General features: G+C 72.0%; 54 protein-coding genes and 1 riboswitch (1 of these 55 cut by a window edge). Of the genes, 16 read left to right on the top strand and 38 right to left on the bottom strand.

What is annotated here, in order from left to right; translation table 11 throughout:
* The 3 genes from ACIRPX_RS36330 to ACIRPX_RS36320 all read left to right on the top strand — a co-directional run.
* On the top strand, positions 1–874 hold the 3' portion of the coding sequence (locus tag ACIRPX_RS36330; protein ID WP_404203383.1) for a YbfB/YjiJ family MFS transporter. The gene continues 326 nt to the left of window position 1, outside the view; the window shows 874 of its 1,200 coding nt (coding positions 327–1,200); its start codon lies beyond the left edge, outside the window; the stop codon is at positions 872–874.
* On the top strand, positions 871–1,470 hold the full coding sequence (locus tag ACIRPX_RS36325) for a GPP34 family phosphoprotein (protein ID WP_404203329.1): 600 nt from the start codon (positions 871–873) through the stop codon (positions 1,468–1,470). Before ACIRPX_RS36330 ends, ACIRPX_RS36325 begins: the two co-directional genes overlap by 4 nt.
* Positions 1,471–1,576: 106 nt before the next feature.
* The gene (locus ACIRPX_RS36320) at positions 1,577–1,918 is read left to right on the top strand and encodes an iron chaperone (protein WP_404203327.1); all 342 of its coding nucleotides are present in this window, start codon (positions 1,577–1,579) and stop codon (positions 1,916–1,918) included.
* Positions 1,919–1,938: 20 nt separating this feature from the next.
* Here ACIRPX_RS36320 and ACIRPX_RS36315 read toward each other — a convergent pair whose 3' ends face one another.
* Positions 1,939–3,099, bottom strand: a complete 1,161-nt coding sequence (locus ACIRPX_RS36315) for a metallophosphoesterase family protein (RefSeq protein WP_404203325.1) — start codon at positions 3,097–3,099, stop codon at positions 1,939–1,941.
* A gap of 218 nt (positions 3,100–3,317) precedes the next feature.
* On the opposite strand from ACIRPX_RS36315, the gene ACIRPX_RS36310 reads away from it, so the two are divergent.
* Positions 3,318–3,539, top strand: a complete 222-nt coding sequence (locus ACIRPX_RS36310) for a hypothetical protein (protein ID WP_404203323.1) — start codon at positions 3,318–3,320, stop codon at positions 3,537–3,539.
* Between the two features lie 139 nt (positions 3,540–3,678).
* On the opposite strand, the gene ACIRPX_RS36305 is transcribed toward ACIRPX_RS36310, so the two are convergent.
* The 8 genes from ACIRPX_RS36305 to ACIRPX_RS36270 all read right to left on the bottom strand — a co-directional run bounded on the left by ACIRPX_RS36305 (position 3,679) and on the right by ACIRPX_RS36270 (position 10,030).
* Complete coding sequence (locus tag ACIRPX_RS36305) at positions 3,679–4,278, bottom strand: TetR/AcrR family transcriptional regulator (protein ID WP_404203321.1); 600 nt, start codon at positions 4,276–4,278, stop codon at positions 3,679–3,681.
* Between the two features lie 87 nt (positions 4,279–4,365).
* Positions 4,366–4,947 (bottom strand): GAF domain-containing protein, encoded by a 582-nt coding sequence (locus tag ACIRPX_RS36300; RefSeq protein ID WP_404203319.1) that lies wholly within the window; start codon positions 4,945–4,947, stop codon positions 4,366–4,368.
* 60 nt (positions 4,948–5,007) lie between these two features.
* Positions 5,008–5,607 (bottom strand): ATP/GTP-binding protein, encoded by a 600-nt coding sequence (locus ACIRPX_RS36295; protein ID WP_384255110.1) that lies wholly within the window; start codon positions 5,605–5,607, stop codon positions 5,008–5,010.
* Complete coding sequence (locus ACIRPX_RS36290) at positions 5,585–5,956, bottom strand: DUF742 domain-containing protein (protein WP_384255351.1); 372 nt, start codon at positions 5,954–5,956, stop codon at positions 5,585–5,587. The genes ACIRPX_RS36295 and ACIRPX_RS36290 overlap by 23 nt, the downstream gene beginning before the upstream one ends.
* Before the next feature lie 2 nt (positions 5,957–5,958).
* On the bottom strand, positions 5,959–6,393 hold the full coding sequence (locus tag ACIRPX_RS36285) for a roadblock/LC7 domain-containing protein (RefSeq protein ID WP_393868984.1): 435 nt from the start codon (positions 6,391–6,393) through the stop codon (positions 5,959–5,961).
* Positions 6,394–6,455: 62 nt separating this feature from the next.
* The gene (locus tag ACIRPX_RS36280) at positions 6,456–8,732 is read right to left on the bottom strand and encodes an ATP-binding protein (RefSeq protein ID WP_404203316.1); all 2,277 of its coding nucleotides are present in this window, start codon (positions 8,730–8,732) and stop codon (positions 6,456–6,458) included.
* Positions 8,733–9,137: 405 nt separating this feature from the next.
* Positions 9,138–9,548 (bottom strand): VOC family protein, encoded by a 411-nt coding sequence (locus ACIRPX_RS36275; protein WP_404203314.1) that lies wholly within the window; start codon positions 9,546–9,548, stop codon positions 9,138–9,140.
* 89 nt (positions 9,549–9,637) lie between these two features.
* Positions 9,638–10,030, bottom strand: a complete 393-nt coding sequence (locus tag ACIRPX_RS36270) for a helix-turn-helix domain-containing protein (protein ID WP_404203312.1) — start codon at positions 10,028–10,030, stop codon at positions 9,638–9,640.
* Between the two features lie 412 nt (positions 10,031–10,442).
* Between ACIRPX_RS36270 and ACIRPX_RS36265 the strand changes: the two genes are divergently transcribed.
* The 3 genes from ACIRPX_RS36265 to ACIRPX_RS36255 all read left to right on the top strand — a co-directional run bounded on the left by ACIRPX_RS36265 (position 10,443) and on the right by ACIRPX_RS36255 (position 13,939).
* A complete protein-coding gene (locus tag ACIRPX_RS36265; protein ID WP_404203311.1) occupies positions 10,443–11,453 on the top strand; it encodes a hypothetical protein in 1,011 nt (336 codons plus the stop codon).
* 337 nt (positions 11,454–11,790) lie between these two features.
* Positions 11,791–12,384 (top strand): DUF4291 domain-containing protein, encoded by a 594-nt coding sequence (locus ACIRPX_RS36260; RefSeq protein WP_404203309.1) that lies wholly within the window; start codon positions 11,791–11,793, stop codon positions 12,382–12,384.
* 331 nt (positions 12,385–12,715) lie between these two features.
* Complete coding sequence (locus ACIRPX_RS36255; RefSeq protein ID WP_404203307.1) at positions 12,716–13,939, top strand: hypothetical protein; 1,224 nt, start codon at positions 12,716–12,718, stop codon at positions 13,937–13,939.
* A 53-nt stretch (positions 13,940–13,992) separates the two neighbouring features.
* Here the strand turns inward: ACIRPX_RS36255 and ACIRPX_RS36250 are convergent, their stop codons facing one another.
* Both ACIRPX_RS36250 and ACIRPX_RS36245 read right to left on the bottom strand, forming a co-directional pair.
* Complete coding sequence (locus ACIRPX_RS36250; RefSeq protein WP_404203305.1) at positions 13,993–14,826, bottom strand: DUF429 domain-containing protein; 834 nt, start codon at positions 14,824–14,826, stop codon at positions 13,993–13,995.
* 43 nt (positions 14,827–14,869) lie between these two features.
* The gene (locus ACIRPX_RS36245) at positions 14,870–16,111 is read right to left on the bottom strand and encodes an MBL fold metallo-hydrolase (RefSeq protein WP_404203303.1); all 1,242 of its coding nucleotides are present in this window, start codon (positions 16,109–16,111) and stop codon (positions 14,870–14,872) included.
* A 367-nt stretch (positions 16,112–16,478) separates the two neighbouring features.
* Between ACIRPX_RS36245 and ACIRPX_RS36240 the strand changes: the two genes are divergently transcribed.
* The 3 genes from ACIRPX_RS36240 to ACIRPX_RS36230 all read left to right on the top strand — a co-directional run bounded on the left by ACIRPX_RS36240 (position 16,479) and on the right by ACIRPX_RS36230 (position 18,945).
* Positions 16,479–17,657, top strand: a complete 1,179-nt coding sequence (locus tag ACIRPX_RS36240) for a Glu/Leu/Phe/Val dehydrogenase dimerization domain-containing protein (RefSeq protein WP_404203301.1) — start codon at positions 16,479–16,481, stop codon at positions 17,655–17,657.
* A gap of 340 nt (positions 17,658–17,997) precedes the next feature.
* Positions 17,998–18,288 carry a hypothetical protein gene (locus ACIRPX_RS36235; protein WP_404203299.1) on the top strand — a complete coding sequence of 97 codons (291 nt, stop codon included), beginning with the start codon at positions 17,998–18,000 and terminating at the stop codon, positions 18,286–18,288.
* 45 nt (positions 18,289–18,333) lie between these two features.
* Positions 18,334–18,945, top strand: coding sequence for a TetR/AcrR family transcriptional regulator (locus tag ACIRPX_RS36230; RefSeq protein WP_404203297.1), 612 nt, complete (start codon positions 18,334–18,336; stop codon positions 18,943–18,945).
* Positions 18,946–19,004: 59 nt separating this feature from the next.
* Here the strand turns inward: ACIRPX_RS36230 and ACIRPX_RS36225 are convergent, their stop codons facing one another.
* From ACIRPX_RS36225 to ACIRPX_RS36215, 3 genes are all read right to left on the bottom strand, one after another.
* Complete coding sequence (locus ACIRPX_RS36225; RefSeq protein WP_404203381.1) at positions 19,005–19,790, bottom strand: SGNH/GDSL hydrolase family protein; 786 nt, start codon at positions 19,788–19,790, stop codon at positions 19,005–19,007.
* 277 nt (positions 19,791–20,067) lie between these two features.
* Entirely contained in the window at positions 20,068–21,003 is a 936-nt protein-coding gene (locus tag ACIRPX_RS36220) for a peptidoglycan DD-metalloendopeptidase family protein (RefSeq protein ID WP_404203295.1), read from the bottom strand.
* Positions 21,004–21,007: 4 nt separating this feature from the next.
* Positions 21,008–21,166, bottom strand: a riboswitch (cyclic di-AMP (ydaO/yuaA leader).
* Between the two features lie 296 nt (positions 21,167–21,462).
* Entirely contained in the window at positions 21,463–23,541 is a 2,079-nt protein-coding gene (locus ACIRPX_RS36215) for an alpha-galactosidase (protein ID WP_404203293.1), read from the bottom strand.
* A 171-nt stretch (positions 23,542–23,712) separates the two neighbouring features.
* On the opposite strand from ACIRPX_RS36215, the gene ACIRPX_RS36210 reads away from it, so the two are divergent.
* Positions 23,713–24,510, top strand: coding sequence for a tyrosine-protein phosphatase (locus tag ACIRPX_RS36210; RefSeq protein WP_404203291.1), 798 nt, complete (start codon positions 23,713–23,715; stop codon positions 24,508–24,510).
* A gap of 40 nt (positions 24,511–24,550) precedes the next feature.
* Here the strand turns inward: ACIRPX_RS36210 and ACIRPX_RS36205 are convergent, their stop codons facing one another.
* From ACIRPX_RS36205 to ACIRPX_RS36110, 20 genes are all read right to left on the bottom strand, one after another.
* A complete protein-coding gene (locus ACIRPX_RS36205) occupies positions 24,551–24,682 on the bottom strand; it encodes a DUF6126 family protein (RefSeq protein WP_404203289.1) in 132 nt (43 codons plus the stop codon).
* Positions 24,679–25,317, bottom strand: a complete 639-nt coding sequence (locus tag ACIRPX_RS36200; RefSeq protein WP_404203287.1) for a helix-turn-helix domain-containing protein — start codon at positions 25,315–25,317, stop codon at positions 24,679–24,681. The genes ACIRPX_RS36205 and ACIRPX_RS36200 overlap by 4 nt, the downstream gene beginning before the upstream one ends.
* Positions 25,318–25,397: 80 nt before the next feature.
* Positions 25,398–26,783 (bottom strand): aspartate aminotransferase family protein, encoded by a 1,386-nt coding sequence (locus ACIRPX_RS36195; protein WP_404203285.1) that lies wholly within the window; start codon positions 26,781–26,783, stop codon positions 25,398–25,400.
* Positions 26,780–28,714, bottom strand: coding sequence for a 1-deoxy-D-xylulose-5-phosphate synthase (gene dxs, locus ACIRPX_RS36190; protein WP_404203283.1), 1,935 nt, complete (start codon positions 28,712–28,714; stop codon positions 26,780–26,782). Before dxs ends, ACIRPX_RS36195 begins: the two co-directional genes overlap by 4 nt.
* Positions 28,715–28,745: 31 nt before the next feature.
* Positions 28,746–29,921 carry a flavodoxin-dependent (E)-4-hydroxy-3-methylbut-2-enyl-diphosphate synthase gene (gene ispG, locus ACIRPX_RS36185; RefSeq protein WP_404203281.1) on the bottom strand — a complete coding sequence of 392 codons (1,176 nt, stop codon included), beginning with the start codon at positions 29,919–29,921 and terminating at the stop codon, positions 28,746–28,748.
* Between the two features lie 4 nt (positions 29,922–29,925).
* On the bottom strand, positions 29,926–30,948 hold the full coding sequence (gene hpnH, locus ACIRPX_RS36180) for an adenosyl-hopene transferase HpnH (protein WP_089107242.1): 1,023 nt from the start codon (positions 30,946–30,948) through the stop codon (positions 29,926–29,928).
* Positions 30,949–30,953: 5 nt separating this feature from the next.
* Positions 30,954–31,595: a 1-hydroxy-2-methyl-2-butenyl 4-diphosphate reductase gene (locus ACIRPX_RS36175; RefSeq protein ID WP_404203279.1), complete on the bottom strand. Its 642-nt coding sequence runs from the start codon at positions 31,593–31,595 to the stop codon at positions 30,954–30,956.
* Positions 31,592–33,595 (bottom strand): squalene--hopene cyclase, encoded by a 2,004-nt coding sequence (gene shc, locus ACIRPX_RS36170; protein WP_404203277.1) that lies wholly within the window; start codon positions 33,593–33,595, stop codon positions 31,592–31,594. The genes ACIRPX_RS36175 and shc overlap by 4 nt, the downstream gene beginning before the upstream one ends.
* Positions 33,596–33,715: 120 nt before the next feature.
* Positions 33,716–34,843 carry a polyprenyl synthetase family protein gene (locus ACIRPX_RS36165; RefSeq protein WP_404203275.1) on the bottom strand — a complete coding sequence of 376 codons (1,128 nt, stop codon included), beginning with the start codon at positions 34,841–34,843 and terminating at the stop codon, positions 33,716–33,718.
* Positions 34,843–36,270, bottom strand: coding sequence for a hydroxysqualene dehydroxylase HpnE (gene hpnE / locus ACIRPX_RS36160; protein ID WP_404203273.1), 1,428 nt, complete (start codon positions 36,268–36,270; stop codon positions 34,843–34,845). Before hpnE ends, ACIRPX_RS36165 begins: the two co-directional genes overlap by 1 nt.
* A complete protein-coding gene (locus ACIRPX_RS36155) occupies positions 36,267–36,371 on the bottom strand; it encodes a DUF6380 family protein (RefSeq protein WP_404203379.1) in 105 nt (34 codons plus the stop codon). Before ACIRPX_RS36155 ends, hpnE begins: the two co-directional genes overlap by 4 nt.
* A 35-nt stretch (positions 36,372–36,406) precedes the next feature.
* On the bottom strand, positions 36,407–37,357 hold the full coding sequence (hpnD, locus tag ACIRPX_RS36150; protein WP_404203271.1) for a presqualene diphosphate synthase HpnD: 951 nt from the start codon (positions 37,355–37,357) through the stop codon (positions 36,407–36,409).
* Positions 37,354–38,256 (bottom strand): squalene synthase HpnC, encoded by a 903-nt coding sequence (gene hpnC / locus ACIRPX_RS36145; RefSeq protein ID WP_404203269.1) that lies wholly within the window; start codon positions 38,254–38,256, stop codon positions 37,354–37,356. The genes hpnD and hpnC overlap by 4 nt, the downstream gene beginning before the upstream one ends.
* Before the next feature lie 387 nt (positions 38,257–38,643).
* The gene (locus ACIRPX_RS36140) at positions 38,644–39,432 is read right to left on the bottom strand and encodes an ABC transporter ATP-binding protein (protein ID WP_404203267.1); all 789 of its coding nucleotides are present in this window, start codon (positions 39,430–39,432) and stop codon (positions 38,644–38,646) included.
* Positions 39,425–40,354 (bottom strand): ABC transporter permease, encoded by a 930-nt coding sequence (locus ACIRPX_RS36135; RefSeq protein WP_404203265.1) that lies wholly within the window; start codon positions 40,352–40,354, stop codon positions 39,425–39,427. Before ACIRPX_RS36135 ends, ACIRPX_RS36140 begins: the two co-directional genes overlap by 8 nt.
* Before the next feature lie 97 nt (positions 40,355–40,451).
* On the bottom strand, positions 40,452–41,324 hold the full coding sequence (locus tag ACIRPX_RS36130; protein WP_404203377.1) for a glycosyltransferase family 2 protein: 873 nt from the start codon (positions 41,322–41,324) through the stop codon (positions 40,452–40,454).
* Between the two features lie 5 nt (positions 41,325–41,329).
* Positions 41,330–42,109: a CDP-alcohol phosphatidyltransferase family protein gene (locus tag ACIRPX_RS36125; protein WP_404203263.1), complete on the bottom strand. Its 780-nt coding sequence runs from the start codon at positions 42,107–42,109 to the stop codon at positions 41,330–41,332.
* Positions 42,087–43,148, bottom strand: a complete 1,062-nt coding sequence (locus tag ACIRPX_RS36120; protein ID WP_404203261.1) for an iron-containing alcohol dehydrogenase family protein — start codon at positions 43,146–43,148, stop codon at positions 42,087–42,089. Before ACIRPX_RS36120 ends, ACIRPX_RS36125 begins: the two co-directional genes overlap by 23 nt.
* A complete protein-coding gene (locus ACIRPX_RS36115; protein ID WP_404203259.1) occupies positions 43,136–43,888 on the bottom strand; it encodes a sugar phosphate nucleotidyltransferase in 753 nt (250 codons plus the stop codon). The genes ACIRPX_RS36120 and ACIRPX_RS36115 overlap by 13 nt, the downstream gene beginning before the upstream one ends.
* Positions 43,885–45,669 carry a DUF5941 domain-containing protein gene (locus ACIRPX_RS36110; protein WP_404203257.1) on the bottom strand — a complete coding sequence of 595 codons (1,785 nt, stop codon included), beginning with the start codon at positions 45,667–45,669 and terminating at the stop codon, positions 43,885–43,887. The genes ACIRPX_RS36115 and ACIRPX_RS36110 overlap by 4 nt, the downstream gene beginning before the upstream one ends.
* Positions 45,670–45,949: 280 nt before the next feature.
* On the opposite strand from ACIRPX_RS36110, the gene galE reads away from it, so the two are divergent.
* Positions 45,950–46,918 (top strand): UDP-glucose 4-epimerase GalE, encoded by a 969-nt coding sequence (galE, locus tag ACIRPX_RS36105; protein WP_404203255.1) that lies wholly within the window; start codon positions 45,950–45,952, stop codon positions 46,916–46,918.
* 330 nt (positions 46,919–47,248) lie between these two features.
* Entirely contained in the window at positions 47,249–47,842 is a 594-nt protein-coding gene (idi, locus tag ACIRPX_RS36100) for an isopentenyl-diphosphate Delta-isomerase (RefSeq protein WP_404203253.1), read from the top strand.
* A gap of 3 nt (positions 47,843–47,845) precedes the next feature.
* On the opposite strand, the gene ACIRPX_RS36095 is transcribed toward idi, so the two are convergent.
* Positions 47,846–48,355: an ATP-binding protein gene (locus tag ACIRPX_RS36095; RefSeq protein ID WP_404203376.1), complete on the bottom strand. Its 510-nt coding sequence runs from the start codon at positions 48,353–48,355 to the stop codon at positions 47,846–47,848.
* A 266-nt stretch (positions 48,356–48,621) separates the two neighbouring features.
* Here ACIRPX_RS36095 and ACIRPX_RS36090 point away from each other — a divergent pair, with 266 nt between their 5' ends.
* The gene (locus tag ACIRPX_RS36090) at positions 48,622–49,377 is read left to right on the top strand and encodes an enoyl-CoA hydratase/isomerase family protein (protein ID WP_404203251.1); all 756 of its coding nucleotides are present in this window, start codon (positions 48,622–48,624) and stop codon (positions 49,375–49,377) included.
* Here the strand turns inward: ACIRPX_RS36090 and ACIRPX_RS36085 are convergent.
* On the bottom strand, positions 49,349–49,999 hold the full coding sequence (locus ACIRPX_RS36085) for a DJ-1/PfpI family protein (RefSeq protein ID WP_404203249.1): 651 nt from the start codon (positions 49,997–49,999) through the stop codon (positions 49,349–49,351). The genes ACIRPX_RS36090 and ACIRPX_RS36085 overlap by 29 nt on opposite strands.
* A 26-nt stretch (positions 50,000–50,025) precedes the next feature.
* The gene (locus ACIRPX_RS36080; RefSeq protein ID WP_404203247.1) at positions 50,026–50,979 is read right to left on the bottom strand and encodes a GlxA family transcriptional regulator; all 954 of its coding nucleotides are present in this window, start codon (positions 50,977–50,979) and stop codon (positions 50,026–50,028) included.
* Positions 50,980–51,093: 114 nt separating this feature from the next.
* On the opposite strand from ACIRPX_RS36080, the gene ACIRPX_RS36075 reads away from it, so the two are divergent.
* A complete protein-coding gene (locus ACIRPX_RS36075) occupies positions 51,094–51,963 on the top strand; it encodes a hypothetical protein (protein ID WP_404203244.1) in 870 nt (289 codons plus the stop codon).
* 221 nt (positions 51,964–52,184) lie between these two features.
* The gene (locus tag ACIRPX_RS36070) at positions 52,185–54,593 is read left to right on the top strand and encodes a Tex family protein (protein ID WP_404203242.1); all 2,409 of its coding nucleotides are present in this window, start codon (positions 52,185–52,187) and stop codon (positions 54,591–54,593) included.
* An 85-nt stretch (positions 54,594–54,678) separates the two neighbouring features.
* Here ACIRPX_RS36070 and ACIRPX_RS36065 read toward each other — a convergent pair whose 3' ends face one another.
* Positions 54,679–55,035, bottom strand: a complete 357-nt coding sequence (locus ACIRPX_RS36065; protein ID WP_404203240.1) for an ArsR/SmtB family transcription factor — start codon at positions 55,033–55,035, stop codon at positions 54,679–54,681.
* Positions 55,036–55,210 lie beyond the last annotated feature (175 nt).

Genomic DNA, 55,210 nt, shown 5'->3' with positions numbered 1-55,210 from the left:
CCCGCCGCATCTGCCCGGCTGGGCGTTCGGCGGCGTGGGCGCCGGGATCGCCCTGTCCGGGCTGCTGGTCCTGGCGCTGCGCTCCACCGCCGACTGGCGGGCCGCCTGGTGGTCGGCGGCCGCCCTCGCGGCGGTACTCACCTGCGGATCGTGGACTCTGCGGCCGGAGGACGCACCCGCCGTCCGGCCGTCCCGGAGCGACCCCGCACCCCGCACGCACCGCTGGTTCGGCGCGCTGCTGGTGAGCTACACGCTGGAGGGCGTCGGCTACATCGTCGCCGGGACCTTCCTGGTCGCGGCCATCGGGCAGAGCTCCCCCGGCTGGGTGAGCAGCGGCGCCTGGGTGCTGGTGGGCCTGGCCGCCGTGCCGTCCTCGGCGCTGTGGGCCCGGCTCGGGCGCCGGTTCTCCCGGCCCGGCCTGCTGCTCACCGCCCTGCTGATCCAGGCGGCCGGCATCGCGCTGCCCGCCCTGGCCGGGACGACGGCCGCCGCGCTGGTCTCGGCGGCCCTGTTCGGTGCCACCTTCCTCGGCGTCAGCACGCTCGCCCTGGCCACCGGCGCCCAGCTGCGCCTTCCCCGCTCGGTGGCGCTGCTGACCGCCGGCTACTCGGTCGGCCAGATCCTGGGCCCGCCGGCGGTGGCCCCGCTGCTGCACCACGGCTACCACCAGGCGCTGCTGCTGGCGGCCCTCGTGGTCCTCGCCGCGGCCGCGGCCGCCGCCGTGCTGCGGATCGGTTTCCCGCACCACATGGTCGTAGTACGACACACAGACCCGCGACGGCAGCGAGAATCGACCCGGGACGCCCGGCCCACCGAGGGCCGCGGCCCCGACGCCCGCCCCGCACCCGGCCGACCGACGTGGAGCCGCTCATGAACACCGCACGGGACCTTGCGATCGCCGCCCTGGCCGCGGCACCCGACCGCCCGGTGGAACAGGGCGATCTCTCCCTCGCGCTCGCCGGGGCCGAGATCTTCGACCTCGTGGAGGCCAAGGCCCTCGTCCTGGACGGCGACCGCATCCTGCCCAGCGCCCAGGCGCCCACGGGCGACCGCCTGCTGGACGAGGCCACCGCCGCCCTCGTACGGCAGGACCCGTACGAGTCGGTCGAGGACTGGCTGTGGCGCCGGGGCCGCGGGCTGGCCGCGGCCTACGTCGACGACCTGGAGCGGGTGGGCCTGACGACGCGCTCGCGCGGCCGCCGGCTGCCGGTGAAGTCCTGGCGCACGGAGCTGGTCGACTCGGCGGCGCGCCGCCAGGCCACCGGACGCCTGACGGAGGGCGAACCCGTCCTCACGGCCCTGGCGGCCGCCGCCGGCCTCCGCGAGGACGCCGCCGAGCAGGACTTCGGCGACGACACCGTCACCACCGTGCTGGCCGCCGTGGGCGACTCGGTGATGGAACTGGAGGCGGTACGGCAGCGCCGGCAGATCGAGGACGCGGCGTTCGACAACGTGTGGCGCGGCTACTAGGGCGTGTTGCGAACGTCCCGCCTGCCCGGCGGGCGGACGACGCCACTTTCGCAACACGCCCTTGGGCGGACACGACCCCAGGGGACGCCCGGCCGGAAGGAGTCGTATGGACGCCGCGGTGCAGCGTTACGTCGACGGGATCGCGCCCGAGCACCGGCCGCTGTTCGACCGGGTGCACGGGCTGATTCTGCGGACGTACCCGGAAGCGGGCGTCGTGCTGTCGTACGGCATGCCGACCTACCGGGTCGGCGGCCGGAAGCTGCACGTGGGGGTGTGGCAGCACGGGGTCTCGTTCTACGGGTGGGACAAGGACCGGGCCGCGGGCTTCCTCGCCCGCCACCCGGACCTCGTCAGCGGTAAGGGGACGATCCGGCTGCGCTCGCGGCAGGCGGCGGACCTCTCCGACGAGGAGCTGGGCGATCTCCTGCACGCTTCGCTGGACGCCTGACAAACGCCCGGCCCAGGGCGTCACTTGCAGGTGCCGCTGCCCGTGTCGCGGTAGTCCAGCGCCGAGTTGCCGAATCCGGGTCCGGGCAGGACGGGCTTGTAGTCCCAGCTGTAACCGTGGGCCCTCAGCGTGAACTTCATGACGCCGAAGGCGCCGGCCTGGGCGGTGACCACGTTCGGGTTGGCGTAGTTGCCGGGCGTTCCGGCGAGGGTGTCGAGGGCCTCGCCGCCGGAGCCGACGATGAACTCCGGGATGCCGTGGGCCGGGTCGTACTCGCCCGCCGGGTTCATCGCGCGCAGCCGGGCGTAGGCGTGCTGGTGGCCGTTGAGGACGAGCGTGGCGTGATGCCGGTACAGGAGCTTCCACCACGCGTCGGCCGCCGCGCCCTCGATGCCGTCGGCGCCCGGCGCGGACGCGGGCACCGTGGCGGTCGAGGCCGTCGTGGCGCTGAAGGTCGGCTGGTGCCAGTAGGCGATCGTGCACTGACGCCGGTTGGCGGCCAGGTCCTGCGCGAGCCACCGGGTCTCCCGGCCGAGGAGGCCGTCGTCGGTGGTGGAGCAGTCGTGGCCGAACGCGTCGGAGTCGCACTCGGCGTTGAGCGAGATGACGTGCCAGTTGCCGAGGTCGTAGGAGTACCAGCCCTGGGTGGCGGCGGTGTCGTCGCCGGCCTGCCCCTGGGTGTGCGGCGTGCCGGCCTGGTCGTGGCCGTTGAAGTAGCCGAAGTAGCCGGCGCCGTTCTGCCCGGCCTCGTTGTCGCCCTTCTTGGTGTACGGGTAGTACTCGTGGTTGCCCGGCGCCGGGCGCTCCAGCATCTTCAGGCCGCCCCAGGCCTGCTCGAAGGACTTCTCGAAGTCGGTCAACTTGCCGACCTGGTACTGCTCGTCCCCCAGCAGCGCCACCGCGTCGGGGTGCATGTCCGTGGCCTGCTTCGCCGTGGCGAACTCGGCGCTCATGCCGCCCAGCGTGGGGCTGCCGCACTTGAGCGACGCCGGGGTGGCGGCGTTCTCGTCGTCGTCCGGTTCACAGGCGACGTCACCGACGGCCGCCAGGGTGTAGGAGGCCGCGCTGTGATGGGCGTACGGCCAGTCGTTGCCGCTCTGGTTCGCGGCGACGGCGGTGCCGGCGGCCGCGAGGACGGCCAGGCCGACGGCTGCGGAGGAGAACTTGGTGGCGCGTCTCATGTGCGATGTCCTTTTTACGGGGGAACGGCCACCGCACGTTAAGCAATCGGAGGACCAGTTGACACAAACGCACTCCGACGGCTGTGTGAACTCCATGCGCCGATAAGGGAGTTCGTGCGGGCGTCACACGAATGGACCCGCCCGAAATGAAACCTCCCGCAAGGGCGGGCAGATTGGTCCGCATGAAGCACACACACCCGAACCGACGGGAGATACCCATGCCTCGTGCACTCGCGATCAGCGCCACCCTCGGCCTCGCTCTCGCAACCGGACTGGCCACGGCCGGATACGCGGTGGCCGCGCCCTCCGCCCCGCACACCGCCACGACGGCGACGGTCCGGTCCGGCTCCGTCACCGCCGCCGACCACGACGGCTGGGGCGGCTGGGGCGGCTGGGACGACGACGGCGACTGCAACGGCACGGGCAACATCTGTGCGTGAGACCCGTCCCGCATGAGCCGGGGGCAGGCAGAGGAGGAGGGCCGGTGGCCCGCGCGGTTCCTCCTCCGCCTCCCTGACCTCTCCCGGGCGGCCGCACTCCCAGCCGTACCCTCGGGCGGCCGCACTCCCAGCCGCACTCTCAGGCGGCCGTCGCCCCCAGCAGCGCCCGGCAGTTGGGCCACAGCGGGCTCAGCCGGCCGGTGTCGTTGTAGAGCTTGGCGAACAGGACCTGGCCCTCCAGCTGGGCGACCACCGCACGCGCCGCCTCCCCCGCGTCCGTCACGGTGACGTCACCGCGCTCGCGTGCCTCGGCCACGACCGACTCGACCATGCCGACCTGCGCCTCGAAGATCTCCTGCAGGCGCTCGCGCACGGACTCGGTCTGGTTGCTCAGCTCCAGCGTGAGATTGCCGAACAGACAGCCCGCGACCGAGCCGCAGCCCTCCTGCGCGGCGTACTGCGCGGCCTCGGTCTCCTCGAACAACCGCCTCAGCCGCTCCAGGGGCGCGGCGTCGCCGCCGAGTGCGCGTGCCCAGTCGCGCTGCTGGGCGGCCCAGTGCTCGTCCACGACGGCGATCGCGAGGGCCTCCTTGGACGCGAAGAAGTGGTAGAAGCTGCCCTTGGGCACACCGGCCGCCGTGCAGATCTCGGCCACGCCCAGCGCGGAGTAGCCACGCGCCTCGATCAGCGAACGGGCGGCGGCGAGGATCTTCTGCTTGGCGTCACTGGTGCGTCCCACGGCTCCAGGATACGCAATTATTAGACCGGTCGGCTAGCGGCGCCGCGGCCGACCGTGACCGGGACCGAAGTGCAGGCGCCGGGCGCCTCACAGCACCGGCAGCCCGTCCGCCTCCCGCCGCTCCAGCCGGGCCACCAGCTCCGCCGCCGACGCCTTGATCGTCTCCAGGCCGGGCCGCCCCCACGGCCGCGGCTCCACGTCGACCACGCACACGGTGCCCAGCACCATCCCGGTGCTGTCGACGAGCGGTGCCCCCAGATACGAGCGGATGCCGAACCCGTCGACCACCGGATTGCCCGCGAACCGCGGATAGTCGCAGACGTCCTCCAGGACCAGCGCCTTGCGCCGCACCACCACATGCGGGCAGAAGCCGTGGTCGCGGGCCAGCTCCCGGCCCAGTACGGGTGTGCTCCCGTCCGGCCGCACCACCGGGAACGGCACGTCCGACAGATGCAGGCCCGCGAAGAACTGCCGGTGCTCGTCGATGAAGTTGACCATGGCGTACGGCGCCCCGGTCAGCTCGGCGAGACGGTCCGCGTAGCCGTCGAGGGCCGGGTCGGCGCACTCCCCCAGGCCCAGTCTGCCCAGGCGCAGGGCACGCGCGGGGGCCTCCTTGTCCTCGGGGGTCAGCAGCAGGCGACCTGCCGGGCGCGACGGGTCGTACCTCATGGGCGGGCTCCGTCACTGTGGACGTGGGTCATATACGGGCTCCGTGGCGGTGTGCGGGGATCACATGTGGGCGCCATGGCTCGGCGCATGCGCCGGGGCATAGGCGATGAGGTGCCGTACGAGGGTCAGCAGGGTCTGCACCCCGGAACTGGAGATGCGGGCGTCGCAGCGCACGATCGGGATCTCCGGGGGCAGGTCGATGGCGGCACGGACCTCCTCGGGGTCGTAGCGGTAGGAGCCGTCGAACTCGTTGATCGCGACGATGAAGCCGAGGCCGCGCTGCTCGAAGAAGTCGACGGCCGCGAAGCACTCCTCCAGGCGGCGGGTGTCGGCGAGGATGACCGCGCCGAGCGCCCCCTCGGAGAGCTCGTCCCACATGAACCAGAACCGCTCCTGGCCGGGCGTGCCGAACAGATACAGCACATGCTCCGGATCGAGGGTGATGCGGCCGAAGTCCATGGCCACCGTCGTCTCGACCTTGTTCTCGATCCCGTCGAGACTGTCGGTCGCGGCGCTGACCGTGGTGAGCAGCTCCTCCGTGCTGAGCGGCGCGATCTCGCTGACCGCCCCCACGAAGGTCGTCTTGCCGACTCCGAACCCTCCCGCCACCAGGATCTTCAGCGCGGTCGGGAAGGGGTCAGAGCTGTCGTCGTAGTCCATCGAGCACTGCCTCCAGAAGGGCCCGGTCAGTCGGGTTGTGGTGGAACTCGGGGGGCTTGGTGGTGAGCGCCCCGCAGTCGACGAGGTCCGACAGCAGCACCTTGGTGACCACCGCCGGCAGCTTGAGATGGGCGGCCACCTCGGCGACCGAGACGGGCGCGCGGCACAGGTCGAGCGCCAGCGCGTGCTCGGGGCCCAGATAGCCGAGCGGGGTGGCGCCGGTGGCCATCACGTGCGACAGGAGATCGAGCGCGATGCTCGGCCGGGTACGGCCGTTGCTGACCGTGAACGGCCGCACGAGCCGGCCGGCCGCGTCGTCGAGCCAGGGCCCGTCGCCGACCGCCGCCACGCTCAAGGCCTCATCGCCGACGGTTCGACGGCGTGCTGCCGGGGCGCGGTGACCAGATAGGGGCGGACGCTCTTGACCAGCATCGCCATCTCGTAGCCGAGCACCGCCGCGTCCGCCTCGCGGCCCGCCAGCACGGCCAGGCAGGTCCCGGAGCCGGCGGTGGTCACGAACAGCAGGGTCGAGTCGAGTTCGACGACGACCTGGCGTACGTCGCCGCCGTCGCCGAAGCGGACCCCGGCGCTGCGGCCCAGGGAGTAGAGGCCGGAGGCCAGCGCCGCCATGTGGTCGGCACTGTCCGGGTCGAGGCCGTGGACCGACTTCACGAGCCCGTCGCAGGACAGCAGCACCGCACTGGTGGTGTGGGGCACGCGCTGCACGAGGCCGCTCATCAGCCAGTCGAGATCGGATACATGGCCGGTCGGCACATCGCTCGCCATGATGGATCGACTCCTTGGGGTACGAAGGTCTGCGGGAGCGGTGGGGGTGAAGGCTGAGGTGGTCATCCGGCCGGCGCGCTCCCGTCGTGCCGGGTGGGGTGGTCGGTGACGCGCGCGGAAGCGGGGCGCGCCTCCGCTATGTGGGACGGATCCATGGGGTTCACGTCCAGGGGGTGCGGCGTGTGCAGTGAGGTGGCGCCCGCGCGGTGCGCGTCGAGGGCCGGGTGCGAGAGCCTGGCGGAGGACTCCGTGCGGGCCGGGTCCCTCAGGGGGTGCGGCCCGGCGTGCGCCGTCGGCTCCCCCGGCTCGGGGTCCCGGTGGCCCGCGGGCGCCGTGTGGTCCGGCACGATGTGGAGGCCTCCCGTGTGCTCGGACTCCAGGTTCTGCTGGGCCTCCGCCAGACCGATGCCGCGCTGGAAGGCCGCCATCAGACCCGGGTCGTGGCCCGCGGGGTGGTCGGTGTCCTGCCGGGGCGCCGGACCCTCCCGCAGCTGCGGCACGATGTGCTCCTGGGCGCGACGGCGCGGCAGTCGAGGCTTGCCCATGGTGCCGCGCACGGTCCCGACGCGGGGCTCGGGCGCCTCTGCGGTGTTCTCCGCGACGCGCCGCCGCTCGTCGGGGCGGATGCCGGGCAGGGCCTCGGCCGGGTTGGCGCGGTCCTCGCGGGTACCGCGCACGGGCAGCGGTCCACCCGCGCCCGGTGAACTGCCGTTGACGGGAGTGCCGTTGAGGTGATGGCCGTGGGGCGTGGCGGCCGCGGGCCGCGGGCCTTCGGCCGCCGCCCGCGGACCTTCCCGCTGCCGCGCGCGCCGCGAGGGACGCGGCTCGGGTCCGACGTGCGGTCCGGCCGGCTCGGACACGGGGGCGGAGCCGGAGGGGGCCAACGGGTGCGGCGACGGCTGCGGTTGCCCGTGCACCGGCGGTTGCGCGTGCGCGTGCGGTGGCGAGGGGGCCTGCGCTCGGGATTGCGCCTGCGGAGAGGGCGCCGGCGGCGGCGCGGCGGTCGGGGGCGCGGACAGCCCCGGCACGGCGGACGAGGGCGCGGACAGCCCCGGCGCGCCCGTGGTCCCGACCGCGCCCACCGCCCCCATGCCGCCGTGCGTCTGCGGCACCGCGTCCGCGGGCCCGCCCGGTCCCGATCCCAACAGCGCCTGCGGCACGACGAGAACGGCCTGCACACCGCCGTAGATATTGGTCTGCAGACGGACGTTGATGCCGTGCCGCCGGGCGAGCTGCGAGACGACGAACAGTCCGATGCGGCCGTCCGCGAGCAGGCTCGCGACGTTGACCTGGTCGGGGTCGGCGAGCAGGGTGTTCATCTTCTTCTGCTCCTCGACCGGCATGCCCAGGCCCCGGTCCTCGACCTCGACGGCGAGGCCGGAGGTGACGAGGTTGGCGCGCAGCAGGACCTGGGTGTGCGGGGCGGAGAACACCGAGGCGTTCTCGACGAGTTCGGCCAGCAGGTGGATGACGTCGGCGACGGCGTGGCCGCGCAGGGTGCCGTCGATCGGTGGCACCAGCTTGACCCGGGAGTACTGCTCGACCTCGGCGATGGCCGAACGCAGCACCTCCGTCATGGTGACGGGGTGGCTCCACTGCCGGCGCGAGACGGCGCCGCCGAGGACGGCGAGGTTCTCGGCGTGCCTGCGGATGCGCGTGGCGAGGTGGTCGACGTGGAAGAGCCCCTTGAGCAGATCGGGGTCCTCGATCTCGTTCTCCAGCTCGTCGAGGATGGAGATCTCCCGGTGCACCAGTGACTGCAGCCGCCGGGCGAGGTTGACGAAGACCTCCAGCTTCTGCTCGCTGCCCGCCTGGCTGGAGAGCTGCGCGGCCTTCATGACGGCGGTGACGGCGCCGTCGCGGGCACGGGTCAGGTCGGCCGCGAGCAGCTCGAAGTCGTCGGCACCGTCGGGCGGACCGCTGCGCTGCTTGCGCTGGGGCGGCGCCTCACCGCGCCGCAGCGCCTCGACGAGGGCACGCAGGTCGGCCTCCCCGCGGGCGCTGCCGCGGCGCAGGGCCCCGACGCGGTCGCTGACCGCCCGCGCGGCGCGGTCGGCGGCCACGACGGCGATCAGGATGCCCGCGAGCGTGACGGCGGCGGCGCCCGCCATCACGCCCCACAGGGTCGGACCCGGCCGCGCTCCGGTGGAGCGGACGGTGAACAGCACGGCCGCGGCGGCGCTCAGGGCCACCGCGATGGGCGGCAGCACCGCGAGCCGCATCAGCTGGGGCCGTATGTGGGTCTCGGGCAGCGAGGGCACGGGACGGGCGACCGGCCGTCCGTGCCGCCCGCCCTCGCGGCGGTCTGCGCGTGCGGCCGGGGCGCGGAGGTGAGACATCGGTGTCCTCGTCGTACTGGTCCGTCGGTGCCGAAGCGCGGGCTGCGCTTTTCGGGCAGGCGGGCGCCCGATGGACACTCACAGTAGTCGTCAACGCATCATGTGCGGTGGGCAGTTGACAAAGTCCCACGCCCAGCGTCCCGCTCTGGTATGAGGCGTCGTACGACAGGCCGACAAACCGAACGACGCCATGAACCTGCCAGGCAACAGAACGATCAGAGCTGGTCAGAAGCGGTCACACCGATGCGGCGAGGGCCGGGGAGCATCCGCCCCCCGGCCCTCGCCGGCCGATCCCCACCACCCGCCGTCCACGCCTTCGACTCCACCCCAGGAGCCTCCAGGGCCTCCAGAGCCGGCGAAACCCTCCCCCCGAACATGACGCAGCGTATCGACGACGGGGTCCGGCTACGCCTTGGGCTGAGTGAAGCGAATGCTGTTGCCGAAGGGGTCGCGCAGGCCGCAGTCGATGCCGTACTCGCGCTCGGTGGGCTCCTCGGTGAACTCGACGCCCTTGGCCCGCAGCGCGTCGTACGTCTTGCGGCAGTCGTCCGTGCCGAAGATGAGGAAACCTCCCGTCGCCCCCTTGGTCAGCAGGTCGCGGACCTGCTCCGCGATCTCGTCGGACAGCCGCGGCGGGCCGGGCCTCTCCAGCAGGACCTCGCGGTCCGGCTGTCCGGGGACGTTGACGGTCAGCCAGCGCATGAAGCCGAGGTCGGCGTCGGTGTTGACCTCCAGGCCGAGCTTGCCGACGTAGAAGTCGAGGGCCTCGTCCTGGTCGAGGACGTAGATCTGCGAGTGCGTGATTCCTGTGAACATGCACCTCACGCTACGAGCCCGGCCGCGGGAAAACTTATCCAGAACTGCTCTGTCGCCCGCAGGCCGCCGGACGTCGCCCGGGCGGACGCTCACGCACCCGGCCGCATCCACGCCATCGTGAAGCAGGTGGGGACATCCAGGGCGACGGCCTGCCTGCGGTAGTCCCGCGGCGAGCGGCCCACGATGTCCCGGAACGTGCGGCTGAAGGTGCCCGGGCTGCCGAAGCCGACCTCGAAGCAGATGTCCGTGATGCTGCGGTCGCTCTCCCGCAGCAGGAACATCGCCCGCTCCACGCGCCGCCGCTGCAGATAGCGGTGCGGCGTCTCGCCGAACGTGGCGCGGAAGGTGCGCGCGAAGTGGGCCGGGGAGACATGGGCGATCCGCGCCAGGGCCGGCACGTCCAGCGGCTGCGCGTACGCGCGGTCCATCGCGTCCCGGGCCCGCAGCATGCGGCGGTTGGTCTCCTCGGAGGCGCGGCTCACGGGGCCATCACACCATGTCCGCGCGCAGGGAGCGGTCGGGACCCGGTCTCCGTCCGGTACGAGCGCGTGGACGGCGCGGGCGAACGAGGTGACACCGGTGACGTGCCGGGAGCCTCGCCCGTGCCGGGTCCGCCCGGCACCCGTCTCGCGCCGAGTGGGGCACGTCGGACGCACGGGGTCCGGAGACCGCCGTGGGCGGCGACGCGACGCAGAAGATCGCGTTCACCGGTACGTGCGACGGCCCGTCACCCCTGCGGGTGAGCGGGAATGGCGTCCGCGAGGAGGTACACGGAGATTCACCGCCAGACCGGTGATACTCCGGTGGCGCCTGGCGGGAACCGAACGGCTTCTGCTCTAGCGTCCCGAGCGGGCCGGGATCGGTGACAGGGCTCACCGCGCGACGGAAGGACACATGATGGGACGTCGGCTTCTGACGCGTGGTCTGTTGTCGGCTGCCGTCGGACTGAACCTCCTCGTGCTGGCCGCGTGCGGCGTCGAGAGGTCCACCGGCGTCTCGTCCCCCGGCGGGAGTCAGGTCAGGGCGCCACGCGAGTTCAGCGGCATCGCCTGGCTCGCCACCGAAGGCAACTCCACCGGCCCGGGGCACGACGCGGAGCCACGAGAGGTCTTCCTGGTCTGCCACGACGCGAGGGACAACGACGCCGAACGCGACCTGCCGCGCCTGGCGATCGTACGGACGCCCGTCGACCCCGACGGGATCAGCGTCGAGGAACTTCACGTGGACTTCCCCAGCGTGCCCAACGACCTCGAGAGCATTGCCCGGCTGCCGGGCCGGGACGAAGCGCTGCTGGCGGAGAGCAATGCCGACGGCAACGACCCCGACCCCACCATCTACCTCGCGCGGTGGGACAAGAACCTCGACGTGGAGATCGCGGGCTCGGTGCCGTGGCCGAAGACACCCGAGCCGCTCACCAACGTCGAGGCCACGGCCGTCGCGACGGTCGGCGGACGGGACTACTTCGTGTACGCCGAGCGGGCGCAGGGAAGTGACACCACCCGCATCAACATGACGCGCCTGACGGTCCGCAGGAGCGGTGCGATCACCTTCGGCAGGAAATGGACGTCGGTCTCGTTCACCGCGCCCGAGCCTCCGGGCGCGCGCCCTGCCTCGGGCCTCGACATCGACACGAAGGGCAATCTCTACGTCTCGTCCGCGTACGACCCCGGTGACGTCGGTCCCTTCGACAGTGCCGTGTACCGCGCGGCCACGGTCCGGCGGGGCGGTCCCCTCGGCGCGAAGCTGGCTGCGGTCAGGCCGCCGCAGCTGCTTGCCCGGAGCTCGGGGCTCAAGGTCGAGGGCGTCGCCCTGGTCTCCGGCTCCTTTCCGATCTTCATCAGTGACGACGACGAGGACTACGGCGGCCTGCTGCGGCAGCTGCGCGTGACGGAGCCCGCGGGTTGACCCGGCATCGGACGGCGTGTCGGCGCGATGCCGCCGGGGCGGCGCACCGGCCCACGCAGGCAGGAGCGCCGAAGTGCCCGGCCGCATCCGATCACGGCGCAGGGTGAGGACACGGCGCTCCAGCGAAACACCACCCACCCGGTGGTGAACGCGGCCTGATGATCCATGCCAAGCCGCGTCTGCAGATCCTTGACGCCCGCTCCGGCGAACCTGACGGCCCGCACACGGATGATCACCTGCGCCGGGCGAACGGTGCCGCGGCCTACATGCGCTGTCGCGACGAGTGACGGGCGAAAATCGGTGGCCACGTGATCCGGCCGACCCCAGGCTGTACGCCATGGAAGAACCGCCCCGCAGGATCCGCGCGCGCCATACGGCGTCCACGATCACCGTCTATCAGGCGTACTCCCCTGCCATCGGACTGCCCGCCGTCCGTGACGGTCGTTTTCCCGCCGCGTGGAAGCCTGGCCGCATGACGTGGGTCAAACCCTCGTTCCTGTGGATGATGTACCGCTGCGGATGGGGCACGAAGGAGGGCCAGGAGACCGTTCTGGCCGTCGAGATCACCCGCGACGGGTTCGAGTGGGCGCTGCGCGAGGCGTGTCTTTCGCACTACGCGCACGGGCTGCACGAGAGCCAGGCCGCCTGGAAACGGGAGTTGAGGCGCTCACCGACCCGTGTCCAGTGGGATCCCGAACGCGATCTTCACCTGCGCCCCCTGCCGTACCGCTCGCTGCAACTGGGGCTCTCGGGTGAGGCATCGTCGCGTTACGCGGACGAGTGGATCGTGTCCATCGGTGACGTGACTCGGCTCGCCAACGAAATCCGCACGCTCGTCAGGAACGGCGACCTGGACTCAGCGGCCCGTCTGCTTCCTCAAGAACGGGTGTACCCCGCCGACGAGGAACTACTGGCGCGCCTGCGCCCCTGACCGGCAGTCCGGGCGCAAGGGCCGGCATCACCCCTGGGGCACACGGCACAACAGGCCCGTGAACGCGCCACGGCCCGCCTCCGTTGCTGCCCCGCCGACAGACACTCACATGCCTGTCCAAGCCGACGCTGTTAGGTGCCGCCTCGTGAGTACATGCATCCATGGCGGCATCGAGTCTCCCCAGCGGGCCGCTGCGGCAGAACGCACGAGCGGTCGCCGCGGGACGTACCGGACATGCAACTGTTCGGGATCGGCAAGTGTCTAGGGATGGCAGGGCTGTTCTCCTCGACAACACCACCCGTTCGCCCGCGGTCCAACAGGGGTTCTCTCGATGCCGAAGCCGAAGCTCCCGCACAACCGTCACGCCTCCCGTGCCGCCGTTGCCGCGCTCGGCGCTGCCGGCCTGATCGCGCTGGCCACGGCTCCCGCCGCCTTCGCCGAGGAAACCGCACCCGAACTGGTCGTTGGAGGCGTCGAACCGATCGACGGGGTGAAGCCGGGGGACGTCTTCGATGTACCGGCCACCGTGGCGAACAAGGGCGCCTCAGCCGTCGAGAAGGTGTGGGTCTCCTACTCCGTCACCCGGGGGCTCGACTTCGCGGAGGTCCCCTCCAACTGTCAGGTGCAACACGTCCGGCCCTACGACGAGATGCCCGAGAGACGGACGGCGGTGTGCGCGTTCGACCAGGCGGTGGAGCCGGGCGTCGTCTACACGCCCGACCGGCCCCTCCGCGTCACGGCACTGGACCGCTCGCTCAACGAGGAACTGCGCCTGCGGGTCGGGGACGTCGATCCCGGGGCTGACGACAACGGCACTCCGCCCGTGGCGGGAACCGCGCCGGCGATGCGGCTGGTCGAGGCGCAGAGCGGAGGCGAGGGTTCCGCGCGAGTCGTCGACGTGCCCGTCACCTCCGTCAACACGGCCGACTACCAGGTGACCGGTGCCGCGTTGAAGGGGAGCGTCGGCGACACGGTGACGATGAAGGTGACGTTCACCAACGCCGGGCCCGCCTGGGTCATGCCCAGAAAGGGGGACCGCGTCGTCAGCGTGAGGGTCACGCCTCCCGCTGGAACGTCGGTCGTCAAACGCGCCCCGTTCTGCCGGGCCAGAGGGAAGGCGTACGTCTGCGGCATGCGGTCGCTCAACGAGGGCAGCCAGGAGACCTACACCTTCGAGCTGAAGATCGACAAGCGGGTGGCGGACGCCAAGGGCTCGGTGGCGCTGAGCACCGAGCCGCGGCCGTTCGACCCCGACAAGACCAACGACCAGGCCGACATCACACTCGACGTCATCGGTGGCGGGCCGACCGGCTCGGCGGGCAGCTCGACCGGCGGTTCGGGCGGATCAGCCGGCAGCGGTTCGGGCGGAACGTCGTCCACCGGCGACGACGGGACGACGACGCACGGCGGCACGCTCGCGGACACCGGCTCCCCGACGCTGCCGGTCGCGACCACGGCTGCCGCGGCGGTCGCCACAGGTGCGGGCATGCTGGTCGTCACGCGCCGCCGCCGAGCCCAGAGCCTGAGCCGAGGTCCATCCCACCCGACTCGTTGAACGGTCGGCACGAAGAAAGGCAGGCCATCCCCCTCACCTCACCCCACCCCCCATCAGCGCAGTCCGCCGAGGTCACCCCCCGGCAGATGAATCCAGCCCTCGCGCTGCGCGGCCTCCCGCTCGTGCGGCGTGTCCGGTCGGCCGGTGTCGCCCAGCAGGACCGCGCGGGCGACCAGTGCGCAGATCAGGGCGTCGAGGTGGTCGTGGCTGTCGAGGCAGGCCGCGCGCACCTGCTCGGGCAGATGCAGCCCGAGGCCCTCCTCGATCGAGCCGACCACGCGCTCGCGCACCTCGCGGGACTCCGGCCCGGGGGTCTTGTAACTGCGCCCCGGGCGGATTCCCCACAGACTCAGCGCGGCGGCCGGGTACACCTCGGCGATGACACCCGAACCGTCCCGGGGCACGGCGACGCCCGCCGCCGCGAGGGCGTCGAGGAGACGGGCCGCCCGAAGGGCGACGACGCCCAGCAGATCGGTGGACACCGACAGCGGAGGGCGCTTCGCGGTGGCCTTCCAGGTGAGGTCGTCGGTCAGCCGGAACCGCGACGGGTCCAGGCCCGCCCGCCCGTCCGCCCGCTCCTCGAACCGGGCCGGCGGAGGCAGTCGTACGCCCTGATGGTGGGCGAGGACCAGGGCCACGAAGCTGGAGGGCCAGCCGAGCGGGCAGTCCAGGCCGGTCTTGTCGGCGCTCCGGATCAGGGCCAGCAGGTCCTCGTCGGCCGGCGGCGCGACGAACTCCGGCGTCACGGCGCCCTCGGCCGTCCACTCCACCCGGCACACGGCGGTCCGCCGTGCGCGCGCGGCCAGGTCGATGCCGACCGTCACCGCCGGAAGGCGGCGCGGACCTCTCGTGGCAAGGCCCTCCTCCGGCAGACCGTCCCCGGTCATGGCCTCCCACTCCCCTGTCTCCGACGCCGACGCCTCGGTGAGGTCAGCTCGCCGGAACCCTCTCGGGCTCTCCCGTGCCCTCGGCGCCGTCCGCGCCGGTCCGGGCCTCGGCCCCGGGGTCGGCGGCCGTCGTGATCGCGGCCTCGGCCGGCGCCTCGGGCCAGCCGCCCGCCGGGGCCAGGGCCACGGCGCGCCACCACGGCTCGGTCGGCACGGTCTCGGCAGTGGGCTCGAAGGGCTCCCCGGGCCGGGGCACGGCGATGCGGGAGCCGGTCGCGCGGGCGGCCGCGACGGTGCCCTCGCCGGGCTCCGCCCACGCGTGCGTGGCCAGGTTGAAGGTCGCCCAGTGGATCGGCATCATCACGCCGTGCGGAGCGCCGCCCTGCAGGTCGAGGTGGGCGCGCATGCCCTCCTCCGGCGTCATGTGGATGTCGGGCCAGAAGTCGGAGTAGGCGCCGATCTGGATCATCGTGGCGTCGAAGGGGCCGTGCTCGGCGCCGATCTCCCGGAAGCCGTCGAAGTACCCGGTGTCGCCGCTGTGGAAGACGCGGTGCTCGGGGCCGGCGACGGACCAGGAGGCCCACAGGGTGTGCTGGGTGTTGCGCAGGCCGCGGCCGCAGAAGTGGCGCGCCGGGGTGGCGGTCAGGGTGAGTCCGCCGATCTTGGTCGCCTCGTGCCAGTCCAGCTCGCGCAGCCGGTCCGCGGAGACGCCCCAGCGTTCGAGGTGGGCACCGACGCCGAGGGGCACGGCGAACAGCGTGTCCGTGCCGGCCAGCGCCTTGATGGTGGGCAGGTCGAGGTGGTCGTAGTGGTCGTGCGAGATGACGACGACGTCGACCGGGCCGAGCGCGGCCAGAGGCAGCGGAACCGGGTGCAGCCGCTTGGGCCCGACGAAGGAGAAGGGGGAGCAGCGCTCGCCCCACACGGGGTCGAAGAGCACCCGCTGCCCGTCGATCTCGGCGAGCACGCTGGAGTGGCCCATCCAGGTCAGCCGCAGCCCTGTGGCGGGCGGCCCGGCGATGTCGGCGAGCGTGGTGGGGTGCACGGGAATGGTGCCCTCGGGGGAGCGCCGGGGGCGCTCGTCCTTGTCGAAGAAGACCTTCGCGAACTCCACCGCGGAGCCGGAGGGCCGGGTCCGGGCGGTGCCGCCGGGATTCTGGAAGACACCGTCCTTGAAGTGCGGCGATCTGCGGATGCGCGCGAGGCGCTCACCGCTCGGGTCCGCGCCGAAGGCCTCGGGCCGCAGCGCACGGAGCCCGGAGCTCAGGGAACGGAAACCGGACACGGTACCTCCAGGTGGAGTGAGTGAGGCATTCCATTATGGTCGGCGCCTCCGACAACACCCGTGTCATACGGCCACCGCGCGCACTTTCCAAGGAAAGCCCAAAGAAGACAGGTCCTTGGTGAACCCCGGAACATCGGCGTCCATTCCTGTGGCCTCGCTCGGGCCCGCCTGTCACCCGGCCCGGGCCGCACACCCATGCCGTAGGACCGCCGGCCCGGGACCGCTCCCACCCCGCGCCCGGTGCCGGCGATCGGTCCAGCACGTTGACAGGACACGCTCACACTTCCAATACTGACCCACTGTTCAGTAATCGTCTCGCCCTCGACGCGCCCGGCCCCGCCCTGATCACCGTTCGCGAGGAGACCTCATGACCACCCCCCTGATGTCGCTCACCTGGACCGACCACCTCACCGGCCGCCAGGGCTTCCTGGTCGTCGACCGCCTGGTGCGCGGCGTCTCCAGCGGCGGTCTGCGCATGCGCGAGGGCTGCACCCTCGACGAGGTCACCGGACTCGCCCGCGGCATGACCATGAAGGAAGCGCTGCACTACAACCCCGAGGGCCGCTACGTTCCTCTCGGCGGCGCCAAGGGCGGCATCGACTGCGACCCGCAGGACCCGCGGTCGTACCCGCTCCTGGTGCGCTATCTGTGCGCCATGAAGCCGTACATCGAGCGCTTCTGGACCACCGGCGAGGACCTCGGTCTCACCCAGGACCTGGTGGACCGGGCCGCCGCCGAGGCGGGACTCGTGTCGTCCATCCAGGCCGTGTACCCGCTGCTCGACGACGAGGCGGCCGCGAGACGGCGGCTGGCGGACGCGTTCGCCGTCGAGGTGGACGGCATCGGGCTGGACGAGCTGGTCGGCGGCTGCGGGGTCGCCGAGGCGGCACTGGCGGCCCTGGACCGGGCGGGCGCGCCGTACGCGGGCACCCGGGTCGCCGTGCAGGGCCTGGGCACGATGGGCGGGGCCACCGCCCGCTTCCTCGCCCGTGCGGGCCTCACGGTGGTGGCCGTCGCCGACATCAAGGGCACGATCGGCAACCCGGCGGGCCTCGACGTCGAGGCGCTGCTGGCCGCACGCGACGCCTACGGCACCGTGGACCGCGCGGCGCTGCGCCCCGGCGACCGTGAACTGCCCGGTGACGCCTGGCTGTCGGCCGACGCGGAGGTGCTCGTACCGGCCGCGGTGTCCTACGCCGTCGACACCGCCAACCAGGAACACGTCACCGCCCGCTGGATCGTCGAGGCCGCCAACATGCCCGTCCTGCCCGCGGCGGAGGAGCTGCTGGCCGCGCGCGGGGTGACGGTGCTGCCCGACGTGGTCGTCAACTCCGCCACCAACGCGTGGTGGTGGTGGACCCTGTTCGGCGACATCGGCCCCCGCGCGGACGAGGCGTTCGACCACACCCGCCGCTCGATGCGCACCCTGGTGGAGCAGATGCTGGCCCGTTCGGAGGCCGACCGCACCACCCCGCGCGCGGCCGCGCACGCGATCGTCGCCGACCGCCTGCCGGTGATCGCCGAACGCTTCGGGTGGTACGGGTGAGAGCGGTCCGGCCACCGCCGGCGGGCGAGTTGTCCGCCCCCGGCCCGGTGGTGGTCGCCCGGGTCCACCGCAACGGCTCAGCCCGCCACGGCAGTTGCCCATGCACCCGGCGGGCCGACCGCCTCCACGAAGAGGATGCGGCGGCAGGAGGGTGCCGAGGGCCGGGCCGCCGTACCGGCGCCGGAGGGCGAGGCCCGGACCGAAGCGGCCGGCGGGGTCTCGCGGCGCGGGGTGTGCCTCTGCCGGCGGCCGGGCTGGGCGGTGCGACGGCCCTGGCCGCGCGGGGATGTCGTGAAGTCGCCGGAGGCGTGGGCGCGCGGCGCCGGTAGGGTCGGGCGCCATGACCGTTCAACTGTGCGTTCTGCTGTGGGCTCGGCCGGGCGCCGCCGGGGCGCTGGCCGCCTACGAGGACAGGGTGCTGGCCCTGCTGGGCGAGCACGGTGGCCGGCTGGTGCAGCGCGCCCGGGCCGACGGCGCCGACGGCCGGCCGGACGAGATCCAGCTCATCGAGTTCGCCTCGCAGTCCGGCTACGACGGCTACATGGCCGACGGGCGGCGTACCGCGCTGGCCGCCGAGCGCGACGCGGCGGTCGCCCGGACCGATCTGTACCCGGTCGAACTCGCCAAGTGACGGCCTGGCCCGGCGGCGCATGCGGTGACGGAATAGGGTGACCGCGTGGCGAGAGTGCGGTTGAGTGTGGCCGAGCGGCGTGAGGAGCTGCTGCGGGCCGCCATCGGGCAGATCGAGGCGCGGGGCGTGGCGGCGGTCAGGATCGCCGACGTGGCCTCCGCGCTCGGCGTGAGCAACGCGCTGGTGCTGTACCACTTCTCCACGAAGGAGAAGCTGGTCGCCGCCGCGTTCACGTTCGCGGCCGAGGACGACCTGGCCCATCTGCGCAAGCTCCTCGGCCGCCGCACGACGGCGCTGCGGCGGCTGCGCTCGGCGGTGCGCTGGTACGCGCCGACGGGCCAGGCCAAGGGCTGGCGGCTGTGGATCGAGGGCTGGGCGGCGGCGCTGCGCGAGACCGCGCTGCAGGACGTCACGCGCGGTCTCGACAAGCAGTGGAAGGCGGCGCTCGCCGAGGTGATCGCCGAGGGCGTGGCCGCGGACGAGTTCCGCTGCCCGGACCCGCACGGTGCGGCCCTGCGCCTGACGGCCCTGCTCGACGGGCTCGCCGTGCAGATGACGTCGTACGCCGGCGCGGTCTCCCGCGCGCGGGCGCAGGAGTGGGTGGACGACGCGCTGGCACGCGAACTGGGCCTGGAGCGGGCGGCGTTGACGGCCTGAGAGCGCCGGGCCCCCGCACGCGGCGAAGGCTCGGCGCCGTCCGGCCGGACCGGGTGGTCTCAGGCCACCTTGGAGATCCGCATCTTGATGTCGTCGGGCGAGAGCGCACCCTTGGCGGTGACGTGGTCCCCGGAGGACTCGCCGCGCAGCCGGCGGCCGATCCACGGCACCAGGTACTCACGCGCCCAGTGCACGTCGTCCCGGCGGATCTCGAGGGCGCCGCGGTGCGGGAGCGGCGGCCACGGCTGGTCCGGATCGGCCGGTACCTCGACGCCGAGGACCTGCCCGGCGCGCAGTGCCACGCGCGTGTGCCCCTCGGGTGAGAGGTGGAGCCGGTCGCCGTCCCAGGCACGGCGGTCCTGCACGGTCTTCAGGGACCACAGGTCGAGCACCGGGCAGCCGTACCGGTCGGCGATGGCCCGGACATGGCCGTTGTAGGTGGCGATCTTCCCGCGCAGGTGCTTGAGCACGGGGACGCCTCGGGTGTCGAACCCGGTGGTCACCATGACGGTGCCGGCGGCCTCGGTGAGCCGGACGACGGCCCGCTCGAAGCGCTCGGCGACCTCGTCGGGGTCGGTGCCGGGCCGGATGATGTCGTTGCCGCCCGCGCAGAAGGAGACCAGTTCCGGCTCCAGGGCGATCGCCTGGGGCACCTGGTCCGCCACGATCTGGTCGAGCAGCTTCCCGCGCACCGCCAGGTTCGTGTAGCCGAAGTCGCCCTCGGGCCTGCGGTCCGCGAGGAGCACCGCGAAACGGTCGGCCCAGCCGACGAACGCCCCGTCGGGGCCGGGGTCGCCGACGCCCTCGGTGAAGCTGTCCCCCACCGCGACGTACGACCCGATCACTGCTCTGCTGTCACTCTTCGAATCGTCTGCCACATCGACCGATGATCCACCTTCGAATGTGACCTACGCGACCGTAAGAAAGCGCCAGAAGGGGTTGACGAGCGGTGAGATAAGACACTTCTAAAGTGTTCGCCAAGCGCGGAATAACCGGCCGACCTGGGCTGTTGTCAGCTCAACCGCCCTGCCTGAACGCGGACATGCGGACATACCGAAGGCCGGACCCGGGGATCGAGGTCCGGCCTTCGGTGGCGTGTCAGGCAGGTTGCCGCCGGGGGGGTCAGCCGACGGTGACGCCCTTCGAGCGGAGGTAGGAGACCGGGTCCACGTCGGAGCCGTAGTTCGGCGTGGTGCGGATCTCGAAGTGCAGGTGCGGGCCGGTGACGTTGCCGGTCGCACCGGAGAGGCCGAGCTGCTGGCCCGCGGTCACGGCCTGGCCGGCCGAGACGGATATCTGGGACAAGTGGGCGTACTGCGCGTAGTGGCCGTCGGCCAGCCTGATGACGACCTGGTTGCCGTACGCGCCGCCCCAGCCGGCGGAGACGACCGTGCCCGAGCCGACCGCCTTGACGGTGGTGCCGGTCGGGACGACGAAGTCGACGCCGGTGTGGTAGCCGCTGGACCACATGCTGCCGGCCACCTTGTAGCCGGTACCGATGGCGGAGCTGTTCACCGGGAGGGTGAAGCCGCTGCCGGTGGTCTTGGAGGCCTGCGTCGCGGTGGTCTTCTGCGCCGACGACTTCTTCGCGGCCTGCTTCTTGGCGGCCGGCTTCTTGGCCGGGGCCTTCGGGGCGGCCGAGGACTTGGTGGCGCTCGGCGCGGCCTTCTTGCCGAGCGTCAGCTTCAGGCCCGGGTGGATCAGCGACGGGTCGTCGCCGACGGCCTGGCGGTTGTCCGAGTAGATCTTCTTCCAGCCACCGGACACGTGCTGCTCGTCGGCGATCTTCGCGAGATAGTCGCCGGACCGCACCGAATAGGTCCGAACGCCGTCGTGATGCGCGGCATTCTTCTTCTCGGTGGCCTTCTTCTCGGCGCCCGGAAGGGACTGGACGGCTTTTTGCGAAACCGACTGGGAAACGGAGTCGGCGGTGGCGGCGTGGGCGCCGGTGGCGCCCATGAGCGGGAGCGCGAGCGCGGCGCCACCGGTTCCGGCGACGGCGATGGTGCGGGTGAAGCGCAGGGACTTCGGACGGCGGTGCTTACCCTTCGCGGGCATGACGAATTCCTCTCCGGCGCCTACGAGGTGAGCTGTCGGGTGCGAGCTGGAGATGCCCGGCCGCGCGTTCGACGCGGCTTTACCCCAAGCCGTTCCGGAGACCGGAACAGGCGGTGATACCTGTGGGTCCCCCGCTCCTGCCGTTCACGGGTGAGTTGTGCGGGCACCGGACGGCGGCAGGATTGGGCGTCCGTCCGGATCGGTGGCGAACGTAAGCGACGAGGACGCAATGGGACAAGTGACGGTTCCCCGGGAAAGCGTTTCTGTTGATCCTCAATGGGAAACAGTGGTGACCCTGCGTGGATTACGGAGGTGTCTTCCCGGTCGAATTCCCTTGTGAAACGCGTGAATTACGTGAACATGACGGACCACGTTCGGTCACGGATATGACGCTCCTCACGCGCCGTGCCGCCAGGATGCCTTATTCCGGAGCGAGTTCGGCCAATACGGACACATCGCTCAGATGCGGCGCAGCCGGAGGACGGCCGCGTCGAGATCACCGCGCAGCCCGGTCCGCAGTCCGTGATGCAGAAGGACGGCACCCCTATGGATTTCGCCCGTTTCGTGGCATTCGTACGAGGCTGCCGGGTCAAGACCCTTCAGCCGCAGCGCGGGTACGGGTTCGCCGTAGCGCTGTGCCTGGAGCCAGGCGAGGACGACCGCGTCGTCCCCGCGCACGTACTGCACCGCGCTCAGCCCGCCCGCCGGCGGCCGCAGCCGGTAGAGCTCGCCGTGCTGCACCAGAGGCCGGATCCGCCGGTACAGGGCCACCCACTCCCCCGCCTCGGCCAGCTCCTCCTCGCTCCAGCGGGTGAGGTCGCCGCCGACTCCGAGCACGCCGGCCATGGCACTGACGAACCGGAAGCGCAGCGAGCTGACGCGGCCGTTGAGCTGGGTGTTGGGGCTGTCGGTGACCCAGGCGGCCATCACGCGCGCGGGATGGATCTGGCTGAAGCCGTGCTGGACGGCCAGCCGGTCGAGCGGATCGGTGTTGTCGGAGGTCCACACCTGGTCCGTGCGGCTCATGATCCCCAGGTCGATGCGCCCGCCGCCGCCCGAGCACGACTCGAAGGCGACACCGGGGTGCGCCGCGCGCAGCCGGTCCAACAGGGCGTACAGGGCGTGGACATGGTCGGTCCACAGCCGCTGCGGATACGGCTCGCCGGGCCAGCCCGCGTCGGTGAAGGCGCGGTTGAAGTCCCACTTCACATAGTCGATCGGGGCACTGGACAGCAGTGTGTCGAGCTGCTGCCACAGATACTCCTGGACGTCCTCGCGGGCCAGGTTCAGTACGAGCTGATTGCGTAGTTCCGTACGCTTTCGTCCCAACTGGAACTGGACCCAGTCGGGGTGCTCGCGGTACAGGTCGCTGTCCGGGTTGACCATCTCGGGCTCGACCCAGATGCCGAACTGCATGCCGAGGGCGTGCACATGGTCCGCGAGGGGCTTCAGCCCCTGGGGGAAGCGGTCCGGGTTCGGCGTCCAGTCGCCGAGTCCGGCCCGGTCGCTGGTGCGCCTGCCGAACCAGCCGTCGTCGACGACGAACAGCTCGACGCCGATCGCGGCGGCCCGCCGGGCGAGCGCCGTCTGCTGCTCCTCGGAGATGTCGAACTCCGTGGCCTCCCAGGAGTTGAACAGCACCGGGCGGTCCCGGTCCGCGTCCGGGATCACGTACGCGCGCTGGTAGGCGTGCCAGCCGCGGCTCGCGCCGCCGAAGCCGCCGTCGCTCCACAGGCCGGCGAAGACGGGTGTCGTGTACGACTCCCCCGCCGCCAGGAGCAGCAGCCCGGAGTCGTCGTGTCCGGCGCCGCCGGTGATCTGCACGCGCGCGTCCGGCAGCTGCGCCACCGCGATCCGCCACGAGCCCGACCAACCCAGCGCGCAGCCGTAGACCTCGCCGCGGTCCTCGGTCGCGTCCGTGTCGAGGGCGACCCAGGGCAGGTGCTGGTGCCCGGTGTGGCCGCGGCGGCTGCCGATGACCTTCTCCCCGTAGGTGAGGGGCGCGCCGGTCAGCCGGGACTCGGCGGCCCAGCGCCCGTGCAGCTGGGACAGCCGCCAGCCCTCACGCTCGGGCAGCGTCCAGGTGGCGGCGTCGGCCCGCAGCAGCTCCAGCGCGGGCCCCTCGTTGGCGAGGCTCACCCAGCGCTCCAGGACGTCGTGCCGCATGCGGTAGTGCAGCGTGATCGTCAGCCCTCCGTCGCGGAACCGCAGCCGCAGCCCGCCGTCGGCCCCGGGCTCGGTGTCGTGGGCCTCGAAGTGCCACTCGGTCCCGCGCCGCTCGCCGTCGCGGACCGACAGGGCGGGGCGCACGAAGCGGGGGCCGCCCTCGACCGGGTACTCCTCGCGCCCGTCGAGCGGGGACTCGAAGGGCCGGTAGTCGGGAAGCGGGCGCACGGCGAGGGCCTCGGCGTCGGCGAGCGTGATCCTCGGGCCCCAGTGCAGGTGCAGCAGCTCGTCGTCCTCGGTGAGGTGCACGGCGTAACTGCTCGCCGGCCCGCTGAGGAGCCATGTACGGCCGTTGTCGGCGATCTCCAGCATGCCAGCCCCCACACATCCGAACAGGTGCGATCAATTGCCAACATCATCAGGGGCGGTGAGGCCTGGTCGCAACGCCTGTGGACAACTCATTGCCTCAGGAATCCATGTCGTATGGTCGACGGAGCGCCCGTCGACGAGTCGCGCCGTTCGGGCGGAGTGGGAGGAGCACCCGTGACGCAGCAGATTCCGTCGACCGACCCCGAACTCGCCGGTGTCCGCAACTTCCGCGACGTCGGCGGCCTCCCGACCACGGACGGACGGCGGGTGCGGCACGGAGTGCTGTTCCGCAGCGGCCACCTCGCGCACGCGACCGAGGAGGACGCCGCGTTCCTGTCCGCCCTGGGCCTGCACACGATCTTCGACTTCCGCAACGCCGCGGACCAGAAGCTGGAGGGCCCGGACGTCGAGCTGCCGGGCGTGCGCAATGTGAACCTGCCGCTGACCGACCCGGCCGACGGCGCCGAGTTCTGGAAGATGGTCCGCGACGGCGAGATCGAGCAGCTGCGCGGCATCCTGGGCGACGGCCAGGCCGCCGGCCGGATGATCTCCTCCTACCGCACGATCATCAAGGAGCGCACCGCCGAGCACGCGCACGTGCTGCGCTCACTCGCCGAGGACAGCGTGCCCGCCCTCATGCACTGCGCGGCGGGCAAGGACCGTGCGGGCCTGTCCATCGCGGTGACCCTGCTCGCGCTGGGTGTCGAGCACGACGCCATCGTCACCGACTACCTGGAGTCCAACGCCAAGCACCGCCGCTACAAGGTGCACCGCAGCAGTTCCTCCGGCGCGGGGTACGCCCCCGAGGTCATGGAGCTGCTCAGCCCCTTGTTCGAGGCCCGTGCCGAGTATCTGGCGGCGGCCTTCGAGACGATCGAGCAGACCTGGGGCGACGTCGACACGTACCTGGAGCGGGGACTCGGCGTCACGCCGGCACTGCGCGAGGGCCTGCGCCGGCGGCTGCTGGACTGAGCGGGGCCGCCCTCCCGGCCGCCGCCTCCTTCCAGACGCCCTACTTCGCGCCGATCTCGAACAGCAGGTAGATGAAGGCCGCGAAGAGATGCCCCACCGCGATGTAGATGATCAGGCGGACCCACAGGGCACGGGGGAACTTCTCCTCCATGTCGCCGTTCTGGTTGCTCATACGTCTCCCGTGATCGGGCCCAGGCACAGCGTGGCCGTGGGACTCTGCAGCAAGGTGTGGACGAACAGGAGGTCGACGCCCTCGGGATCCTGGGCGGCGATCCGGTGCGGGGTCAGCGAGTCGAAATGCGCGCTGTCGCCGGGGGCCAGCAGATGGGTGGTGTCCCCCAGGCGCAACCGCAGCCGGCCCTTGAGGGCGTAGAGCCACTCCTCGCCGGGATGCACGCGCACGATGTCGCGCTGCGAGCCGTGCGGCACATGCACGCGCAGCGCCTGCATCCCGCGGCCGGAGGCACCGGCCTGCCAGTAGGTCCAGCCGCCCGCGGCGGTCGGCTCCATGTCGCCGGCGCGCACGACGGCGTCCCGAGCGGCGATCGACTCGCCCAGCAGTTCCGAGACGGTCGTACCGTAGACACGGGCAAGGGCGAGCAGCACCGGCAGCGAGGGCTGGCGCTGTCCGGTCTCCAGCCGGGAGAGATGGGCCGGCGACAGCCCGGTCGTACGGGCCGCGGCCTCCAGCGTGAGGGAGGCACGGCGGCGCAGCGCGCGGAGCTGGGGCGCGACGGCGGGCAGGATGTCCTCCGGCCCGGCCGGGGCGCCGCCCGGCGGCGCGGGCTCGGTCTCGGGAGAGCTCATGCCCTCCATTCAGCCGAAGCTTTGCCCCTGCGGCAAATTTTTTGCCTCAGAGGCAAAGCCCGGGGACCGGCCACCTGGTGCTATCGGTTGGCGACCGCCTGCTTCATCAGCGTCTTGCCGAAGTCCCACATCAGGGTGCCGCCGCTGTGGGCGTCGTCCATGACGGCGGTGAAGGCGTCCACGAAACGGTCCACCTCGGCCTCCTTGACGACCAGCGGCGGGATCAGCTTGATCACCTCCAGGTGGTCGCCGGAGACCTGCGTCAGGATGCGGTGGCGCTGCAGCAGCGGCACCACGACCATCTGCGCGAACAGGCCCTTGCGTGCCGCCTGCAGCATGGTCCAGCGGCTGCGCAGCTTCAGCGACGTGGGCCGGCCGAACTCGATGCCGATCATCAGGCCCCGGCCGCGGACGTCGGCGAGCAGCTCGTACTTGTCCCGCAGCGCCGACAGGCGGGACCTCAGCTGCTCTCCGGTCGCCCGCGCGTTGGCGACGATCTGCTCGTTCTCCATGACCGACAGCACGGCGAGCCCGGCCGCCATGGCCTGGGCGTTGGCCCCGAAGCTCGCCGAGTGGACGAGGACCCGGTCCATCGACGAGTAGACCTTCTTGAAGATCCAGTCCCTGCCGAGGGTGGCCGAGACCGGGACATAGCCGCCGGACAGCGCCTTGGCCACGCACACCAGGTCCGGCTCGACGCCGTCCTCGTGCTGGTAGGCGTAGAAGTCGCCGGTGCGGCCGAGGCCGGTCTGCACCTCGTCGGCGATCAGCAGGGCCTTGTGCCGGTGCAGGAGTTCCTGGGCGGCGCGCAGATAGCCGGGCGGGGCCGCGTGCACTCCCTTGCCCTGGATCGGCTCGACGATCAGGGCGGCGACGTCGCCCCGCTTCAGCTCCCGGGCCAGGGCGTCGAGATCACCGAGGGGTACGGCGGTGTCGGGCAGCAGCGGGGCGAAGCCGTCACGGAAGCCGTCCTCGCCGTTGACCGACAGGGAGCCGGTGGTCAGGCCATGGAAGGCGTGGTCGCAGTACAGGATCCGCGGTCTGCCGGTGGCGTAGCGGGCGAACTTCAGCGCCGTCTCCACCGCCTCGGTGCCGCTGTTCCCGAAGAACACACGGTCCAGGTGCGGGCTGTACGTGAGCAGCTTCTCGGCCAGCAGCCCGGGCAGCGGCTGGCAGTCGAAGCGGGTGAGGTCGGCGAGCTGGGCGTCGAGGACGTCGTGCAGCGCCTTGCGGACGACGGGGTGGTGGCGGCCCAGGCCCATCACCCCGAACCCGGCGAGCATGTCCAGGTAGTCGTTGCCGTCCGCGTCCCAGAAGTGGGCGCCCTCGGCGCGCTCGTAGACCTTGTCGAAGCCGATGGTGTGCAGCATGCGCGGGAGCTGCGGGTTGAGGTACCTGCCGTGCAGCTCGTAGCGCTCGGCTCCGCGCTCGGCCAGGAGAGCGCCGAGGTCGAACTCCTTGGTCATTCAGCCTTCTCCTTGAGGGTGGCGTCCGGCCGCTGCCCGACGGCCAGGGTGTGCTCGGCCTCCTTGACGGCGAGGCTCGCGCTGATCCGGCCGGCCACCTCGACGGGAGTGAGGCCGATGTCGGCCAGGACCTCGCCGCGTTTGGCGTGGGCGAGGAACTGCTCGGGGATGCCGAAGCGGCGCACGGGGACGTCGACCTCGGCGTCGCCGAGCGCGAGGGCCACCGCGGCGCCGACCCCGGAGGCGCGGCTGTTGTCCTCGACGACGGCCACCAAGCGGTGCTCGGCGGCGAGGCCGGGCAGGGCGGGGTCGACGGGCTTGACCCACCGGGGGTCGACGACGGTGCAGGAGATCCCGCGGGCCTGGAGCAGGTCGGCGGCCTGCAGGCAGACCGGCGCCATCACCCCGACGGAGACGAGCAGCACGTCGGGCCTGCCCGCGCCGCGGTGCAGGACGTCCAGGCCGCCCACCTGGTCGATCGCCGGGATCTGCGGGCCGACGTTCTCCTTCGGGAAGCGGACCAGGGTGGGTGCGTCGTCGACGGCGACGGCCTCGCGGAGCTGGGCCCGCAGCTGGTCGGCGTCGCGTGGCGCGGCGATCCGCAGACCGGGGACGACCTGGAGGATGGACATGTCCCACATGCCGTTGTGGGAGGGTCCGTCGGCGCCGGTGACGCCGGCCCGGTCCAGGACGAACGTGACGCCGCAGCGGTGCAGGGCGACGTCCATCAGGAGCTGGTCGAAGGCGCGGTTGAGGAAGGTGGCGTAGACGGCGACGACCGGGTGCAGACCGCCGGTGGCCAGACCCGCCGCGGAGACGGCGGCGTGCTGCTCGGCGATGCCGACGTCCCAGACGCGGTCGGGGAAGCGTTCGGCGAACCTGCCGAGGCCGACCGGGTGCAGCATGGCCGCCGTGATGGCGACGACGTCCTCGCGCTCGGCCCCGATCGCGGCGATCTCGTCGCCGAACACCGAGGTCCAGGACGGGCCGCCGGACGGCGCGAGAGGCTCGCAGGTGAGCGGGTCCATGACGCCGACGGTGTGGAAGTGGTCCTCCTCGTGGGCGAGGGCGGGCTCGTAGCCGCGGCCCTTCTCGGTGAGGCAGTGGATGAGGACCGGCCCGTGGAAGCGTTTCGCGCGCCTCAGGGCGGATTCGACGGCCCCGATGTCGTGGCCGTCGATCGGTCCGACGTACTTCAGGCCCAGGTCCTCGAACATGCCCTGCGGGGCGAAGGCGTCCTTGAAGCCCTTCTTGGCGCCGTGCAGGGACTCGTAGAGGGTGCCGCCGACGACGGGGGTGCGCAGCAGGACGTCCTTGCCCCAGGCGAGGACCTTCTCGTAGCCGTCGGTGGTGCGCAGCGTGGCCAGGTGGTTGGCGAGGCCGCCGATGGTGGGCGAGTAGGAGCGCTCGTTGTCGTTGACGACGATGATCAGCGGCCGGTCCTTGGCGGCCGCGATGTTGTTCAGCGCCTCCCAGGCCATGCCGCCGGTCAGGGCGCCGTCGCCGATGACGGCGACCACGTGGCCCTTCTCCCCCTGCACCTCGCGGGCCTTGGCCAGGCCGTCCGCCCAGCCGAGCGCCGTGGAGGCGTGGCTGTTCTCGACGATGTCGTGCTCGGACTCCTCGCGCGAGGGGTAGCCGGACAGGCCCCCCTTGCCGCGCAGCTTCGAGAAGTCCTGACGGCCCGTCAGGATCTTGTGCACGTAGCTCTGGTGGCCGGTGTCCCAGACGATGCGGTCGACGGGCGACTCGAAGACCCGGTGCAGGGCGATGGAGAGCTCCACCACCCCCAGATTGGGCCCGAGGTGCCCGCCGGTCCTGGCGACCGCGTGCACCAGGAACTCCCTGATCTCTTCGGACAGTTCGCCGAGTTCCGCCTCGGACAGCGCCTTCAGGTCACGTGGTCCCCGGATGTTCTCCAGAATCGTCACGCTCGGGCCCCCTCTCGGTCCGTGCCTTGCTTCAACTCACAGTCACTGCCGGTTTCCCCGTGACGGTGGGGGCGCCCGATGCGGCCCCGTCCTGCTCCATCTGCTCGGCGATCTTCATCGCCTCCTCGATGAGGGTCTCCACGATCTTCGACTCGGGCACGGTCTTGATGACCTCGCCCTTGACGAAGATCTGGCCCTTGCCGTTGCCGGAGGCGACCCCCAGATCCGCCTCCCGTGCCTCGCCGGGGCCGTTGACCACACAGCCCATGACGGCCACCCGCAACGGGACCTCCATGCCGTCCAGGCCCGCCGTGACCTCGTCGGCGAGCTTGTAGACGTCCACCTGCGCCCGCCCGCAGGACGGGCAGGAGACGATCTCCAGGCGGCGCTGCCTGAGGTTCAGCGACTCCAGGATCTGGATGCCGACCTTGACCTCCTCGGCCGGCGGCGCGCTGAGCGAGACCCGGATGGTGTCACCGATGCCCTGGGCGAGCAGCGCCCCGAAGGCGACGGCGGACTTGATCGTGCCCTGGAAGGCGGGACCGGCCTCCGTCACACCGAGGTGCAGCGGGTAGTCGCACTGGGCGGCGAGCTGCCGGTACGCCTCGATCATCACGACCGGGTCGTTGTGCTTGACCGAGATCTTGATGTCGCGGAAGTCGTGCTCCTCGAAGAGGGACGCCTCCCACAGCGCCGATTCGACGAGGGCCTCCGGGGTCGCGCGGCCGTACTTCTGCAGCAGCCGCTTGTCGAGGGAGCCGGCGTTCACACCGATGCGGATCGGGGTGCCGTGGTCCCTCGCGGCGCGCGCGATCTCCTTGACCTGGTCGTCGAACTTCTTGATGTTGCCGGGGTTCACCCGCACCGCCGCGCAGCCCGCCTCGATCGCGGCGAACACGTACTTCGGCTGGAAGTGGATGTCGGCGATGACCGGGATCTGCGACTTCCTGGCGATGGTGGCCAGCGCGTCCGCGTCGTCCTGCGTAGGACAGGCGACCCGCACGATCTGGCAGCCGGAGGCGGTGAGCTCGGCGATCTGCTGCAGGGTGGCGCCGATGTCGGAGGTGCGGGTCGTCGTCATCGACTGCACCGAGACCGGGGCGCCGCCCCCGACCGGTACCGGCCCCACATGGATCTGCCGCGAGATGCGCCGCTCGGCGATCGGCCGGGCCGGCATCTCGGGGACGCCCAGGGCGATGGCGGTCACGGCGTCACTCCCGGTTCCCGGACACCGTCTCGCGCATGGCGCGCAGAGACTCCTTCAGCGACCCCATGGTGGCGAGGACGGCGGTGGGCTCGTAGCCGCAGTGCGCCATGCAGTTGGCGCAGCGCGGGTCCTTGCCGCGGCCGTACTTGTCCCAGTCGGTCTCCTCGATCAGCTCGCGGTAGGTGGGCACGTACCCGTCGCTCATCAGGTAGCAGGGGCGCTGCCAGCCGAAGAGGGAGTAGTTCGGGATCGCCCACGCGGTGCACGGGAAGTCGACCTTGCCCTCGAGGAAGTCCAGGAACAGCGGCGAGTGGTTGAGCCGCCACTTCTTGCGGTTGCCGCCCGCGAAGGCCTTCTTGAACAGCTCGCGGGTCTGCTCCACGCCCAGGAAGTGCTCCTGGTCGGGGGCCTTCTCGTAGGCGTAGGCGGGCGAGATCATCATCTCGTCGACCTTGAGGTCGTCGTTGAGGAAGTTGAGCACCTCGATGATGGTCTGCGGGGTGTCGGTGTTGAAGAAGGTCGAGTTGGTGGTGACCCGGAAGCCGCGCCGCTTGGCCTCCTTGATCGCCTCCACGGCCTCGTCGAACACGCCCTCCTTGGCCACGGACTCGTCGTGCCGCTCACGCAGCCCGTCGATGTGCACGGCGAAGGCGAAGTACGGGGAGGGCGTGAACTTGTCCATCTTCTTGCGCAGCAGCATGGCGTTGGTGCACAGGAAGACGTACTTCCTCTTGGCCACCAGCTGCCGCACGATCTCGTCGATCTGAGGGTGCATCAGGGGCTCACCGCCCGCGATGGACACCATCGGCGCACCGGACTCCAGCACCGCGCCGACCGCCTGGGCGACCGGCATGCGCTGCTTGAGCACGCCTGCCGGGTGCTGGATCTTGCCGCAGCCCTCGCACTTCAGGTTGCATGCGAAGAGAGGTTCCAGCTCCACGATCAGCGGGAACTTGTCCCGCTTGCGAAGCTTCTGTTCAGCCAAGTACGTAGCGACCTTGATGGACTGGCGCAGCGGCATGGCCATCTGGCTCACCTCCTGGGGAGCAGCAAAGAACGGTGCCATTCGAAAAAAGCCGGAAGAACGGCACGAAGGACGCGGAAAGCCGATATTCCACCGCGCACCGTGCCGATCCGGACGAGTTCATGTTCTGGAGCGTCCACGACCACCCGTACGGCCGCAACCGGGCGCTCACCGGCGCGCACGGCGCTCAGCAGCGTCGCCGCCGATTCCATGTCGACCGCGATTGCGCCGGTTCCGAAGAGATCGGACCGTTCGTGACCGCGGACGACATGGTCGGAGCCGGCGAGAGGGCCGGTGTGGACCGTCCGTCCGGGCACCGCACGCGCGAGCTCCTTGACAAGCAGGTCGCTCCCCACACACCGAACGGTTCCGTCCGGATCGCGGGTCTCCTCGGCGACCACCAGATCGCCGGGGTGCATGCCGGGCGCCAGCCCGGCGCAGAACCCCGTGGCCAGCACGGCGGCCTCGCGCAGGGCCGGCCCGGCCAGCTGCCGGGTGACCGCCTGCCGGGCCGCCTTCGGGCCCATGCCGGTCCGCAGAACGGTGACCGGCCCGCCGGACGCACCGCGGTCGCTCGTGCGCAGGGCGAGTCGCTCGATGCCGAGCGCGCAGGCGATCAGCAGCGGGGCCGGAGCGGGCTGTGTGCTCATCGACCCCCCTTGCCGGCGGTGGCGACGACCTGGGGCTCGCCGTGCACGTACCGGCCGAGCGCGGTCAGCGGGAAGACCTGCCGGTAGAGGTGGTAGTTGATCGAGAAGTCCCAGGGGAAGCCGGTTCCGGTGAAGTACGGCTCGTCCCAGGAACCGTCCTCGCGCTGGGTGTCCGCCAGCCACTCGATGCCCCGCTCGACGGCCTTGGAGTCCCGCTCGCCGGCCGCCAGCAGCGCCATCAGCGCCCACGCGGTCTGCGAGGCGGTGGAGGCACCCCTGCCGCTCCACTCCTTGACGTACTTGTAGGAGCGCAGGTCCTCGCCCCAGCCGCCGTCGTCGTTCTGCACCTTCTCCAGCCAGGCCACGGCCCGCCGGATCGCCGGGTGCGAGCCGGGCAGCCCGGCCGCGGTGAGCGCGGGCACCACGGAGCCGGTGCCGTAGACGTAGTTGACGCCCCAGCGTCCGAACCACGAGCCGTCCGGCTCCTGTTCGGCCAGCAGCCACTCGATGCCGCGCCGGGTGCGCGGGTCGTGCGCGAGGCCCTCGACGGCCAGCATCTCCACCACGTGCGCGGTGACGTCCGCGGACGGCGGGTCGATGACCTCGCCGAAGTCGCAGAACGGCAGCCGGTTGGGGAAGGGGCTGGTGTTGTCGACGTCGAAGGCGCCCCAGGCGCCGTTCTTCGACTGCATGCCGAGGTTCCAGCGCACCGCGCGCCCGATCGCCTTCTCCACCCGCTCCGGGTCGTGGTGGCTGACCCGGCGCAGCGCGAGGGCCACCTCGGCGGTGTCGTCGATGTCGGGGTAGTTGTCGTTGTGGAACTCGAACGCCCATCCGCCGGGAGGCAGTTGGGGCCGCTTGACGGCCCAGTCGCCGGGCCGCACGATCTCCTCGCCGAGCATCCAGTCCGCCGCTCTGACGAGCTGCGGATGCTCGGCCGGCACGCCCGCGTCGGCGAGCGCGATGGTGGCCAGGCAGGTGTCCCACACCGGCGACTGGCAGGCCTCGATCATCCGGGCGCCGTCCTCGCGCCATACGGCGAACCGGTCCAGGGAGGCCAGTCCCTCGCGCATCACGGGGTGTTCGAGGTCGTAGCCGAGCAGGTAGAGGGCGATGACCGAGTACACGGCGGGCGGCTGGATGCCGCCCCAGCAGCCGTCGTTCTCCTGCCGCTCGATGATCCAGCGGGCGGCGGAGTTCATGGCGGCCTTGCGCAGCCGGCGCGGCACGACCTTGCGCGCCTGGTGCAGCATCCTGTCCAGTCGCTGGAAGGCGCCGTCCCAACTCGCCACCGGGGCAAGGGGCTTGGCCGGGCTGGGGTCGCTCGCGTCGGTGTGCAGCTCGTCCAGCCCGAAGGGTGCGGGCCGCACCGGCCGTTTGGCGGAGACGATCGTGAGCGGCACGATCGTCTGCCGGGCCCAGCAGCCGAAGTCGTAGATGTTCAGCGGCATCCACTTGGGGAAGTAGATGAGCTCCGGCGGGAGTTCGGGCAGGTCCTCCCATTTCCACCAGCCGAACAGGGCGAGCCAGATCCGGGTGAAGACGCGGGAGGCCGCGATGCCGCCCTGTTCGCGGATCCACGCCGAGGCCTTCGCCATGTGCGGAGCGTCCGGTGTGTCGCCGGCCAGGCGCAGGGCGACGTAGGCCTCGATCGTGGTGGACAGTTCCCCCGGCCCGCCGTAGAAGCTCGCCCAGGTGCCGTCCTCGCGCTGCTCGCCGCGTACGAAGAGGGCGGCGGCATGCGCGGTGGACTCGTCCAGGATGCCCAGGAACCGGCGCAGGAGCAGGTCCTCGGCGTCCATGGTCACGTTGGTCTCGAGGTCGCCCTTCCACCAGCCCTCCGCGTCCTGGCGGGAGAGCAGGAAGTCGGTGGCGCGCTGCGTGGCGCGTGCGGCGATGTCGTGCACCCCGGCCGAGGCGGGGCTCGTGCTGTCGGTGTCGCTGGCCGAGGCAGGCCGGGGCGGAAGGGCCCCGGCGCTTCCGTCGGTCGTCGCTGTCATGGCTTCCCCTTCGTGCAGTCGTGCAAGTCGTGCTGCTGTGGGTCCGCCGTCGGCCGGTGACTGAAACCTTTTCGCAGGCACCGGCCGGCGACTACGCGAGGACTGTTCGACCGATAGTGATCATCTCTTTCGTACGACGACGAAGTCGGCGAGCGCCGCGAACTGGGCCCGCACCCGGTCGGGCATGTCGATGGCGTCGAGGGCTTCGATGGCGACGGTGTGCTGGCGGCGCGCTTCGTCGGCCGTCCATTCACGGCCGCCCGCCTCCTCGATGAGGGCGGCGCGGGCCGCGAACTCCTCCTCCGAGAAGTTCTCGAAGTCGCTGCTCTTGGCGTCGGCGGCGAGCATCTCGCCGAGCCGCTCCGAGGCGGGACCGCCCGCGGCGAGCGCGGCCACGACCGGCAGGGACTTCTTGCGCTGGCGCAGGTCGCTCCAGGTCTGCTTGCCGGTGGAGACGGGGTCGCCCCAGATGCCGAGGAGGTCGTCGACGGCCTGGAAGGCGAGGCCGAGGTGGTAGCCGTACTTCTCCATCGTGTCGGCGGTGCGGTCGTCCGCGCCGCCGAGCACCGCGCCGATGGAGGAGGCGCAGGCCAGCAGGGCGCCGGTCTTGTTGCCCTCCATCTCCAGGCACTCCTCGACGCTGACGCGGTCGCGGTGCTCGTAGGAGATGTCCTGGGCCTGGCCGTCGATCAGGGCGCGGGTCGCGGTGGTCAGGCGGCGGGTGGCGCGGCCGGCCTCGACCGTGCCGAGCTCCAGCAGCACCTCGTTGGCCAGGGCGAACAGGGCGTCGCCGACGAGGATCGCCTGCGCGGGCCCGTGCACCTTCCACACGGTGTCGCGGTGGCGGCGCTGCTCGTCGCCGTCCATCAGGTCGTCGTGCAGCAGCGAGAAGTTGTGGACGAGTTCGACGGCCACGGCGCCGGGGATGCCGGTCTCGGGCGCGGCCCCGGTGACCTCGGCGGAGAGCACCGCCAGGGCGGGGCGCACGGCCTTGCCGCCGTCCCCTTCGGCGGGGTTGCCCTCGGCGTCGATCCAGCCGAAGTGGTAGGCGGAAACGGTGTCCATGGGAGGGGCCAGGCGGTCCACGGCCGCCCGCAGTACCGGTGTGGCAAGGGTCCGGCCGCGCTCCAGGAGCGCGGTCACGTCCACCGCGTCGGCAGCCGTCTCGGCCGGGGGCACAGTGGGCACAGTTTCTCCTTCTTCTGCGGTACCGGGGGTGCGGGGGCCTGCCGCCTGCTGCTGGAGCATCAAGCCGCCTCCTCGAGGTCGAAGAGGTCGTCCGGGCGGGCCCGGCCCAGGGCGCCGAGGGCGGCCTCGGCCGCGCCGACGCCACTGCGGACCGCACTCTCCATGGTCGCGGGCCACCCTGTGGCGGTCCACGCTCCGGCCAGGTAGAGGCCGGGGGCCTTGGTGCGGGCGCCGGGCCGCAGCCGCCCGACGCCGGGGGTGGGGGCGAACGTCGCCGTGCGCTCCCTGGTCACGAAGAAGTCCCTCACCTCGGCGCCGTGAGCACCCGGGAGCAGGCGTTCCAGCTCGGGAACGTAGCGCTCGCGCAGCTCGGCGACGGGCGTGTCGATCTCGTCCCGCGCGGCCGACTGCGACAGGGCGAGGTACTGGCCCTCGCGCAGTCCGGACGCCTCGGTGCGGTCGAAGACCCATTGGATCGGGGTGCCGAGGGCGGCGAAGAAGGGCCGGCTGAGCACCTTGCGGTCGTAGACGACGTGGATGTTCAGGATCGGCGCGGTATCGATGTCCAGCAGTTTTTCCGGGGCGTCGAGCGCGCCGTCCGGCAGCAGGTCATGGGCCTCGCGCTGGGGTACGGCGAGCACGACGGCGTCCGCGTCGAGGGTCTCCCCGGGAACCTGAACGCGCAGGCGCCCGTTTTCGTCAGTGGAGAGGGAGGTGACGCGTGTACGGACCTCGGTACGCACGCCCGCGGAGTCGAGCGCCTTGCGGGCCAGCCGGTCATGCAGTTCGCCCAGCGGGACGCGCGCCCAGCCGATGTCGGCGGCGCCCGGGTCGGACAGCAGACCGGTCTTGAACACCATCGCGGCGAGCGACAGCGAGGCGTCGCCCGCGACCGCGTTGAGGGTGGCCACCCCGACCAGGTCCCACAGGGCCTCGACGGCACGCGCCGACTGACCGTGCGCGGTCAGCCAGCTGCCGAAGTCCTGGGTGTCCAGGCTCGGATCGGTGAGGTCGAGCCCCTTCAGCGCCAGTGCGGCACGCCCCACCCTGGCCCGCTCGGCGAGGGAGAGATGCGGATACGTCGCCAGGCTGCGCCCCAGATGCAGAGGGACCGGCAGGGCGTCGCGCCGCAGCCTGCCCAGGCGCCGGCCCGCGGGCTTGTCGACGTCGAGAACGGGCACGTCGAGACGATCCTGCAGGGGCGCCAGCGCGGTGGCCTCGATGCGGTCGAGGAACCAGCGGTAGGCGGTGCAGCAGCGCAGGTAGACATGCTGTCCGTTGTCGACGGTCAGCTCTCCGCGCCGGAAGGAGAAGGCCAGGCCGCCCAGCCGGGGCCTGCCCTCGACCAGGGTGACGCGGACACCCGCGTCCGCGAGCGCGAGCGCGGCGGTGATGCCGGCGAGCCCGCCGCCGATCACGACGGCGTCCCTTCCGGGACGCCCCGGTACAGCCGCGAGCGGCTCGCCGGAGCGCGAGTCGTCGGTCATCGTGCACCCTCCCCTGCCCGGCCGCCGCGGTGATTGAACGGTGCACGGCATGCCGTCGCAGTCAGGGACGCCGTCCCCGTCCAGAGGGTTGCGTGCGGCATTTCGCCGATGCAATCACGTTGGCCCGTTTTGTCCATCAGGCGCGCCTCCTGACGGTCCTCCGGGCCACATGGCGGGTGTCCAGGCCGGACAGGCCGCGTACGGCGACGTAGGCCTTCTCCCGGCCGGGCAGCGAGACCCGGCCGCGCAGCACGGCCTCCGGGTCGCGCTCGATGCGGTCCAGCAGGCGGCGGTAGATGCCGGCCATGGCGGCGACACACGCCCCGCTGCGCCGGTCCAGCATGGGCAGCAGCCGGTAGCCCTCGGCGAAAAGGGCGCGGGCCCGCCGCACCTCGAAGTGCACCAGGCCCGTGAAGTCGGAGCCCTCCGGTGGAGTGGGGCCGTCGAACCCGGCCGAGCAGCCGAACTTCGCCAGGTCGTCGGAGGGCAGATAGGTACGGCCGCCCTCGGCGTCCTCCCGGACGTCTCTGAGGATGTTGGTCAGCTGCAGCGCGAGGCCCAGGGTGTCGGCGTACTCCGCGGCCCGGTCGGCGCCGCGCGCCCCCGGTTCGGTGCCGAACACGCCGAGCGAGAGCCGGCCGATGGCGCCGGCCACGCAGCGGCAGTAGACCTTCAGGTCGTCCCAGGTCTCGTAGGTCTCGCCGCGGACGTCCATCAGCACGCCGTCGATCAGTTCGTCGAGGCCGCCGAGCGGGATCGGGAAGGCGTCGGAGGCGTGGGCGAGGGCGACCGCCACGGGGTCGGTGTCGTCCTCGGCGACCGCGCCCTCGCGCACCCGCACGAGCAGCTCGCGGGTGTCCTCCAGCCTGGCCGCCTTGACGTCGTCCGCCAGCGCGCCGTCGCCGATGTCGTCGACGCGCCGGGAGAACGCGTACAGCGCCGACATCGCGCGTCGCTTCGGCGTCGGCAGCAGCCTGATGCCGTAGGCGAAGTTACGGGCCTGCTGCCCGGTCACGGCCTCGCAGTAGCTGTAGGCGGCGAGTACCGGCGCGGACACGTGCGATGGAGACTCCACGGTCCGGATCACCCCTCTCCTCGCAGGGTCACGCCCACCTCGCGCAGCAGCCGGCCCTTGCCGGGCCGGGGCGGGCCGGGAAGTACGTCGTATTCTGCGGCCGCGATCGCGTGGATCGCCGCCCTTCCCCCCGCCACGAACCCTGCGAGCAGCAGCTTCAACCTGCCGTGGACGCTACCCACGAGAGGGGCTCCTTCATTCAGGAGATCCCGGGCGCGTTGCGCTTCGTATGCGACCAGTGCGCGCACCGATGCGCCCGCGGTGGGTGTGGCGAGATCCGCCTCTTGCACATGAAAGTGTTTCATGTCCGCGGCGGGCAGATAGATGCGGTCCCGGCGGAGGTCCTCGGCGACGTCCTGGAGGTGTTCGACGATCTGCAGGGCCGTGCAGATCGCGTCCGAGAGGCGGATGCGCTCGGGGCTCGACGTGCCCGTGACCGACAGGACCAGACGGCCGACGGGGTTGGCCGACAGTTCGCAGTAGGCGCGCAGGTCGTCGTAGGTCTCGTAGCGGCTGACGAGCTGGTCCTGGCGGTTGGCGGCGACCAGGCCGAGAAAGGGCTCCGGGGTCAGCGCGTGGCGCCGGACGGTGGGCTGCAGGCGGCGCAGCAGGGGGTGGCGCGGGGTGGACTCGAAGACCCGCTTCAGGTCCTCCTCGAAGGCGTCCAGAAGCAGCAGCCGGTCCTCGGCCTGCGAGGGCGACACGCCGAGCAGACCTGCGTCGGCGCCACCGGGGGCCAGATCGCCGTCGCCGATGTCGTCGACAAGGCGGGCGAAGCCGTACACCGCCATGAGGTCGGCGCGCCAGGCCCTGGGCAGGAAGAAGGGCGCCACGGGGAAGTTCTCGCCCGCCGCCTTGTCGAGGGTGCCGCGCTCCGGATCAGCGGTGTGCGGCGTGCCGGTTCCCGTCACCGGTGACTGCCCGTGGCGGGGACGGCACATGCTGCGCTGAGCTGGGGAGTTTCCGTAGCCATTGCCGTCACATCTCCCGTTCTACACTGCCTACCCAATGCATACTATTTCGGACACGCCAGGCGGCCGTCCGCGCGGCCGTCCCGCTTCAGGGTGTCGCGCATTATCGCCCCACTTGCCGCCTTTCGGGACCGCTACAGCTTACGTTGTACAACGCAGCGTGCTCCCCTGGGGTGTCCTGCACATCACAACAACACACCGATTGGCGTCAAGATTCCTTGGGCGGGACCGAGTTGACGTTTCCTTTGCAGACGCGGGGCCCCGCCGGAGCAGTTCCGGCGGGGCCCCGCGAAGCGTGCTGGGCCGGTCGGCCCATGCGTGGGTGGACTACTTGCCCGTGAACTTCTCGTACTCCTTGAGGACCTCGTCCGTAGGCCCGTCCATACGGAGCTCGCCGCGTTCCAGCCACAGGACGCGGTCGCAGGTGTCGCGGATCGACTTGTTGTTGTGGCTGACCAGGAACACCGTGCCGGCCTCTTTCCGCAGCTCACGGATGCGCTCCTCGGAGCGCCTCTGGAACTTGCGGTCACCGGTGGCCAGCGCCTCGTCGATCATCAGGACGTCGTGGTCCTTGGCCGCGGCGATGGAGAAACGCAGACGGGCCGCCATGCCGGAGGAGTAGGTGCGCATCGGCAGGGTGATGAAGTCGCCCTTCTCGTTGATGCCCGAGAAGTCGACGATGCCCTGGTAGCGCTCCTTGATCTGCTCGCGGGACATGCCCATGGCGAGCCCGCCCAATATGACGTTGCGCTCGCCGGTCAGGTCGTTCATCAGCGCCGCGTTCACGCCCAGCAGGGACGGCTGGCCGTTGGTGTAGACGCGGCCCTTCTCCGCCGGGAGCAGACCGGCGATGGCGCGCAGCAGCGTCGACTTGCCGGAGCCGTTGGAGCCGATGAGGCCGATGGCCTCACCGCGGTAGGCGACGAAGGAGACGCCCTTGACGGCGTGCACCTTGCGCACCCCGCGCTCCTCACCGCGCTTGAGGATGCGGCTGAGGGCGGCGGTGGCGCTGCCCTTGCCGCTCTTCGCCCCGTGCACGCGGTAGACGATGTGCAGTTCGTCGGCGATGACGGTGGGAATCCGCTCGCCGGTGCGGTCGTCGCGCTGCTCAGCCACGGCCGTACCTCTCCTCCGCCTTCCAGAAGTACAGGAACCCGCCGAGCGCGACCAGCACGGCCCAGCCGGCCGCGGCCGCCCAGACGTGGTCGGGGAGGTTCTCGGCACCGTAGCCGTCGATGAGCGAGAAGCGCATCAGGTCCATGTAGATGGAGGCCGGGTTCCACTGCAGCACGGTCGCCGTCCACTGCGGCTTGTCGGCCAGCATGATCGGGATGGAGAACATCACGCCCGACGCGTACATCCACGTACGCATGATGAACGGCATCAGCTGCGCCAGGTCCGGGGTCTTGGCGCCGGCCCGGGCCATGATCAGCGCCAGTCCGCCGTTGAAGAGGAACTGCAGCGCGAGCACCGGGACGATCAGCAGCCAGGACAGGTCCGGCATGCTTCCGAAGCCGATCGCCACGGCGAACAGCACGACCATCGAGAACAGCAGCTGCTGGAGCTGCTGCAGCGCGAAGGAGATCGGCAGGGAGGCGCGCGGGAAGTGCAGCGCGCGGACCAGGCCGAGGTTGCCGGAGATCGCACGCACGCCCGCCATCACGGAGCTCTGCGTGAAGGTGAACACGAAGACGCCCGTGACCAGGAACGGGATGTAGACGTCCTTCGACATGCCCCGGCTGGCGTTCAGGATGACGCCGAAGATGAAGAAGTACACGGCCGCGTTCAGCAGCGGCGTCGCCACCTGCCAGACCTGGCCGAGCTTCGCCTGGCTGTACTGGGCGGTCAGCTTCGCCCGCGAGAAGGCGAGGATGAAGTGACGCCGGTCCCAGAGCTGGCGGACGTACTCGACGAGGGAGGGCCGGGCGCCGCTCACGGTCAGGCCGTACTTGGCGGCGAGCTGCCCCGCCGCGAGGCCCTCGTCGGTCGGTACGGCCGCGCTCAGGGCGACCGTACCTTCGTGCGTTGACTCACTCACTGGTGGAAACTTTCGTCTTCGGGATGCACGGCCACTGCGGACACGGGCAGGAGCTCGGGACCCGGACGGGCCCGCGTCGCTCTCAGGAAAGAGCTTGTCAGATCACAGGAGGCCGGCCCAGTCGGGTCAGCCGCCACACCGTACGCCATTTCATGGGCCTGCGCGGCCCGCACGGGGTGGTCCAGCCTTCCCGGAACCCGCCGAACCAGGCCCGCAGCGCGGACCGGGAGGGGCGGCGGACGAGGGTGAGCAGCAGCCACACGCCGAGATACACCGGGACCAGGGGCGCCGGGAGGTTGCGGCGGGCCAGCCAGACCCGGTTGCGGGCGACCATGCGGTGGTAGACCGCGTGCCGCGAGGGCGCGGTCGTGGGGTGGAACAGCACCATGTCGGACCGGTAGTCGATCATCCAGCCCGCGTCGAGGGCCCGCCATGCCAGGTCGGTTTCCTCGTGCGCGTAGAAGAATTCGTCCGGCAGGCCGCCGACTTCGGCGAAGACCTGGGTGCGGACGGCGTTGGCGCCGCCGAGGAAGGTGGTCACCCGGGAGGAGCGCATCGGGTCGGCGGCGCGCAGCCGCGGCACGTGCCGACGCTGGGTGACACCGGTGTCGGGGTCGGCGATGCGGAAGCTGACGATGCCGAGCCTCGGGTCGGCGGTGAAGGCCTGCCGGCACAGCTCGGCGGTGTCGTGGCCGGCGAGCAGGCCGTCGTCGTCCAGGAACAGCAGGACGTCGACGTCGCGGCCGCTGGGGCCGAAGGCCTCGATGCCGACGTTGCGGCCGCCGGGGATGCCGAGGTTCTCGGGCAGCTCGATGGTGCGTACGCCGCCGGGGACGTCCGGCACGGGCGAGCCGTTGCCGACCACGACGACCTCGACCGCTTCGCCGTCCTGCTTGGCGACCGACTCCAGCAGGGCGCGCAGCTCCTCGGGCCGGTTGCCCATCGTGATGATGACCGCGCCGACCTTCATGGCGCTCACTTCAGCCTGCTGGAGGCCAGGATGGACACGAGGTGCAGCAGGGTCTGCAGCAGCGCGATGGCGGCCATCACCGCGACACCGAGCCGGGAGAAGAACAGGTCGCCGCGCGCCTGGTCCGCTATCGCCAGGACCAGGATCACCAGCGACGCCTCGATGCCGAGGATCAGCCGGTGGAACTTGAACGCGGCGGCGGCCCGGCGGGCCAGCGCCATGCCGGAGGAGCGCATCTCGGCGGCCGCCTCCTTGACCGGGGGCATCCCGGCCTGGTGGCGGGCGACGCCGACCAGGTCGGTCTCGGCCTTGATCAGGATCGCGCCGAGCGCGGCCAGCGTGCCGAGGAACGCCCACAGCCAGTCGATACGGCCGCTGCCGAACAGGTCCGCGGCGCGCAGCCCGAAGCCGACCAGCACGGCCGCGTCGGTGAGGTAGGCGCCGACCCGGTCCAGGTAGACGCCGTTCATGGAGTACTGCTTCTTCCAGCGCGCGATCTCGCCGTCGACGCAGTCCAGCAGCAGGTACATCTGGACGCAGACCACGCCGAGCACCGCGCCCCAGATGCCCGGCACCAGCAGGGCCGGGGCGGCGAGCACGCCGAAGACGGTCATCAGGTACGTGAGCTGGTTGGGTGTGACCCTGGTGTTCACCAGGTAGCGGTCGACCCGCAGGGACACCTCACGCATGTAGAGGCGCCCCATCCAGTGCTCACCGCTGCGCCGGTCCTTGACCCCTGCGGGGTGGACGACCGGACGGAGTTCAGCTACCGATGGCCTTGACATAGTCGGCGTATGTGTCCTTGATCTGGTCGGTTGTCAGGTCGAGGTGTTCGAGGATGGTGTAGCGGCCGGGCCGGGTCTGCGGGGCGAACTCCACGACGCGGACGAACTCGTCCACCGTGAAGCCGATCTCCTCCGGCAGCACCGGAAGCCCGTGCCGGCGCAGCACCTCGGCCATGTACGCCGACTCCTCGTGCGCACCGCGCAGATACATGGCGAAGGCGGCACCGAGGCCGCACTGCTCGCCGTGGGCGGCCGCGCGCTTGGGGTGGAGCAGGTCGAAGGCGTGGTTGATCTCGTGGCAGGCGCCGGAGGACGGGCGCGAGTCGCCCGACACCGACATGGCGATACCGGTGAGGACGAGCGCCTCGGCCAGCACCTGCAGGAAGCCGTCGTCGCCGACGCCTCCGGGGTGCCTGAGCACCGCCTCGCCGGCCTGCCGGGCCATGGCGGCGGCAAGGCCGTCGATCTTCTCGCCCTTGACCCGGTTCGCCAGCTCCCAGTCCGCGACCGCCGAGATGTTGGAGATGGCGTCGCCGATACCGGAGCGCACGAAGCGGACCGGCGCCTCACGGATCACGTTGAGATCGATGACGACCGCGATCGGGTTCGGCACACCGTAGGAACCGCGTCCCGCGTCGTTGTCGAGGGTGGCGACCGGCGAACACAGTCCGTCGTGCGCGAGGTTGGTGGCGACGGCGACCAGGGGCAGGCCGACGCGCGCCGAGGCGAACTTGGCACAGTCGATGATCTTGCCGCCGCCGAGGCCCACGACCGCGTCGTAGTGGCCGGCCTTTATGTCGCTCGCCAGCCGGACCGCGTCGTCGATGGTGCCGCCGCCGACCTCGTACCAGTCGGCGCCGGGCAGGGAGGGGGCGATCCGCTCGCGCAACCGGGCGCCCGAACCGCCGCTGACGGCGATGGCGAGCTTCCCGGACTGCGAGATCCGTTCGTCGGCGAGCACGCACGCCAGGTCGTCGAGGGCACCCGGGCGGATGTCCACGACGACCGGTGAGGGAATCAGCCTCGTCAGTACAGGCACGCGATCTCCCGTCCGCGGGCGAGATCGTCGTGGTTGTCGATCTCGACCCACTTGACGTCACCGATCGGCGCCACGTCGATGCGGAAGCCGCGGTTCACCAGCTCCTGGTACCCGTGCTCGTAGAACTGCTGCGGGTCGGTCTCCCAGACCGCCTTCAGCGCGTCGGCCAGTTCGGGGGCCGCGTCGCCCTCGATGAGGGTGACGCCGATGTACTCACCGGTGGCCTCGGCGGGGTCCATCAGCTTGGTGATCTTCGTCATGCCCTTGCCGGTGTCGGCGACGACCTTCATCTCCTCGTCCGCGAGGTCCTTCACGGTGTCCAGCGCGAGGATGATCTTCTTGCCGTCACCGCGCGCGGCGAGCAGCGTCCTCTCGACGGAGACCGGGTGCACGGTGTCGCCGTTGGCGAGGATCACGCCGTCCTTGAGGGCGTCACGGCCGCACCACAGGGAGTAGGCGTTGTTCCACTCCTCGGCCTTGTCGTTGTCGATGAGGGTGATCTTCAGGCCGTACTTCCGCTCCAGGGCCGCCCTGCGCTCGTACACGGCCTCCTTGCGGTAGCCGACGATCACCGCGACCTCGCTCAGGCCGATCTCGGCGAAGTTGCCGAGGGTCAGGTCGAGCACCGTGATCGAGTCCTCTATGCCCGCGGGCCCCACCGGCACCAGCGCCTTGGGCAGGGTGTCGGTGTAGGGGCGCAGACGCCGTCCGGCGCCGGCCGCCAGCACGAGGCCGATCATGCGGGTTCTCCTTCGTCGTGTACGGCGGGCGCCCCAGCGGACACCCAGAAGCGGATGCTCTCGACGAGCACCAGCAGGGCGACGGCCACGGCGAGGACCGTGAGCGCGACCTTGAACTGCGAAGCGGTGAGCAGCGCGGCGAGGACGGTGACCAGCAGCGTCCGGCCCTCGTGACCCCCGATGGCGCGCACCAGCCAGGCCGGGGACGCTCCGGCGTTGCCGCGGATGCGGTAGACCGTGTCGTAGTGATGGTAGGCGACGGCCGCCACCAGGCCGAAGGCCGCGGGCAGCACGCCGTTCACCCCGGATTCGGCCGCGAGCAGCAGGACGGTGCCGTACTCGGCCGCCCGGAAGAACGGCGGAACGAGCCAGTCCAGGGCGCCCTTCAGCGGCCGGGAGACGGCGGCGCCGGAGAGCAGGACGTAGGCCACGGCGCCGAGCACGGTCGGCCAGCCGGCGCCCCAGACCGCGGCGGAGATCACCACGAGGAGCCCGCCGGCCGCGGCGCTCACCGGCGCCGGGACGCGGGGGGCGACGCGCGCCACCGCCTCGGCGAGCGGCCCGCTGTCGGCGAGGTCCGCCAGCGCCTGCGCGGCCCGGTCGGTGCGCCTGGCCCTGCGGGTCAGCGACCTGAGCACGCGGCCCGCGGTGGTGTACGTCGCGGCGAAGGCGCAGCCCACGAGCAGGACGTAGAAGGTGATGCGCGGGGTGGTCACGGCGGTGAGGACGGCGATCATCGCCCAGCGCTCGCCGATCGGCAGGACGATCATGCGCCGCACCCACACCGTCCAGCCGACGCTGTCCAGCCGGCCCGAAAGAGCCGCGGTGGGGCTGGTGTTGGCGGTGGCGTCGTGGTTGGCCTCGTTGAAGGAGAAGTCCACGACATGCCGGCAGGTCTGCAGGATCATCGCGCCGAGCGCGAGGGCCCATACGTCGTCGCCGCCGCGGGCCGCGCCGAGGGCGAGCCCGGCGTAGTAGGCGTACTCCTTGGCCCGGTCGAAGGTGGCGTCCAGCCAGGCGCCGAGCGTGGAGTACTGCAGGGAGTAGCGGGCGAGCTGGCCGTCGGTGCAGTCCAGCACGAAGGAGCAGATCAGCAGGACGCCCGCGGCGACGTAGCCGGCGCGGGTGCCGGTGGCCGCGCAGCCCGCCGCGATCAGCGCGGTGAGCAGCGAGGCGGTGGTGACCTGGTTCGGGGTCAGGCCCCGGCGGGCGCACCAGCGGGCGAGGTAGCGCGAGTAGGGGCTGATGAAGAACGTGGTGAAGAAGCCGTCGCGGGACTTCACGGCCGACTTCAGGCGTACGGCCTCGTCGTCGACGGAGGCGACGGCCTGCCGGGCCTCGTTGCGGGCCTGCGGGTCGGCCGGCACCTCGGCGACCAGGCTGCCGAGCTCGGGTCGGTGGACGGCGGCGCCGTCGGCGTCGAGGGCGGTGGCTATGCGGTCGGCGAGGTTGCCGACGGCGACGGCCGCGCCGCCTCCCGCGGAGTTCTCGCGGGCCATGGCCCGGGTCAGCGCCTGGCGGCCGGCCGCCTGCGCGGTGACGGCGCCGGAGACCGCGGCGAGCGGGAAGCGGGGGTCGGTCAGGCCGAGGCGCAGGGCGTGCAGGTGGCCGACGAAGCGGGTGTCCACCACGGCGACCCGCTGGTCACCGGGGACCTGGGCCAGGAGCGTCTCGGCGTCGGCGACGTCGCCGGCGACCCGGACGTCGAAGCCGAGGGACCGCAGGTCGTCCTCGATCGACGATCCGGGGACCGGCTGACCGGTGAGGATGGCGGTCGACAACCGAACTCACTCCCTGGGTGCCGGCGCGCGGGCGCCGGTCATGTGCACGGTGGGGACGCCCCTTGGCTGCACCAGGCGGGCGGCATGTCGGCAGAGGTTATCGGATGCTCGGAGAGCGCCGTTCACCGCCCGTTAACGGGCCGATCAACGCTGTCTCCACCGGTCTTTGCCGCGATCATCATCGGGGATCCCGGGTCCCGCCCACAAACCGCGTCGGCCGGAACAGGGGCATCCGGGACATTGGGGATCGCCGCGGGCCGTCGACATAGGGTGGGCGACCATGACATGGCTGATCACAGGCGGAGCGGGATACATAGGGGCCCATGTGGCGCGGGCCATGGGCGACGCCGGGGAGCGCGTCGTCGCGCTCGACGACCTCTCGGCCGGAAACGCCGCGCGGCTGCCCGCCGACGTGCCGCTCCTCGAGGGGTCCTCGCTCGACGGCGCTCTGCTGAAGCGGGTCTTCGCCCGGCACGAGGTGACCGGCGTCGTCCACCTCGCCGCGCGCAAGCAGGTCGCCGAGTCCGTGGCGCAGCCCACGCGCTACTACCGGGAGAACGTCGGCGGTCTCGCCACGCTGCTGGAGGCGGCGGCCGAGGCCGGCATCGAGCGGTTCGTGTTCTCCTCCTCGGCGGCCGTCTACGGCAACCCGGAGGTGGACCTGATCACCGAGGACACCCCGTGCGCGCCGGTGAACCCCTACGGCGAGACGAAGCTCACCGGCGAGTGGCTGGTGCGGGCGGCGGGCCGGGCGCACGGCATCGCGACGGCGTGCCTGCGCTACTTCAACGTGGCGGGCGCGGCCGCGCCCGAGCTGGCCGACACGGGCGTCTTCAACATCGTGCCCATGGTCTTCGACCGGCTCACCCGCGACGACGCCCCGCGGATCTTCGGCGACGACTACCCGACGCCGGACGGCACCGCCGTCCGCGACTACATCCACGTCGCCGACCTGGCCGAGGCGCACCTGGCGGCGGCACGGCGGCTGGACGGCGGCGCGCGCGGCGACCTGACGGTCAACATCGGCCGCGGCGAGGGCGTCTCCGTCCGCGAGATGGTCACCGTCATCGGCGAGGTCACCGGCGACCGCCGCGCCCCGCTCGTCGAGGCCCGCCGCCCCGGCGACGCGCCCCGCGCGGTCGCCTCGGCCGCCCGGGCCGCCGAGGAGCTCGGCTGGACCGCACGGCGCGGGGTCCACGAGATGATCGGGTCGGCGTGGCAGGGCTGGCGGCTGCACCACGGCATGTGACGGGGCAGGTGGGGCGCCCCGCCGCCGGGCACCGGGCGGGCCGCGTGGCGCACCGGGCGGGAGCCCGTCGGTGAGCCGGGTGGTGCGCCCCCGGGGCGGAATGCAGCCGTCCGGCGCGGGGACGCGTCCTGAGCCTCACAACGCCGCCCGGACGGTTCCCCGCCGATCGCACCGGGCACGATCAACCACCGGGCCCCTCTTCCCGGTCTCCTACCGGTGACGGCCGTCGCCCGAGCCGTGCGCGGGACATGCGGGCGCGACCGTGAAGTGCCGGGAGTGCCGGATTCGTGCGGCACACTTGGGGCGCGAAGACCGATGCGAAGGATGGGTATGCCGATCACACCTGCCACCGCGACGCACAGTCCGTCGAACGGCACCGCTGACGCGATTCTGCTGGAACTGGTCGACGAGAACGGCGTCACGATCGGCACCGCGGAGAAGCTCTCCGCCCACCAGCCACCGGGCCGGCTGCACCGCGCCTTCTCCGTCTTCCTCTTCGACGAGCACGGCCGGCTGCTGCTGCAGCAGCGGGCCCTGGGCAAGTACCACTCACCCGGCGTGTGGTCCAACACCTGCTGCGGCCACCCCTACCCCGGCGAGTCCCCCTTCGCGGCCGCGGCCCGGCGCACGTACGAGGAGCTGGGGGTCTCCCCGTCGCTGCTGGCGGAGGCGGGCACGGTGCGCTACAACCACCCGGACCCGGCCTCGGGCCTGGTGGAGCAGGAGTACAACCACCTGTTCGTCGGGATGGTGCAGGCCGCGCTGCGGCCCGACCCGGAGGAGGTGGGCGCGACCGCGTTCGTGAGTCCCGCCGAGCTGGCGGAGCGGCACGCCGCGGACACCTTCTCGGCGTGGTTCATGACGGTGCTGGACGCCGCGCGTCCGGCGATCAGGGAGCTGACCGGTCCGTCGGCCGGCTGGTGATCCTCACAGCACGCGTACGGGTTTGAGCGGCAGGGCGGCCCAGATCACCTTGCCGCCGCTCGCGGTGTGCTCGACGTCGCAGACGCCGCCCGCCTCCCGGGCGACCTCGCTCACCAGCAGCAGCCCCCGGCCGCCGGTACGGGCGTGGTCGGCCTCCAGGGCGGTCGGGCGGTAGGGGTGGTTGTCCTCCACCGACACCCGCACCCACTCGGCGCCCACGGCGACCTCCACGGCGAGCACCGGGGACAGCAGCGCCGCGTGCTTGACGGCGTTCGTGGCCAGCTCGGAGACGATCAGCAGCAGGCCGTGGACGAGGTCGTCGGAGATGGGCACCCCTTGGCGGTACAGCAGGTCGCGCACGGCGTGTCGCGCCTGCGGGACCGAGGCGTCGACGGCGGGTGCGGTGAACCGCCAGACGCCTTCGTACGGCAACGGGCCCGCCGGCTCCGGGTCGCCGGGCCCCTCGGCCCCGCCCGCTGGGCGTGGGCAGGCCCCCCGCCCGTGGTCGTCCATCGTCAGGTCGCCACCCTCGCGCTCGATTGTCACCACACGTCGAGTGTTGGTAACGACCCGCGCCGTTCCGGATGACTGAACAGAAGTCAGCGCCAATCGAGCGTTTATGACCGTTGGCGTATGACACGGTCAGTTGTGGGACTGCTCCTGTCATCCCGCAGCCGACTTCGCGAACTTTTCGGGTTGTACGGCTTGGGCGGCGGGCTCGTCCCCTTCGTCCCGCCCTTCGTGATCACATGCGCGGCGGTGCGGTTAGCATCCCGCCCATGGAGCCCCAGCTGCAGCACGAGGTCGCCGACTCGGTCGCCACCGTCGTCATCCGCCATCCGGCCAAGCGCAACGCCATGACGGCCGCGATGTGGGCCGCGCTGCCGCCGCTGCTCGACACCCTCGCCGCCGATCCGGGCGTACGGGCGCTGGTGCTGACCGGCGAGGGCGGCACGTTCTGCGCGGGCGCCGACATCTCCACGCTGCGGAGCTCGCCCGAGGAGGCGCAGACGCTCGCGGTGCGCGCCGAGGAGGCCCTGGCCGCCTTCCCCAAGCCGACCCTGGCCGCGGTGCGCGGGCACTGCGTCGGCGGCGGCTCGCAGCTCGCCGCCGCCTGCGATCTGCGTTTCGCCGAGGAGGGCTCCCTGTTCGGGGTGACGCCCGCCAAGCTCGGCATCGTCTATCCGGCGTCCTCCACCCGGCGGCTGGTGTCGCTGGTGGGCCCGGCCGCCGCGAAGTACCTGCTGTTCTCCGGCGAGCTGATCGACACCGCACGGGCGCTGCGCACCGGCCTGGTCGACGAGGTGCTGCCCGAAGGCGAACTCGCCAAGCGGGTCACGGAGTTCACCCGCGTCCTGGCCTCCCGCTCGCAGCTGACCCAGGCCGCGGCGAAGGAGTTCGCCGGCGGGCGCACCGACCGGGACGCCCACTGGAGCGAGCAGGCGCGCGGCAGCGGCGACACCGCGGAAGGAGTCGCCGCCTTCCTGGAGCGCCGTCGGCCGAGCTTCACCTGGTCGGTTCCTTTCCCAGGATGAACCGGCTCATCGACCGGATCAGCTCGACGACGTCCGCCGGCGCCGTGGCCGGGGACCCGGCGTCGTAGGGCGGCTGCGGGTCGTACTCGATGCCCAGCTGCACGGCCTGGGCGACGGCGTCGCCCGCCATCCGGCCGAGCAGCGCGAGCCCCATGTCGATGCCGGAGGAGACCCCGGCGGCGGTGACGTACTTGCCGTCGACGACCACCCGCTCCCCCGTGGGCTCGGCGCCGAACCGCCTCAGCTCGTCCAGGGCCAGCCAGTGCGAGGTCGCGCGGCGGCCCTCCAGCAGCCCGGCGGCGGCGAGCAGCAGGGAGCCGGTGCACACGGACGTCGTCCAGGTGCTCGTACGGTCGGTGCCGCGGATCCAGTCCAGGAGCGCGGTGTTCGCCATCTGCGCGCTCTGCCCCGGGCCGCCCGGGACGACCACGACGTCGGGTCGGGGCACCTCGTCCAGGGTCCGGTCGGCGGTGAGCGCGAGGCTCCCGGCGTCGGTGCGGACGGGGCCGGTCCGCTCGGCGACGAACACGGTCTCGGAGTCGGGCAGCCGGCCGAGGGTCTCGTACGGGCCGACCGCGTCGAACGCGGTGAAGCGGTCGTAGAGCACGATCGCGAACTGCATGGCTTCCCCCTGTGGGGTGTGGGTGCTCAGTGGGCCGGTGCCGGGCGGAACCGGCGCCGGTATTCGGCGGGCGCCGCGCCGAGGGTGCGGACGAAGGCGCGGCGCATCGCCTCGGGTGTGCCGTAGCCGCAGGCGCGGGAGATCTCCTCGATGCCGTCGGGGGTGTCCTCCAGCAGGCGGCGGGCGTGTTCGAGGCGGACCCGGTCGACGTAGCGGCCCGGGGTCATGCCGGTCTCGGCCTGGAAGGCGCGGGCGAAGTGGCGCGGCGAGAGCCGCACGCGGGCGGCGAGCCGGTCCACGGACAGGTCCTCGCCGGGATGCTCGGTGATCCACTGCTGGACCTCGCGCAGCGGCTCCCGCCGCGCCGTCTGCGCGGACAGCTGGGCGCTGAACTGGGCCTGGTTACCCGGCCGGCGCAGGAAGACGACCAGGTGGCGGGCGACGGACAGGGCGACGTCGCGGCCGGCGTCCTCCTCCACGAGCGCGAGGGCGAGGTCGATGCCGGAGGTGACACCCGCCGAGGTGGCCAGGTCGCCGTCGCGGACGAAGATCGGGTCCGGGTCGACCCGCACCTCCGGGTGCTCGCGGGCGAGTTTGTCGCACACCGACCAGTGGCTGGTCACCCGCCGGCCCTCCAGCAGCCCGGCCTCGGCCAGCAGCAGCGCCCCGGTGCACACGGAGACCAGGCGCTCGGCCCGGGGCGCCCGCTCCCGCAGCCACGCGATCAGCCGCGGCTCGGGGTGGCGGGTGCCCGCACCGCCCGGGACCAGCAGGGTGTGCGCCGCCGGGGCGTCGGCGAAGGAGTGGTCCGGGACCAGGGTCAGGCCGCTGGAGGTGCGCACGGCCCGGCCGTCCCGGGAGACCGTACGGGTCCGGTACGTCCCCGGGCAGTGCAGCTCGGCGCCGTTGAACACCTCGACCGGACCCGACACGTCGAGGCTCTGCACGTCGTCGAAGAGGACGACCAGGACGGTTCGCATGGCTTCGATTCTTGGCGGCCCGCGCGATGGCCGCAATGACGAGAACCCCACCTTTCCTGCCATCGGCCGACCGCCCCTGGAGCCGCGTACCAACCAGTCGGTAGCCTGCCGGTCATGACTACTGCCGCCCTCGACGCACGCGCCGGCCGCCGCTGCCACAACGTGCTCAACTCCCTGCACGCGACGCACTACTTCTCGCCCGACCTGGGGCGGGAACTCGACGCGCTCGGCATCACCCACCCCAAGGCCCGCAACTTCGCCGTCCGCGCGGCCGCCCTGGGACCGGTCGGGCCGGGCACGGTGGCGGCGGCCTTCTACAACTACAAGTACGAGCTGGTGGCGCGGCACGTGCCCGCCGTGTGGGATACCGCCACGCCCGCGCAGACGCTCGCCGCACGCGCGCGTGCCGCCGACTCCACCCTGCGCCGTCTGCTCGGCGAGGACACCGTGGCGTCCGCGGAGATGGCCGAGGCCGCGCGGCTGGCGCTGCGCGCCGCCGAGGCCTGCACCCGCCCGGCCCGGCCGCTGTACTCCGCCCACGCCGACCTGCCCGTCCCCGAGGAGCCGCACCTGGCGCTCTTCCACGCCGCCACGCTGCTGCGCGAGCACCGGGGCGACGGCCACGTGGCCGTCCTGATGTCCGCGGAGCTGGACGGTCTGGAGGCCGTCGTCACCCACACCGCGACCGGCAAGGGCATGACACCGAAGTGGGTGTTCGGCACCCGCGGTTGGAGCCAGGAGGAGTGGGACGCGGCCCGCGGCCGGCTGCGCGAGCGCGGACTGGTCGACGCGGCCGGCGAGCTGACCGAGCAGGGCGTCATGCTGCGCGCCGAGATCGAGGCGGAGACGGACCGGCTGGACCGGGCCCCCTACGCGCACCTGGGGGCGGCGGGCGTCGAGCGGCTGACGGAGCTGGGCAAGGCCTTCGCGGGCGCCGCGCTGGTCGCCGGTGCCTTCCCGGCGGATCTGATCGGCAAGGGCTGACCGGTACCGGGTGCCCGCGCCTGTCCCGGCCGCGGCGGCCGGGACGGGCGCGGGGAGGACTCCGGCTCCGGGCGCCGGCCGGCGCGCCGCGCCGGCGGTGGCGCCGTGACCCTGCCCTTCCGGGCACCGCCCCGGCCCGCCGGGCGGCGCCCTGATCCCCGTCTGTCGGCGCCACCTGCCACAATTGCGGCGCAACCTCAGTGAGAAGGCGGTACGGGATCGTGACGACACCCGGGTCCAGCACAGTCGGGACCATCGAAGGCAGGATCGCCGAGGAACTCGGCGTACGGGAGCGGCAGGTACGGGCTGCCGTGGAACTGCTCGACGGCGGTTCGACGGTGCCGTTCATCGCCCGTTACCGCAAGGAAGCCACCGAGATGCTCGACGACGCGCAACTGCGCACGCTCGAGGAACGGCTGCGCTATCTGCGGGAGCTGGAGGAGCGGCGGGCCGCGATCCTCGACTCGGTGCGCGAGCAGGGCAAGCTCACCGAGGAGCTGGAGGCGCAGATCCGCGGGGCCGAGACCAAGGCCCGGCTCGAGGACATCTACCTGCCCTACAAGCCCAAGCGGCGCACCAAGGCGCAGATCGCCCGCGAGGCCGGTCTGGAGCCGCTGGCCGAGGGGCTGCTCGGCGATCCGAGCGTCGAACCGCTCGCTGCCGCCGCCGCGTTCGTGGACGCCGGCAAGGGCGTCGCCGACGCGCAGGCCGCGCTGGACGGGGCCCGCGCGATCCTCACCGAGCGCTTCTCGGAGGACGCCGACCTCATCGGCGAGCTGCGCGAGCGCATGTGGGTGCGCGGGCGGCTGGCCGCCAAGGTCAAGGAGGGCAAGGAGGAGGCGGGCGCCAAGTTCGCCGACTACTTCGACTTCGCCGAGCCGTTCACCGACCTCCCCTCGCACCGCATCCTCGCGATGCTGCGCGGCGAGAAGGAGGACGTCCTCGACCTCGTCCTGGAACCCGAGGAGGCGACCGACGGACCCTCCTCGTACGAGGGCATCGTCGCCCACCGGTTCGAGATCGCCGAGCGCGGGCGCGCCGCCGACAAGTGGCTGGTGGACACGGTCCGCTGGGCCTGGCGCACCCGCATCCTGGTGCACCTGGGCATCGACCTGCGGCTGCGGCTGCGCACGGCCGCGGAGGACGAGGCCGTGCGGGTGTTCGCGGCCAACCTGCGCGACCTGCTGCTCGCCGCCCCGGCCGGCACGCGCGCGACGCTCGGCCTGGACCCCGGCTTCCGGACGGGCGTCAAGGTGGCCGTCATCGACGCGACCGGCAAGGTGGTGGCCACCGACGTCATCCACCCGCACGTCCCGGCCAACAGGTGGGACGAGGCGCTCGCCAAGCTGGCCCGCCTGGCCCGGGAGCACGCGGTCGAGCTGATCGCGATCGGCAACGGCACGGCGTCGCGCGAGACCGACAAGCTCGCCGGTGAACTCATCACCAGGCACCCGGAGCTGAAGCTCACCAAGGTGATGGTGTCCGAGGCGGGCGCGTCGGTGTACTCGGCGTCCGCCTTCGCCTCCCAGGAACTGCCCGACATGGACGTGTCGCTGCGCGGCGCCGTCTCCATCGCGCGCCGGCTGCAGGACCCGCTGGCCGAACTGGTGAAGATCGACCCCAAGTCGATCGGCGTCGGCCAGTACCAGCACGACCTGTCCGAGGTGAAGCTGTCGCGCTCGCTGGACGCCGTGGTCGAGGACTGCGTCAACGGCGTGGGCGTGGACGTCAACACGGCGTCGGCCCCGCTGCTGGCCCGCGTCTCCGGCATCACCTCCGGCCTCGCGGAGAACATCGTGGCGCACCGCGACGCCAACGGCCCCTTCACCTCCCGTACGGAGCTGAAGGGCGTGGCGCGGCTCGGCCCGAAGGCGTACGAGCAGTGCGCGGGCTTCCTGCGCATCCGCGGCGGCGAGGACCCGCTGGACTCCTCCAGCGTGCACCCCGAGTCGTACCCGGTCGTGCGTCGCATGGTGAAGTCCTCGGGCCAGGAGGTCGCGGCCCTCGTCGGCAACACGTCGGTGCTGCGCTCGCTCAGGCCGGCCGACTTCGTGGACGAGACGTTCGGTCTGCCGACCGTCTCCGACATCCTCAAGGAGCTGGAGAAGCCGGGCCGCGACCCGCGTCCGGCGTTCCGGACGGCCACCTTCAAGGAGGGCGTCGAGAAGATCTCCGACCTGTCCTCCGGGATGGTCCTGGAGGGCGTCGTCACGAACGTCGCGGCCTTCGGCGCCTTCATCGACGTCGGCGTCCACCAGGACGGCCTCGTGCACGTCTCCGCCATGTCCAAGAACTTCGTCAAGGACCCGCGGGACGTCGTCAAGCCCGGCGACATCGTCAAGGTGAAGGTCCTCGACGTCGACATCCCCCGCAAGCGGATCTCGCTCACGCTGCGGCTCGACGACGAGGCCGCCGCGCAGGGTCAGCAGGGCGAGGGCGGTGACCGCCGCCGGCGTGGTGGTCGCCCGCCCCAGCAGCGGCAGCAGCAGCGCCAGGGCGGCGGCTCGCGGCAGGGCGGGGGCGCGCGGCAGGGCGGCGGCTCGCGGCAGGCGCCCCCGCCGGCCAACAGCGCGATGGCCGACGCGCTGCGGCGGGCCGGGCTGCTGGACCCGAAGAACGGCAAGCGCTGATCGAGGCCGTGACCGTGGGGAGCTGCGGGTCCGTCGTGGCCGGTCGCGCAGTTCCCCGCGCCTGTCGAAGGCGCACCGGACGGCGTCACCTCGTGGTGTGCACGGTGACCGGGGCGTCGGCCTGCTGGAGTTCGGTGAGGAGCTGGTTCCGGCCGGCCAGGAGCTCGGTGAGGATCCGGCGGGCGGCGCGCAGGAGTTCGGCGACGTCTCCCCCCGCGAGCGCGTAGCGGACGGTGGAGCCCTCCCGCATGGACACGACGATGCCGGAGCGCCGCAGGACGGCCAGCTGCTGCGACAGGCTGGACGGCTCGATGTCGATGTCGGCCAGCAGATCCCGTACGGACACCGGCCCGTGCTGGAGGAGTTCCAGCACCCGGATGCGCACGGGGTGGCCGAGCATACGGAAGAACTCTGCCTTGACCTGGTAGAGGGGGGCCTGCATGGGCTCGCTCCTGGTCGGGTGGGTGGGGCTGTGGCCGCCGCGGGGGGGGGGGGGGGGCGCCCCGCCCCCCCCCCCCCCCCCCCCCCCCCCCCCCACCCCCAACACCCCCCCCCCCCCCCCCCCCCCCAAACACACAAACCCCCCCCCCCCACCCCCCCCCGGGGCCCCCCCCCCC

Source organism: Streptomyces sp. NPDC101225 (assembly GCF_044767585.1).
GTDB lineage: Bacteria > Actinomycetota > Actinomycetes > Streptomycetales > Streptomycetaceae > Streptomyces.
Note: the sequence above shows the minus strand (reverse complement) of the source record. Positions and strands in the feature narration are given on the sequence as shown.

Coding starts and splice junctions, on each gene's coding strand:
- ACIRPX_RS36325 (WP_404203329.1), top strand. CDS start 871: ATGAACACCGCACGGGACCTTGCGATCGCCGCCCTGGCCGCGGCACCC.
- ACIRPX_RS36320 (WP_404203327.1), top strand. CDS start 1,577: ATGGACGCCGCGGTGCAGCGTTACGTCGACGGGATCGCGCCCGAGCAC.
- ACIRPX_RS36315 (WP_404203325.1), bottom strand. CDS start 3,099: ATGAGACGCGCCACCAAGTTCTCCTCCGCAGCCGTCGGCCTGGCCGTC.
- ACIRPX_RS36310 (WP_404203323.1), top strand. CDS start 3,318: ATGCCTCGTGCACTCGCGATCAGCGCCACCCTCGGCCTCGCTCTCGCA.
- ACIRPX_RS36300 (WP_404203319.1), bottom strand. CDS start 4,947: ATGAGGTACGACCCGTCGCGCCCGGCAGGTCGCCTGCTGCTGACCCCC.
- ACIRPX_RS36295 (WP_384255110.1), bottom strand. CDS start 5,607: ATGGACTACGACGACAGCTCTGACCCCTTCCCGACCGCGCTGAAGATC.
- ACIRPX_RS36285 (WP_393868984.1), bottom strand. CDS start 6,393: ATGGCGAGCGATGTGCCGACCGGCCATGTATCCGATCTCGACTGGCTG.
- ACIRPX_RS36280 (WP_404203316.1), bottom strand. CDS start 8,732: ATGTCTCACCTCCGCGCCCCGGCCGCACGCGCAGACCGCCGCGAGGGC.
- ACIRPX_RS36275 (WP_404203314.1), bottom strand. CDS start 9,548: ATGTTCACAGGAATCACGCACTCGCAGATCTACGTCCTCGACCAGGAC.
- ACIRPX_RS36265 (WP_404203311.1), top strand. CDS start 10,443: ATGATGGGACGTCGGCTTCTGACGCGTGGTCTGTTGTCGGCTGCCGTC.
- ACIRPX_RS36260 (WP_404203309.1), top strand. CDS start 11,791: ATGGAAGAACCGCCCCGCAGGATCCGCGCGCGCCATACGGCGTCCACG.
- ACIRPX_RS36255 (WP_404203307.1), top strand. CDS start 12,716: ATGCCGAAGCCGAAGCTCCCGCACAACCGTCACGCCTCCCGTGCCGCC.
- ACIRPX_RS36250 (WP_404203305.1), bottom strand. CDS start 14,826: ATGACCGGGGACGGTCTGCCGGAGGAGGGCCTTGCCACGAGAGGTCCG.
- ACIRPX_RS36240 (WP_404203301.1), top strand. CDS start 16,479: ATGACCACCCCCCTGATGTCGCTCACCTGGACCGACCACCTCACCGGC.
- ACIRPX_RS36235 (WP_404203299.1), top strand. CDS start 17,998: ATGACCGTTCAACTGTGCGTTCTGCTGTGGGCTCGGCCGGGCGCCGCC.
- ACIRPX_RS36220 (WP_404203295.1), bottom strand. CDS start 21,003: ATGCCCGCGAAGGGTAAGCACCGCCGTCCGAAGTCCCTGCGCTTCACC.
- ACIRPX_RS36215 (WP_404203293.1), bottom strand. CDS start 23,541: ATGCTGGAGATCGCCGACAACGGCCGTACATGGCTCCTCAGCGGGCCG.
- ACIRPX_RS36205 (WP_404203289.1), bottom strand. CDS start 24,682: ATGAGCAACCAGAACGGCGACATGGAGGAGAAGTTCCCCCGTGCCCTG.
- ACIRPX_RS36200 (WP_404203287.1), bottom strand. CDS start 25,317: ATGAGCTCTCCCGAGACCGAGCCCGCGCCGCCGGGCGGCGCCCCGGCC.
- ACIRPX_RS36195 (WP_404203285.1), bottom strand. CDS start 26,783: ATGACCAAGGAGTTCGACCTCGGCGCTCTCCTGGCCGAGCGCGGAGCC.
- hpnH (WP_089107242.1), bottom strand. CDS start 30,948: ATGGCCATGCCGCTGCGCCAGTCCATCAAGGTCGCTACGTACTTGGCT.
- ACIRPX_RS36175 (WP_404203279.1), bottom strand. CDS start 31,595: ATGAGCACACAGCCCGCTCCGGCCCCGCTGCTGATCGCCTGCGCGCTC.
- shc (WP_404203277.1), bottom strand. CDS start 33,595: ATGACAGCGACGACCGACGGAAGCGCCGGGGCCCTTCCGCCCCGGCCT.
- ACIRPX_RS36165 (WP_404203275.1), bottom strand. CDS start 34,843: ATGCTCCAGCAGCAGGCGGCAGGCCCCCGCACCCCCGGTACCGCAGAA.
- hpnE (WP_404203273.1), bottom strand. CDS start 36,270: ATGACCGACGACTCGCGCTCCGGCGAGCCGCTCGCGGCTGTACCGGGG.
- ACIRPX_RS36155 (WP_404203379.1), bottom strand. CDS start 36,371: ATGCCGCACGCAACCCTCTGGACGGGGACGGCGTCCCTGACTGCGACG.
- ACIRPX_RS36130 (WP_404203377.1), bottom strand. CDS start 41,324: ATGAAGGTCGGCGCGGTCATCATCACGATGGGCAACCGGCCCGAGGAG.
- ACIRPX_RS36125 (WP_404203263.1), bottom strand. CDS start 42,109: ATGTCAAGGCCATCGGTAGCTGAACTCCGTCCGGTCGTCCACCCCGCA.
- ACIRPX_RS36115 (WP_404203259.1), bottom strand. CDS start 43,888: ATGATCGGCCTCGTGCTGGCGGCCGGCGCCGGACGGCGTCTGCGCCCC.
- galE (WP_404203255.1), top strand. CDS start 45,950: ATGACATGGCTGATCACAGGCGGAGCGGGATACATAGGGGCCCATGTG.
- idi (WP_404203253.1), top strand. CDS start 47,249: ATGCCGATCACACCTGCCACCGCGACGCACAGTCCGTCGAACGGCACC.
- ACIRPX_RS36095 (WP_404203376.1), bottom strand. CDS start 48,355: ATGGACGACCACGGGCGGGGGGCCTGCCCACGCCCAGCGGGCGGGGCC.
- ACIRPX_RS36090 (WP_404203251.1), top strand. CDS start 48,622: ATGGAGCCCCAGCTGCAGCACGAGGTCGCCGACTCGGTCGCCACCGTC.
- ACIRPX_RS36085 (WP_404203249.1), bottom strand. CDS start 49,999: ATGCAGTTCGCGATCGTGCTCTACGACCGCTTCACCGCGTTCGACGCG.
- ACIRPX_RS36080 (WP_404203247.1), bottom strand. CDS start 50,979: ATGCGAACCGTCCTGGTCGTCCTCTTCGACGACGTGCAGAGCCTCGAC.
- ACIRPX_RS36075 (WP_404203244.1), top strand. CDS start 51,094: ATGACTACTGCCGCCCTCGACGCACGCGCCGGCCGCCGCTGCCACAAC.
- ACIRPX_RS36065 (WP_404203240.1), bottom strand. CDS start 55,035: ATGCAGGCCCCCCTCTACCAGGTCAAGGCAGAGTTCTTCCGTATGCTC.